This window comes from Clostridium omnivorum (assembly GCF_026012015.1).
GTDB classification, from domain to species: Bacteria; Bacillota; Clostridia; order Clostridiales; family Clostridiaceae; genus Clostridium_AX; species Clostridium_AX omnivorum.
In genome coordinates, this window is the sequence record NZ_BRXR01000001.1 from 1,771,565 (window position 1) to 1,829,235 (window position 57,671).

General features: G+C 32.8%; 67 protein-coding genes and 1 riboswitch (2 of these 68 running past the window's edge). Of the genes, 29 read left to right on the top strand and 38 right to left on the bottom strand.

All coding sequences use genetic code 11. From position 1 onward, the window contains the following. Nucleotides 1-345, top strand: the end of a protein-coding gene (locus bsdE14_RS08270; protein ID WP_264849457.1) for a pyridoxal phosphate-dependent aminotransferase. The gene continues 843 nt to the left of window position 1, outside the view; the window shows 345 of its 1,188 coding nt (coding positions 844-1,188); its start codon lies beyond the left edge, outside the window; its stop codon occupies nt 343-345. Nucleotides 346-433: 88 nt separating this feature from the next. Here the strand turns inward: bsdE14_RS08270 and bsdE14_RS08275 are convergent, their stop codons facing one another. From bsdE14_RS08275 to bsdE14_RS08285, 3 genes are all read right to left on the bottom strand, one after another. Beyond that, a complete protein-coding gene (locus bsdE14_RS08275) occupies nt 434-5,335 on the bottom strand; it encodes a DUF4132 domain-containing protein (RefSeq protein ID WP_264849459.1) in 4,902 nt (1,633 codons plus the stop codon). A 14-nt stretch (nt 5,336-5,349) separates the two neighbouring features. Further along, the gene (locus bsdE14_RS08280) at nt 5,350-5,769 is read right to left on the bottom strand and encodes a hypothetical protein (protein ID WP_264849460.1); all 420 of its coding nucleotides are present in this window, start codon (nt 5,767-5,769) and stop codon (nt 5,350-5,352) included. A gap of 206 nt (nt 5,770-5,975) precedes the next feature. Continuing rightward, nucleotides 5,976-6,404, bottom strand: a complete 429-nt coding sequence (locus tag bsdE14_RS08285; protein WP_264849461.1) for a hypothetical protein — start codon at nt 6,402-6,404, stop codon at nt 5,976-5,978. 624 nt (nt 6,405-7,028) lie between these two features. Between bsdE14_RS08285 and bsdE14_RS08290 the strand changes: the two genes are divergently transcribed. After that, entirely contained in the window at nt 7,029-8,153 is a 1,125-nt protein-coding gene (locus bsdE14_RS08290; protein ID WP_264849462.1) for a DEAD/DEAH box helicase, read from the top strand. A gap of 87 nt (nt 8,154-8,240) precedes the next feature. Here bsdE14_RS08290 and bsdE14_RS08295 read toward each other — a convergent pair whose 3' ends face one another. From bsdE14_RS08295 to bsdE14_RS08310, 4 genes are all read right to left on the bottom strand, one after another. Further along, nucleotides 8,241-9,599, bottom strand: coding sequence for a DUF4179 domain-containing protein (locus tag bsdE14_RS08295; RefSeq protein ID WP_264849463.1), 1,359 nt, complete (start codon nt 9,597-9,599; stop codon nt 8,241-8,243). Then, nucleotides 9,599-10,153 (bottom strand): sigma-70 family RNA polymerase sigma factor, encoded by a 555-nt coding sequence (locus bsdE14_RS08300; protein WP_264849465.1) that lies wholly within the window; start codon nt 10,151-10,153, stop codon nt 9,599-9,601. The genes bsdE14_RS08295 and bsdE14_RS08300 overlap by 1 nt, the downstream gene beginning before the upstream one ends. Nucleotides 10,154-10,341: 188 nt before the next feature. Continuing rightward, entirely contained in the window at nt 10,342-11,589 is a 1,248-nt protein-coding gene (gene uvsE, locus bsdE14_RS08305) for a UV DNA damage repair endonuclease UvsE (RefSeq protein ID WP_264849466.1), read from the bottom strand. A 178-nt stretch (nt 11,590-11,767) separates the two neighbouring features. Then, nucleotides 11,768-12,331, bottom strand: a complete 564-nt coding sequence (locus bsdE14_RS08310) for a hypothetical protein (protein WP_264849467.1) — start codon at nt 12,329-12,331, stop codon at nt 11,768-11,770. 327 nt (nt 12,332-12,658) lie between these two features. Here bsdE14_RS08310 and bsdE14_RS08315 point away from each other — a divergent pair, with 327 nt between their 5' ends. Then, entirely contained in the window at nt 12,659-13,060 is a 402-nt protein-coding gene (locus bsdE14_RS08315) for a DUF1259 domain-containing protein (protein WP_264849468.1), read from the top strand. Between the two features lie 142 nt (nt 13,061-13,202). On the opposite strand, the gene bsdE14_RS08320 is transcribed toward bsdE14_RS08315, so the two are convergent. Next, nucleotides 13,203-13,481 (bottom strand): cysteine-rich CWC family protein, encoded by a 279-nt coding sequence (locus bsdE14_RS08320; protein WP_264849469.1) that lies wholly within the window; start codon nt 13,479-13,481, stop codon nt 13,203-13,205. 209 nt (nt 13,482-13,690) lie between these two features. Beyond that, complete coding sequence (locus bsdE14_RS08325; protein ID WP_264849470.1) at nt 13,691-14,734, bottom strand: tetratricopeptide repeat protein; 1,044 nt, start codon at nt 14,732-14,734, stop codon at nt 13,691-13,693. Between the two features lie 307 nt (nt 14,735-15,041). Here bsdE14_RS08325 and bsdE14_RS08330 point away from each other — a divergent pair, with 307 nt between their 5' ends. Beyond that, a complete protein-coding gene (locus bsdE14_RS08330) occupies nt 15,042-15,488 on the top strand; it encodes a YsnF/AvaK domain-containing protein (protein ID WP_264849471.1) in 447 nt (148 codons plus the stop codon). A gap of 92 nt (nt 15,489-15,580) precedes the next feature. Further along, nucleotides 15,581-16,234, top strand: coding sequence for a YsnF/AvaK domain-containing protein (locus bsdE14_RS08335; protein WP_264849472.1), 654 nt, complete (start codon nt 15,581-15,583; stop codon nt 16,232-16,234). Between the two features lie 152 nt (nt 16,235-16,386). Here bsdE14_RS08335 and bsdE14_RS08340 read toward each other — a convergent pair whose 3' ends face one another. The 7 genes from bsdE14_RS08340 to bsdE14_RS08370 all read right to left on the bottom strand — a co-directional run bounded on the left by bsdE14_RS08340 (nt 16,387) and on the right by bsdE14_RS08370 (nt 22,961). Then, nucleotides 16,387-17,148, bottom strand: coding sequence for a GGDEF domain-containing protein (locus bsdE14_RS08340; protein WP_264849473.1), 762 nt, complete (start codon nt 17,146-17,148; stop codon nt 16,387-16,389). A 197-nt stretch (nt 17,149-17,345) separates the two neighbouring features. After that, a complete protein-coding gene (locus bsdE14_RS08345) occupies nt 17,346-19,250 on the bottom strand; it encodes an FtsX-like permease family protein (RefSeq protein WP_264849474.1) in 1,905 nt (634 codons plus the stop codon). Continuing rightward, complete coding sequence (locus bsdE14_RS08350; protein ID WP_264849475.1) at nt 19,237-20,007, bottom strand: ABC transporter ATP-binding protein; 771 nt, start codon at nt 20,005-20,007, stop codon at nt 19,237-19,239. The genes bsdE14_RS08345 and bsdE14_RS08350 overlap by 14 nt, the downstream gene beginning before the upstream one ends. Before the next feature lie 105 nt (nt 20,008-20,112). Then, nucleotides 20,113-21,138 (bottom strand): sensor histidine kinase, encoded by a 1,026-nt coding sequence (locus bsdE14_RS08355; RefSeq protein ID WP_264849476.1) that lies wholly within the window; start codon nt 21,136-21,138, stop codon nt 20,113-20,115. Continuing rightward, nucleotides 21,135-21,809, bottom strand: a complete 675-nt coding sequence (locus bsdE14_RS08360) for a response regulator transcription factor (protein ID WP_264849477.1) — start codon at nt 21,807-21,809, stop codon at nt 21,135-21,137. The genes bsdE14_RS08355 and bsdE14_RS08360 overlap by 4 nt, the downstream gene beginning before the upstream one ends. A gap of 78 nt (nt 21,810-21,887) precedes the next feature. Continuing rightward, a complete protein-coding gene (locus tag bsdE14_RS08365) occupies nt 21,888-22,607 on the bottom strand; it encodes a hypothetical protein (RefSeq protein WP_264849478.1) in 720 nt (239 codons plus the stop codon). A gap of 18 nt (nt 22,608-22,625) precedes the next feature. After that, nucleotides 22,626-22,961, bottom strand: a complete 336-nt coding sequence (locus tag bsdE14_RS08370) for a PadR family transcriptional regulator (protein WP_264849479.1) — start codon at nt 22,959-22,961, stop codon at nt 22,626-22,628. A 360-nt stretch (nt 22,962-23,321) separates the two neighbouring features. Here bsdE14_RS08370 and hsp18 point away from each other — a divergent pair, with 360 nt between their 5' ends. The 18 genes from hsp18 to bsdE14_RS08460 all read left to right on the top strand — a co-directional run bounded on the left by hsp18 (nt 23,322) and on the right by bsdE14_RS08460 (nt 33,532). Further along, nucleotides 23,322-23,768, top strand: a complete 447-nt coding sequence (gene hsp18, locus bsdE14_RS08375) for a heat shock protein Hsp18 (protein ID WP_264849480.1) — start codon at nt 23,322-23,324, stop codon at nt 23,766-23,768. Nucleotides 23,769-23,934: 166 nt separating this feature from the next. Continuing rightward, the gene (locus bsdE14_RS08380; protein WP_264849481.1) at nt 23,935-24,393 is read left to right on the top strand and encodes a hypothetical protein; all 459 of its coding nucleotides are present in this window, start codon (nt 23,935-23,937) and stop codon (nt 24,391-24,393) included. A gap of 190 nt (nt 24,394-24,583) precedes the next feature. Beyond that, nucleotides 24,584-25,420, top strand: coding sequence for a CPBP family intramembrane glutamic endopeptidase (locus bsdE14_RS08385; protein ID WP_264849482.1), 837 nt, complete (start codon nt 24,584-24,586; stop codon nt 25,418-25,420). A gap of 140 nt (nt 25,421-25,560) precedes the next feature. Further along, the gene (locus bsdE14_RS08390; RefSeq protein WP_264849483.1) at nt 25,561-26,220 is read left to right on the top strand and encodes an acyltransferase; all 660 of its coding nucleotides are present in this window, start codon (nt 25,561-25,563) and stop codon (nt 26,218-26,220) included. Between the two features lie 131 nt (nt 26,221-26,351). Further along, nucleotides 26,352-26,738 (top strand): cytidine/deoxycytidylate deaminase family protein, encoded by a 387-nt coding sequence (locus bsdE14_RS08395; RefSeq protein WP_264849484.1) that lies wholly within the window; start codon nt 26,352-26,354, stop codon nt 26,736-26,738. A 100-nt stretch (nt 26,739-26,838) separates the two neighbouring features. Continuing rightward, nucleotides 26,839-27,513, top strand: coding sequence for an epoxyqueuosine reductase (locus bsdE14_RS08400; protein WP_264849485.1), 675 nt, complete (start codon nt 26,839-26,841; stop codon nt 27,511-27,513). An 89-nt stretch (nt 27,514-27,602) separates the two neighbouring features. Further along, entirely contained in the window at nt 27,603-28,124 is a 522-nt protein-coding gene (locus bsdE14_RS08405; RefSeq protein WP_264849486.1) for a GNAT family N-acetyltransferase, read from the top strand. A gap of 264 nt (nt 28,125-28,388) precedes the next feature. Then, on the top strand, nt 28,389-28,859 hold the full coding sequence (locus bsdE14_RS08410; protein ID WP_264849487.1) for a GNAT family N-acetyltransferase: 471 nt from the start codon (nt 28,389-28,391) through the stop codon (nt 28,857-28,859). A gap of 86 nt (nt 28,860-28,945) precedes the next feature. Further along, a complete protein-coding gene (locus tag bsdE14_RS08415) occupies nt 28,946-29,491 on the top strand; it encodes a GrpB family protein (protein WP_264849488.1) in 546 nt (181 codons plus the stop codon). Nucleotides 29,492-29,606: 115 nt separating this feature from the next. Beyond that, nucleotides 29,607-29,999, top strand: coding sequence for a hypothetical protein (locus bsdE14_RS08420; RefSeq protein ID WP_264849489.1), 393 nt, complete (start codon nt 29,607-29,609; stop codon nt 29,997-29,999). A gap of 104 nt (nt 30,000-30,103) precedes the next feature. Next, nucleotides 30,104-30,238, top strand: a complete 135-nt coding sequence (locus bsdE14_RS08425; protein ID WP_264849490.1) for a hypothetical protein — start codon at nt 30,104-30,106, stop codon at nt 30,236-30,238. An 85-nt stretch (nt 30,239-30,323) separates the two neighbouring features. Then, entirely contained in the window at nt 30,324-30,539 is a 216-nt protein-coding gene (locus bsdE14_RS08430; RefSeq protein ID WP_264849491.1) for a hypothetical protein, read from the top strand. Nucleotides 30,540-30,596: 57 nt separating this feature from the next. Further along, nucleotides 30,597-30,896 (top strand): hypothetical protein, encoded by a 300-nt coding sequence (locus tag bsdE14_RS08435; RefSeq protein ID WP_264849492.1) that lies wholly within the window; start codon nt 30,597-30,599, stop codon nt 30,894-30,896. 14 nt (nt 30,897-30,910) lie between these two features. Then, nucleotides 30,911-31,408, top strand: a complete 498-nt coding sequence (locus tag bsdE14_RS08440) for a DUF5673 domain-containing protein (RefSeq protein WP_264849493.1) — start codon at nt 30,911-30,913, stop codon at nt 31,406-31,408. Between the two features lie 21 nt (nt 31,409-31,429). Further along, a complete protein-coding gene (locus bsdE14_RS08445; RefSeq protein ID WP_264849494.1) occupies nt 31,430-31,897 on the top strand; it encodes a hypothetical protein in 468 nt (155 codons plus the stop codon). An 81-nt stretch (nt 31,898-31,978) separates the two neighbouring features. Further along, nucleotides 31,979-32,506, top strand: coding sequence for a GNAT family N-acetyltransferase (locus bsdE14_RS08450; protein ID WP_264849495.1), 528 nt, complete (start codon nt 31,979-31,981; stop codon nt 32,504-32,506). A 71-nt stretch (nt 32,507-32,577) separates the two neighbouring features. Then, the gene (locus bsdE14_RS08455) at nt 32,578-33,075 is read left to right on the top strand and encodes a hypothetical protein (RefSeq protein WP_264849496.1); all 498 of its coding nucleotides are present in this window, start codon (nt 32,578-32,580) and stop codon (nt 33,073-33,075) included. A gap of 46 nt (nt 33,076-33,121) precedes the next feature. After that, the gene (locus tag bsdE14_RS08460) at nt 33,122-33,532 is read left to right on the top strand and encodes a GNAT family N-acetyltransferase (protein WP_264849497.1); all 411 of its coding nucleotides are present in this window, start codon (nt 33,122-33,124) and stop codon (nt 33,530-33,532) included. 195 nt (nt 33,533-33,727) lie between these two features. On the opposite strand, the gene bsdE14_RS08465 is transcribed toward bsdE14_RS08460, so the two are convergent. Continuing rightward, nucleotides 33,728-34,105 (bottom strand): VOC family protein, encoded by a 378-nt coding sequence (locus tag bsdE14_RS08465; RefSeq protein ID WP_264849498.1) that lies wholly within the window; start codon nt 34,103-34,105, stop codon nt 33,728-33,730. A gap of 275 nt (nt 34,106-34,380) precedes the next feature. Here bsdE14_RS08465 and bsdE14_RS08470 point away from each other — a divergent pair, with 275 nt between their 5' ends. From bsdE14_RS08470 to bsdE14_RS08480, 3 genes are all read left to right on the top strand, one after another. After that, on the top strand, nt 34,381-34,932 hold the full coding sequence (locus tag bsdE14_RS08470) for a GrpB family protein (RefSeq protein ID WP_264849499.1): 552 nt from the start codon (nt 34,381-34,383) through the stop codon (nt 34,930-34,932). Nucleotides 34,933-35,026: 94 nt separating this feature from the next. Continuing rightward, nucleotides 35,027-35,329 carry an LPS biosynthesis protein gene (locus bsdE14_RS08475; protein WP_264849500.1) on the top strand — a complete coding sequence of 101 codons (303 nt, stop codon included), beginning with the start codon at nt 35,027-35,029 and terminating at the stop codon, nt 35,327-35,329. Nucleotides 35,330-35,368: 39 nt separating this feature from the next. After that, a complete protein-coding gene (locus bsdE14_RS08480) occupies nt 35,369-36,013 on the top strand; it encodes a DUF4362 domain-containing protein (RefSeq protein ID WP_264849501.1) in 645 nt (214 codons plus the stop codon). A gap of 42 nt (nt 36,014-36,055) precedes the next feature. Here the strand turns inward: bsdE14_RS08480 and bsdE14_RS08485 are convergent, their stop codons facing one another. From bsdE14_RS08485 to fabF, 9 genes are all read right to left on the bottom strand, one after another. Further along, on the bottom strand, nt 36,056-36,721 hold the full coding sequence (locus bsdE14_RS08485) for an HAD family hydrolase (protein WP_264849502.1): 666 nt from the start codon (nt 36,719-36,721) through the stop codon (nt 36,056-36,058). An 11-nt stretch (nt 36,722-36,732) separates the two neighbouring features. Beyond that, nucleotides 36,733-37,194, bottom strand: coding sequence for a 6,7-dimethyl-8-ribityllumazine synthase (gene ribH, locus bsdE14_RS08490; protein WP_264849504.1), 462 nt, complete (start codon nt 37,192-37,194; stop codon nt 36,733-36,735). Between the two features lie 122 nt (nt 37,195-37,316). Next, the gene (locus bsdE14_RS08495; RefSeq protein WP_264849505.1) at nt 37,317-38,516 is read right to left on the bottom strand and encodes a bifunctional 3,4-dihydroxy-2-butanone-4-phosphate synthase/GTP cyclohydrolase II; all 1,200 of its coding nucleotides are present in this window, start codon (nt 38,514-38,516) and stop codon (nt 37,317-37,319) included. An 82-nt stretch (nt 38,517-38,598) separates the two neighbouring features. Continuing rightward, on the bottom strand, nt 38,599-39,249 hold the full coding sequence (locus bsdE14_RS08500; protein WP_264849506.1) for a riboflavin synthase: 651 nt from the start codon (nt 39,247-39,249) through the stop codon (nt 38,599-38,601). A gap of 5 nt (nt 39,250-39,254) precedes the next feature. Continuing rightward, a complete protein-coding gene (gene ribD / locus bsdE14_RS08505; RefSeq protein WP_264849507.1) occupies nt 39,255-40,349 on the bottom strand; it encodes a bifunctional diaminohydroxyphosphoribosylaminopyrimidine deaminase/5-amino-6-(5-phosphoribosylamino)uracil reductase RibD in 1,095 nt (364 codons plus the stop codon). A 126-nt stretch (nt 40,350-40,475) separates the two neighbouring features. Further along, a riboswitch (FMN riboswitch) is annotated at nt 40,476-40,589 on the bottom strand. Nucleotides 40,590-40,765: 176 nt separating this feature from the next. Then, a complete protein-coding gene (locus bsdE14_RS08510) occupies nt 40,766-41,683 on the bottom strand; it encodes an aldo/keto reductase (protein ID WP_264849508.1) in 918 nt (305 codons plus the stop codon). 115 nt (nt 41,684-41,798) lie between these two features. Continuing rightward, on the bottom strand, nt 41,799-42,980 hold the full coding sequence (locus bsdE14_RS08515; protein ID WP_309298115.1) for a L,D-transpeptidase family protein: 1,182 nt from the start codon (nt 42,978-42,980) through the stop codon (nt 41,799-41,801). A 484-nt stretch (nt 42,981-43,464) separates the two neighbouring features. Next, nucleotides 43,465-43,593 carry a hypothetical protein gene (locus bsdE14_RS08520; protein ID WP_264849509.1) on the bottom strand — a complete coding sequence of 43 codons (129 nt, stop codon included), beginning with the start codon at nt 43,591-43,593 and terminating at the stop codon, nt 43,465-43,467. 36 nt (nt 43,594-43,629) lie between these two features. Continuing rightward, nucleotides 43,630-44,865, bottom strand: coding sequence for a beta-ketoacyl-ACP synthase II (gene fabF, locus bsdE14_RS08525; protein WP_264849510.1), 1,236 nt, complete (start codon nt 44,863-44,865; stop codon nt 43,630-43,632). Nucleotides 44,866-45,070: 205 nt separating this feature from the next. Here fabF and bsdE14_RS08530 point away from each other — a divergent pair, with 205 nt between their 5' ends. The 3 genes from bsdE14_RS08530 to bsdE14_RS08540 all read left to right on the top strand — a co-directional run bounded on the left by bsdE14_RS08530 (nt 45,071) and on the right by bsdE14_RS08540 (nt 47,488). Continuing rightward, nucleotides 45,071-45,952, top strand: coding sequence for an AraC family transcriptional regulator (locus bsdE14_RS08530; RefSeq protein WP_264849511.1), 882 nt, complete (start codon nt 45,071-45,073; stop codon nt 45,950-45,952). Nucleotides 45,953-45,991: 39 nt separating this feature from the next. Further along, nucleotides 45,992-46,963 carry a helix-turn-helix transcriptional regulator gene (locus bsdE14_RS08535; RefSeq protein WP_264849512.1) on the top strand — a complete coding sequence of 324 codons (972 nt, stop codon included), beginning with the start codon at nt 45,992-45,994 and terminating at the stop codon, nt 46,961-46,963. Between the two features lie 75 nt (nt 46,964-47,038). Beyond that, nucleotides 47,039-47,488 (top strand): GyrI-like domain-containing protein, encoded by a 450-nt coding sequence (locus bsdE14_RS08540; protein ID WP_264849513.1) that lies wholly within the window; start codon nt 47,039-47,041, stop codon nt 47,486-47,488. A gap of 36 nt (nt 47,489-47,524) precedes the next feature. On the opposite strand, the gene bsdE14_RS08545 is transcribed toward bsdE14_RS08540, so the two are convergent. The 12 genes from bsdE14_RS08545 to bsdE14_RS08600 form a co-directional block, all read right to left on the bottom strand. Continuing rightward, on the bottom strand, nt 47,525-48,877 hold the full coding sequence (locus bsdE14_RS08545; protein ID WP_264849514.1) for a L,D-transpeptidase family protein: 1,353 nt from the start codon (nt 48,875-48,877) through the stop codon (nt 47,525-47,527). A 247-nt stretch (nt 48,878-49,124) separates the two neighbouring features. Then, nucleotides 49,125-49,670: a DUF6143 family protein gene (locus bsdE14_RS08550; RefSeq protein ID WP_264849515.1), complete on the bottom strand. Its 546-nt coding sequence runs from the start codon at nt 49,668-49,670 to the stop codon at nt 49,125-49,127. After that, nucleotides 49,667-50,242: a DUF6143 family protein gene (locus bsdE14_RS08555; RefSeq protein WP_264849516.1), complete on the bottom strand. Its 576-nt coding sequence runs from the start codon at nt 50,240-50,242 to the stop codon at nt 49,667-49,669. Before bsdE14_RS08555 ends, bsdE14_RS08550 begins: the two co-directional genes overlap by 4 nt. Before the next feature lie 113 nt (nt 50,243-50,355). Continuing rightward, complete coding sequence (locus bsdE14_RS08560; protein WP_264849517.1) at nt 50,356-51,168, bottom strand: alpha/beta fold hydrolase; 813 nt, start codon at nt 51,166-51,168, stop codon at nt 50,356-50,358. A 121-nt stretch (nt 51,169-51,289) separates the two neighbouring features. Beyond that, nucleotides 51,290-51,712, bottom strand: a complete 423-nt coding sequence (locus tag bsdE14_RS08565) for a MarR family winged helix-turn-helix transcriptional regulator (RefSeq protein WP_264849518.1) — start codon at nt 51,710-51,712, stop codon at nt 51,290-51,292. 90 nt (nt 51,713-51,802) lie between these two features. Beyond that, nucleotides 51,803-52,060, bottom strand: a complete 258-nt coding sequence (locus bsdE14_RS08570; RefSeq protein ID WP_264849519.1) for a CD3324 family protein — start codon at nt 52,058-52,060, stop codon at nt 51,803-51,805. 15 nt (nt 52,061-52,075) lie between these two features. Continuing rightward, a complete protein-coding gene (locus tag bsdE14_RS08575; RefSeq protein WP_264849520.1) occupies nt 52,076-53,116 on the bottom strand; it encodes a hypothetical protein in 1,041 nt (346 codons plus the stop codon). Nucleotides 53,117-53,250: 134 nt separating this feature from the next. Then, nucleotides 53,251-54,102: a CPBP family intramembrane glutamic endopeptidase gene (locus bsdE14_RS08580; protein WP_264849521.1), complete on the bottom strand. Its 852-nt coding sequence runs from the start codon at nt 54,100-54,102 to the stop codon at nt 53,251-53,253. 42 nt (nt 54,103-54,144) lie between these two features. Further along, nucleotides 54,145-54,795 carry a TetR/AcrR family transcriptional regulator gene (locus bsdE14_RS08585; RefSeq protein WP_264849522.1) on the bottom strand — a complete coding sequence of 217 codons (651 nt, stop codon included), beginning with the start codon at nt 54,793-54,795 and terminating at the stop codon, nt 54,145-54,147. 228 nt (nt 54,796-55,023) lie between these two features. Continuing rightward, nucleotides 55,024-55,848, bottom strand: a complete 825-nt coding sequence (locus tag bsdE14_RS08590; RefSeq protein WP_264849523.1) for a DUF2785 domain-containing protein — start codon at nt 55,846-55,848, stop codon at nt 55,024-55,026. Between the two features lie 238 nt (nt 55,849-56,086). Beyond that, nucleotides 56,087-57,001, bottom strand: coding sequence for an alpha/beta hydrolase (locus bsdE14_RS08595; protein ID WP_264849524.1), 915 nt, complete (start codon nt 56,999-57,001; stop codon nt 56,087-56,089). A 2-nt stretch (nt 57,002-57,003) separates the two neighbouring features. Continuing rightward, nucleotides 57,004-57,671: the 3' end of a DUF6937 domain-containing protein gene (locus bsdE14_RS08600; RefSeq protein WP_264849525.1), read on the bottom strand. The gene runs 793 nt beyond the window's last position; 668 of the gene's 1,461 nt are visible here — the last part of the coding sequence; its start codon lies off the right edge, out of view; the stop codon is at nt 57,004-57,006.

Genomic DNA, 57,671 nt, shown 5'->3' on the forward strand with positions numbered 1-57,671 from the left:
GGGTATGTATGTGCCCCAAGCATGTTTCAGAAAATTGTTTTAAAGTGTCTTGGAAAAACGTCAGATATAGAACTATACGATGCAAATAGAAAACTGTTATACAATGGACTTAGTAAAATGGGTTATCAATGTGTTAATCCAGACGGTGCATTTTACCTGTTTGTTAAATCACCAGAAGAAAATGCTGTAAACTTTTCTGAAAATGCAAAGAAGTTTAATCTTCTTATTGTGCCAGGAGATGATTTTGGCTGCCCAGGCTATGTAAGAATTTCTTATTGTGTGGACCCAGCTATGATAAAAAGATCTCTTGATGCATTTCAAAAGTTAATAAATTTATATAATTAGTTGAAAATGCATGGAGGACTTACCTTTAAAGGTAAGTCCTTAAATATTGCTAATTATTAAATTTTAACGATAAGGTTTTGATACCAAATTATCTACTTATTTGTTCCAACACACTAGGGTCTTTTATCTTACCATCCTCAGCTAGCAGTACAATCTTTGATATTATTTCAGCACTCTTTGGATCGCTGTCTATGAAGGGCAAGAATATCCTGCCTCTGTGGCTAGAATGAACTGGCAGTATGTTTATAGAGCCTGTTCCCATTTTATGAACTACGCCACTGCCTAGATGTACTGTGTACTCTCCATGAACCCCTGTAATGTTGGCGTGAGTACCTTTTATAAGTACATTTGATAGCTTCAAAAGCTTTAATATTTCCTCCACAATAACAACTCTTATATCTACAGTGGACATGCTAGCTTCTGGGTCAACTCCACCTACGTGAGCAACACTTACTACTAAATCCACATCTCTCATCACTTCTGAAAAAATTAGCTTAGGTACTTTATCTATTGGCACTGGCTTAAAGGTTTTTCTATCCTCAAATCTCACAAGTTCTATAGTTGGAGCTTCTATCTCTGAAGGAGAGAACCAGTCTGCTAGTGCATATATAGTAGCAATTATATTTTCCTTATAATAAACCTTTTGAAGTCCTTCTTCATAGCTTGCAAGCCATCCTCTTGTTTTTAGCAGCGCTGCTGCCTTTTTAGGTTGAATTTGATGACCCGCGTATCTTCTTGATTGGGTCTGTTCCTTAAGCTCATCTGCATTCGGAAGATATAGTTCTCTAAAGACTTGCTTAAATGGCTGTATAATCTTTCTTGAGAATATATCCTTTTGGAAACTAGCCCAATAGCCCGCTTCATATAAGTGCACAGGGTGAGCTATGATTACTCTATCCTCTAGATTTAGCTTATATGCCTCATTGTTATAGTCTACTAAGCTACCATTATTTAAATATCCAAACTTATCATAAGCTTTAAATACCAAATTTTTAATTACTGGATTAAGCACTGGATTTTTGCAAAGATTTATAAGTTCCTCCGCGCTGAATTCTTCTCCATTTTCCATAGCAGCTTCAAAGCTTTGCCTTGCCCTTGTATATTGATCCTTAAGAGACTTTTTCAGTTCTTTTAATTCCACCACATAATTATGCTTTTTAAACCTTGCAGGCACATCCTTTAGTGTCTTTCCATCCTTTGTGCACACTATATCTGCTTGGCCTAGTTCATCTATAATAAGCTGTATTTCTATATCTTCTAATTTATATGGCTTAAGATAGACGCTTACTGCATCAAGCTTTGCTGTTTCCATGTTCCAGCTTAGCCTATTCACATCAGAATAGCCCGCATTTCTAGCCAAATTGTTCAAGGCAATGCTGGCACTTCTTTTTTCACTAGCCTGCCTTTGTGCCCCAAACTGCTTGCTTTCCTTTATGAACTTATGAATGTATTCATAGCGCTCTAAAATATCCTCTTTATCCTTTATAGGAAGTAAGCCGTAAGTAAGCAGATAATCCTTGTTTCTTTTATCCATTACCCTATTTTTAACTTCGTTAATATCAAGCTTTCCTAAAGTAGCATCTGCAAAGAGCTGTGAACGCTTATGAAGTCCGCCTCCAGCTATATATTTTGCACTATCATATACTATTTTAAAATTCTTTTCACCAATAGTATTGTAAGCCTCCAGGAACCACTTTTGATCAAAGGCTCCATCTCTTAAATCCTGTGGTTCAATTGGAGTATACCTAGCCACTATAGCTTCCTTTTCCTTAGAAAAAAATTCATTCACATGCGCATGGAAGTACCAGCAGGCAGATTTTAAGCCTTCATAACCTAGATATTCTGAAACTATATCAAGCCATTGCGGTGAATACATGGCAGCCTCTATAAGCTGTTTGCTAGTTATCTTTCTGCCCTTTAAATGTGCTTCTAAGGTTCCTGCATCCTCATCCTCTTTTGGATAACAACACTTTAAAAGATGACTAAGCATCTCCTTTTTAGTACAATCTCCACTTACAAAGTTATACCCTCTTACATAAGTGTCCTTTTCCGCATTCAGTATTATGGAAGTAAAAATACTAGCCCCATAACATTTTTCAATTTCTGCTGCCAAATGGGTTACTTCTGTATTAAGCTCCCCTCTTTTAACCTCAATACTTGCTATAGTATCTACCACCTTATTTCCTATCTCAACCAATAATGGATACTTAGATAAAATGTCTTTATCGTACTTACGAGATGTAGTTATTGCTTCAATATTTTTAGGACTTATTGGTCTTTCCATAAACTCCTTATAAACTTCGTTCTCATCTATAATACCTAATTCTAAAGCACGTCCAAATTGCTCTAGGTTAAGAGTAGCTTTATCCTTGTATTTGCTGGCCTTATAATAGTTATAAGCGATATTAAAATATTTTACGAAATTTTCATCATCCTTACAATTTTTATTCATTAGCCTTAACCAATAATCTATTTCCTCACTAGAAGCTAAATAGTCCTTATAACTAGGATAATAGTACTCAGATCTTTTCAAATACTCTTCTTGAAACTTTTCTAATGGAATATTTGTAAATATATACTCAGACATATCCTTGCCAAAGCTGAAGCTGTCATTGCTAGATATTTCTCCAGCCAATAATTCAATGTAGGTTGTTATTTTTCTAATATACGGTATCTTATCTAAAGTTTTCGAAACTTCCTTAAGCATTTTAAATTCAAATGTGTTATTAATTATATCTGTAAACCATGGTAAATAAGCCCTATACCCTAGTTGATTCATAATTTTAACATAATAATTTAGTTCAATAAGCTTCCACCCTTCAAGCTTATTAAGCTTTGCAAATTCTCTTACCTTATCAGCAATAGGAAAATTATCAAGTCTATAATTATTTCTATTAAAGGGTTGAAGAAAATCTGAACCTCCTAAAGTGATAGCTGTCCTAGTATTATCCCAATTTACTATTTCATACTCAAAGTCCCTGTTTTCATGAATAAAATTACTAAATTTATTTAATATGTCCTTTAGTCCATCAATAGTCATTGAGAATCTATCTTTAATATTGAACTTCTTAGGTATTTCAATAGGTGAAACCTGATATTCCTTAGCTTTATCATATAAACCAAAGCCATTTCCAAAGTTTTTTATAGTGCTAGTATCCTTTATAATGTTACTAGCAAGCAGCCTTTCCTTTTGAGAAATCTCACTCATTGAGGCTATTGAGGCTAAACACTGCTTGTATATTTCTTTATGTTCAGGGCTTTCTTCTAAAGCATTAACTAAATCTATAGCTGCCAATCTTTTATTTTCATTTTTACTACTTGATAATCTATCTATGCTCTCCGCTAATTGGTCACCGTTCTGCTTAAGCAGCAGCTTTATTGCACTTTTTCTTAAATCTCCAGACTTGTATTGCAGTAAGTTTTCTATAACGCCATAATCCTCACTAGTTAAAGCTAATGAATTAATTATTTTGAAGGCACTTTCCCTTATAAAAGCACTTCTGTCCCCACAGGCTTCAATTAGTGCTAATTTTTGCTTAGCATTTTCAGGATTCTCTAAAAGTGTTTCCACAAATGCTTTCCTTGTGTCCACATTCATTTTTTCCCTATAGTCAATAAGTGTATCTACAATCTCACTATTGTAGGTTAAAGCTACGGCAAGCAGCATCTTTTCCATTATTTCAGCAGTTGTGAGTTTAATGTCTACCCAAGGAAATACACTGCCTTTAAACTCAATTTCTTTTTTAGTCATCCTGAGCAAAATGTTCTTAAGTTTATTAAAAAGTTTTATTCCATAACAATGATCTGGCAGCTTGCTATAGTCCTTTACATACTCTACGTTATTTACAGTTAAATTGCCAAATAAATTTTTCACTGCAAGAGCGATTACCTCTAAATCATCTTCTTCAAGTACACTGCATGCAACCTGATGCTTATAAATATAAAATTGAGTTTCGTATAAAAATTCCAATGCTACAAGCTTTTTATATTTTTCATTGGAAGAAAGTAGGTTATATAATACCTCATCAATGTCCTCTACCTCATTAAAAGCCACTGACCAAATGCCTATGTATATAAGCAAGTTATCCTTAGAAGCTATACACTCATTTTTATATTCTTCATTAGTTAAGCAATTATATATTGCATCAAAGCACTTTTTCACAACCTTTGGTCTATCAATATCTATTGCAAGTCCAATCCATGTGCCAAAAGCTCTCACTACAGATGAAAAGCGCATTAAATTATTGTCTATTATGAGTTTAAGAATATAGATAAAACCTTCCTTCGAGCCCTCATCTATACTTTCAACTATAGCTTGTCTTAAACCTTCTTGAAGCTTTGCCGCTAAAAGGAGCTCTCCTATGAGTCTATGAGCATCTTCATTCTTACTCATAAGTAAGCCTCTAATTATCTCTCTTGTAACAATTGCTGTATTATTCTCGCTATAAATTATAGCTTCTATTTTCTCAAATACCTCCTTATTATTGTTATCAAGCTCCATTGCTATTATGTCAGAAATTACTGCTATGTCTTGATAGTTGCCCTTATTATTCATAAGGTATTTATCCAATGTAAAGCCAGTAGCTGCTAAGTATACAAATTCTACTAACTTTTCAACATTCCTACTAAGATATAATTCTGAGGATTTATTTGATCTGTAGGACCTTCTATAATACCCTGTAGAGTAAATATATTCTGTAGATCTATTCCAAATAATTTTAAAGCTTTTAGCAAAATCACCCCCAAGCAGTAATGTTAAAGCTCCATAATTCTTTCCCTCAAATACATCTCTAATATGCTTTGTATCCTTTTTCCATAAGGTATCAGCTAAGGTGTTGTACTTGTCCCACCGATTATCATAAGTTGAATTAACGTATTCCTTAAAGGCTTCCACAATATCAATTCCCCGACCTACATATAACAATTTTTTAATCAGAGATTTTTTTAAATAGTCATTAATTATTTCTTTACTCTCATTATTTAAATACATATACCCTTATCCCCCTACCACATTCTACCTGCAAGCATAGTAAGTTTAATAAACGTTAACACATCATCATCCTTTAATTCTAGAGTCTCATCAAGCTTCCCAGCTTCATTCTCTCCTATAAATACTCTATAAATTCCATCTTCGTAAGCTAAATAAGCCGCTTCTAATGCCTTACTCAAACTCTGCTTATTTTCATTATTGAGCTCACCAAAGGAAACCTTACCAACTGTTAGCTTTTCATCTATTTCGCTATTAGTTAGATAATCAACTATCCTCTCTTTTTTTTGTCTTTCATTGAAGTCCTCTACATTTTTAGTGACAATGGCACCTATTAATTCCCTTAATGTTACTGGTATAAAGTCTAAAATTATTTCTTCTTTTGTTATAAAATTCTTTCGAGAGCCTGCTTGTTTTACATTCACATATAATTTCATAAAATCCCCCTGCATAAATTAACATGCGTTACAAGTTAACCATTACCTTCCATAATTATATCATTATTAGGAAATATAAAATATATTCAAATGAATTTATTTACTAATTTCATAGTATAAAAAAACTGTGTTGAATACCAACACAGTTTTTTAAATTCAAACTATTTTCTTTACTTTTTGTCTACCAAATACCCTATATAAATAGCCTACTCCACCTGCTTTACAAGTGTCTTCATAACATCCTTTAATTTGCGTTCTCCTATTTCTTCATGGGCTATTGCTACAATCAATTTAATGTCATTATCTGATAAATCCCATTTATAAGCTCTTATGTCTAGTATAGCTCCTTCAGGAAGTATCTCATCAAGGCTGGTTGCTACCTCTTCTGCTAGTGAAAGATATTCATCGAAGAGATCATCTTCATTTAGCTCCCCTTCAGATAGTTCATCTATATCCCCATCTTCCTCCATAATCTCCTTTAGAGTATCTATACTTATGCTTAGATTATAGGCTAATATGTCATCTCTTTTAGAGCCCTTGCTCATATCTTTAACTACTTTAAAGTCTGATTCGGCCTCTATAAGCTCTTTAAGTTCCTTACTATCAATAACCGTATCTCCAAATAATATGTACATCTTCTCAACTCCATTCTTCAGTATTTCATAATTATACCATAGGATAATTATATGTTAATCCTTAATTTATTTTATTTTATATTACTTTCTAGGATATATTCCCTATTTTAAGCAAAATTCCTCCAATTAGTATGGATATTATATCAAAATAAGCAGTTTTCAACATACTATTGTCAACTTACCACTACTATGGCACCATTTTACTTGTTGAAATGTTTTTATAAACGTGGTATTATAATTTCATCGAAAGACATTAAGGCTTCTCGATTAATAGCTACATATTCTGAGATATTCGTAAAGCTTCTATTTTGAACCTACATTAAAGCTTTGGAAGTCCAATATTTAGATGAAGAAATGTACCTACTTGTGAGTCCTTTAACGGCATTGAAGGCGATTGAGGCATCTGTGCGGGCATCCCCCTATCGAGAGATAGGTGTCAAAATAGGAGTACCGGTATTTTGGATATAATAGTTAAAGCTAACGCTCATGATTTATCTGAATCATGAGCGTTTTTAATTTAATAAAATATCTTTCAAAAACCCATACTATTAGTATTAATCAGCTCTTTATGATATTATAGACTAGTTTGGATAAATACAGCTTATTAATGAAAGGTAGAATATAATGAATTTTAAAGAATTAGGTATAAGTGAAAATATAATAAAAGTATTAAAGCAAAATGGGATTATGGAGCCCACTCCAGTTCAAGCAGAAAGTATAAGCCTTATTAAAGCTGGAAAAGATGTTATAGCAGAAGCTCAGACTGGTACTGGTAAAACCTTAGCCTTTTTACTTCCCATTTTTGAAAATATATCACCAAAGGTAGATGCTGTTCAGGCACTGATTATTACCCCTACTAGGGAACTTGCTATTCAAATTACTGAAGAAGCAAAAAAGCTAAACAGCGCTAAGGACGTAAATATTTTGGCTGCTTATGGTGGAAAGGATATTGGTTCTCAGCTAAAGAAGCTGCAGGGCAGTATTCATCTTATTATTGCAACTCCAGGAAGACTTATAGACCATTTGGAGAGAAAGACGGTTAACCTCAGCAAGCTAAAAACCCTAGTATTAGATGAGGCTGATCAAATGCTTTTAATGGGCTTTAAAAATGAAGTTGAAGCTATAATGAAGGAAATCCCTAAAAAACGCCAAACTCTTTGTTTTTCAGCAACTTTAGATGCACAAGTTAAAAAACTTGCTTATAGATATATGAAAGATCCTGTAACAGTTTCTATAGAGAAGGAAGAAATAACTCTTAGCAATATTAAACAATACGTGGTGGAGACCACTGACAGAAGAAAGCAGGATTCCCTATGTGCTGCTCTAGATCAGGATAATCCTTTTATGGCTATCATATTCTGTAGAACAAAACGAAGAGCTAATGACCTTGAAATGGCTCTTGCTAGGCGTGGATATAATTGTGAAAAGCTGCACAGTGATGTTATGCAGTCAAAGCGCGAGAGAATAATGAAAGCTTTTAGGAATGCTGATTTCCAATACCTCATAGCCACTGATGTAGCTGCTAGAGGACTTGACATAAGCGGGGTAAGCCACATTTATAACTACGATATCCCAGAAACTGTGGAATCCTATATCCACCGAATAGGAAGAACAGGAAGAGCTGGTGAAGAAGGCTATACCTGTATGTTTGTTGATCCAAAGGATATGAGAGCCCTGGAAGAAATCGAAAAAACTATTCAATTTAAAATACCTAGGAGAACAATAGATTTAGAAGATAAAAAGCTATAAGCACTGCTGCTTATAGCTTTTCTTTTAGTTAGGTTCCATATTAGAGCTTAAGGCATCCCTAATCAATTGCCCAGATTTTACCAATACCTAATTTAAATCCACTGTAAACTCATTATCTTTTAAAATACTTATCTCTCCCATATTGTCTGTTCCTACATATATATCACTGCTTCCATCATCTTTAAACACTGCATGTAATGTGTCATTACTATTAACTATATCTTTCATATTATCATTTCCATGACTTCTAACCATCTGCTCCTTGCTGCTGTTATATAGATATAGTCTTCTAGCTTGAAGTTTTACTGATACCCCTTCGGTTTTATAATCTACATAAATCTTTCCATCCTTGCGTTGGATTTTACTTATAATTATTTTATTTTTATCATCCTGCTTTAAGGTAATTGCTTCATTGTTCCATTTAACGGGTTCTGTCTTAGTAAATTTACTTTCTCCATTTTTCTTATCCAAATAATTATAGTAAGGTATTATATAAAGCTTTTTAGCTTCTTTAGAAACTGCTGAAAAACTTGAATAACCTTCATATTCCCCTTTAACACCTCCTATAAGCCCGTCAGTACCATAACCTGAGCCTTCCTCTATTAATTCGTTGCCCTTATCATCCTTAATGATAAAGTTAGCAGATTTATCTCCTTTAAGTTTATAGGTCAAATTTGTTGTAAGAGGTGTTATCCTAAGCTCCTTCAAATTCATCTTTATGTCGCTGGTAGCTACACTATTATTTAATTTTATTACTTTTGTATTTTTTTCAATTTCACTTTTCGACACATTAAATTCAAATGCCCAGGGGCCGGTAATTTTCTTATTTTCATTCCCTTTTTCATCTAAAAATTGAACTTCATTATATACTACCTTCATAGAAATATTATCTGGAACTTTTACATTATGGATGTCTAGTGTGTCCACATTTAAATACGTATTACTATCAAGAAATTGGCCAGTTGAACCCCCACCTACGTTTAAATGCTTTCCATTAATATATATTTCAGGAAATCTTACAAGTACTGAATTGCCCTTAAATTTATCATCACTTTTAAAGGTAGAAGCAATCCTCAGCTGGTTTTCATCCAGCATTACTTCATTTAAAGTTGCAGTAACCTCGCTCTTAACTACATCCTTGTTTATAACTGATGTATACTTATCAAATTCAGCATAATCATAGCCCGTAATATGTTTTATTATTTTACCCACCACTGGTATTCCCTCAGCAAAGGTTGGTGCTGTCTTAGCCAAAGTAAATCCAGCTACCACAAGAACACAAAGTACCGCTGCAATTACCTTGCTGACTTTAGGAATAATGACGGCTTTTAGGTTTTGATGCAGCCTTTTCTTAATGCGTTTCTTTTCCATATCGTTGAGTTCAACTTCCTCATATTGAGATAAATCAACATCCACATCATTTAACAGCTCATATACATCCTTCATCATTTACCCTCCTCACCTAATATTATTGACTTGAGCTTTTTCCTTCCTCTGCTCAGCCTATTATTTACTGCTTCTCTATTAATCCCCATCTGTTTACCTATATCTTCTGTGCTTTGTTCCTGAAAGTATCTTCGCATAAATATTTCTTTATCTTCTTCTTTTAAGTTGCTTAAAAGCTTCATCATCTCTTCACGATTTTCCTTGGCTAAGATTTCGCTCTCAAGCACCGCCTTATACTTTAAATCAAGTGCATCAATATCCTCATTATGTAGTTCCTTAATTAATTTTCTTTGATAATCTATGGACTTGTACTTAGCAATGGCCGCCACCCAACTCTTAAAGCTGTTTTCCTTGTAAAACTTATCTATATTGTCCCAAACAGCTAAGAAAACATCATTCATACATTCATCAACACAGCCGCTGCCCTCAAATTTATATAAAGTTTTCTTAACTATGGCTTTTATAAGCCCCCCATAATTATCAACAATAAAATCTAAAGCCTTAGGATTTCTCTTTTTCAGCTCTACTACTAAATTATCCTCGCTGATTTTCACGTTCATTCTCCTTTCCATAAGAGCTCTTACATATGTTAAGTCGTAAAAATTATAAGATTTATATCAACAATGTTAGATTTTTTTATAATATACTTCTAATAATATCCAACTTTTACACAATAGAAAAGCGATATATGGAAAGTTACAATCCACATATCGCTTATTATTTTTAAAATTAAAATATAGCTTTAATAAATAAAGTAGTAGGAATCATTTATAAAATCAGCCTTGTACTTTTTACACAGCTTTTGCAGTAGTGCCTTTATTTTTATTCTATTTTCTTCTGCATTCATTAAAAGCTGCTTATAGTTTTCCTTTTCCTTTGCAGTTACTTTATCTTTCACATAACCATACACATGCTCTGCGGTATTTATAAAACTACCTTCCTCAAAAGGCTGATTGAGGCACTGATCTATATATGTATACACCGTTGCCATTGGCACATCCGAATTTATTAAGCTGCTGCACTTTTTATAATAGGAATAATTCTTTTCCATTACGCTGTATTTGTATTTTGCCCACTGTTCCGTTCTCCTTGAAACCTTTGTTTTATCATTAAGAGCATAGACACATTTTAATGCAGATATTTCTTTATCCTTCACTTCCAGCATAATATCAGTCTCTACACCCTTTAAACTCTCTATATAATCTAAAAAATTCTTAGTAATTACAAACTTAGAATGAGCTCCCCCTCTTTTTTCCATATCCTTATCAGAATAATGAAGCTTCATGTGTCCATCCTCCGCTTTCCAAGTACTTTTAACTTGTTTTATGATTTCTTCCAGCTCTAAATTACATGGATTAAGCTTATGATGAAGGTTATCAAATACAGCAGGGATATTAAGCTGTTTGCATATACTTAAAACCTCTTCTATGGTATAGCTCCTTTCATCGTTTTCAACCACCAGCCTTTTTTTAGCTGAAGTAGAAAGTCTGTTAAAATTTGATTTGAAGTTTTCCATTGCATTTGTCTTATCACCATATACCCCACCTACATGAAGTATGATTTTATTGCTGTAATCTACCCCAAGTGAATCGAGAAATCTGCAGTGATATTCCAAATCCGCAATGCTCTTTACCACCACTTCGTTATTAGGAGAATTTAAAACTGTGTACTGCCCTGGATGCATTGATACTCTTATATTATTATCCTTTATAATCTGTCCACACTCTTTAAGCTCTGAGCCAAAACTATCCCACCATTTAATATCATTAACTGGATGGCTTGCAAAAGGAATAATATCAGAGCTTATTCTAAACATATATATATCATTTTTAATATTCCACTTTAGAATGCTCTCTAAGTCTGCTATATTGCTACTAACACATTCATTGAATATCTTTTCATTAAAATTCTTTAGCATAAAGCTTCTTGAGGTTTTGTACGTAATTGAAATAGGCGTACAAGCATATCCTACTCTGATTTTAAAAGTCATCCCTGCTCACTCCTTAGTTCACTTTTATAAAATCCTTTGCTCTATTTTATAGTAAAGGTATTTTTCTGTCTATCCTTTATTTTTACCAAAGAAAAGCGGTATGTAAAAGGGGGCTTAGATACCGCTTGCTGTTTTTCATTCTATACAATTTTAATTAAAAGGGAACTGTTTTTAATTATTATTGGTTATTTGATGGTGCTTGTGCTGGTGCGCTTGGCTGTGTTCCTTGTCCATTTTGGCTATTAGGTGTTTGCTGTCCATTTTGAGTTTGCTGATTGTTTGATCCTTGCTGACCATTTTTACCTTGCATTTGATTACCTTGACCAAAGCCACCTTTTCTATTTCTACCTTGTCCTGGAGCCTGTTCTAGCCTTCCACCCCTGCCAGCTTGTCCGAAGTTTCTGTCTCCTCCTCTTCCACCGCCAGTTCTAATATCTATAACTTCACCAGATATGTTCTTTTTGATTTCTATTCTTTCTCCTACAACTATATTATTGCTATCCAATGGATAATCTCCAAGGTTTACTGTCTTTGTTCCTAAGAAGTTTCTTACTACAATGCTCTTAGTGTCTGCTTTCAGTACAGTACCTTTTACTTCAAATGCCAGGGAGTAACCTACATTAAGTCCAGCTATTATAACTATAGCAGCAAGTACACCTCCTATTTTCTTTTTAGTAAATACCTTCTTACAAAAGCCTCTTAATTTTTCGTTGTTAATAATCTTATTTATTCTTTCGCCCATGCTAACTCCTCCTATATAATATTTATTTGCAATTTTGCTTATATCTTATCTTATATTTTTAGTAGGTTGTTTCCCTTCTATGTTTTAAATTATACATAGGGATTATTGCAGAAATATCAAGGCTTTATGTGAAATTAATGTGATTTTAAAAATATTAATATTCAAGTAGAATAGCTATACTTTTAATTGAGAACCTATTTGGACAAGTATCATAGTATATATGGAAGATAACCTTCTTATTTTACATAGAAAATCAAGTTTACTGAAATATCAGGCACAATATACAAATTTGATTTTCTATAATCAGATAATATAGGAAGGGTAATCATGTCAAAAAAGTGTAATTTATGCGAAGAATTTGCTGATATACTTGATGCCGAAATTCTAACTTCTACAAGAGATTTATGCGTTGTAACCTTCCTCAGAGATATACCTGCGGAGATACTTGGAAGACCCACTCACTCTCCACTAGCCTTAGCTGCTCTGTTCTCCTTTGAATCTCCCGATGAGCAAGGTAGAACACTAAATTTAGGGGAAACAGTTATACTTCAAGAAGAAATTAACGAATTTATTACTGTGCTCAGAAGACATGGCATTAAAATAACAGCACTTCACAATCATTGGTTATTTGATCAACCAAGATTAATGTATATTCACTTTGAAGCTATAGACAAACCATTAACTTTTGCTAGAAATGTAGCAGATGCTCTTCAAACTTTAAAATACTAGTTTAAACTGGGTACCTGTGGTGTATTCCATGGGTATCCTTATGTGAAAAAATAAAAAAGTCGTAAAATTCAATTGAATTTTGCGACTTTAATGATAATTTATTTATTATTACAGCTTCAACAACAGCTAAGAATGTTGAATACTAGCTGTACTTCTCTATACAAGCTTTGCATATGCAGGCTTTTCCCTTTTTATCTTCAGGTACTAAATCTAAAACCTGTTTTGGTACTTTTATGTTATCGCACCAGCATCCACCCTGTCCATGCTGGCAGTTGTTATCCTTCCCACAAATCGGACAAATTCTCTCTTCTCCTGTTACACCCACTAATATCACTCCTCTTATGAGATTATCCCTCAATCTTGTAAAAATTATATCATATTCTATGCTTAAACATAATTCTTTAAATTGCAGTTTACCCACAAATATCAAACACATAAATTGCCTCAGGAAAAGTAAATCCTATGCCTGAAATACCAATCCCATTTATATATTTAAACCATCATAACCTGCAATTAATTTTATTTTAGTTCCTAAGCATGATAATATTATAAAATATAAATATGACATTTACATGATGAAAATATTAATAATTTATTTCCAAAATCTTAAATCTACCTTAAATTAACAGGTTATAATTCAACAATTCTACTTAAATATTCTTTTGATGCTTCAATTTCATGGTTTTCAATATGCAGTAAAGCCAACTTGGCATAGATCTTTGTTATCTGCTGCTTATCACCTAGTATATTTATTATTTTCTTATAAACTTCCTTAAGTTCTTCAAAGCTGCAGCTATTTTTATAAAAATTCTCTAATAAATAGTATCCTTTAAGCTCATATTCTCTATCATGAAACTCGCTGGCCATGGATATGCCCTCATTAGCTAGTTCCAATGCTTTTTCATTATCACCTATTATAAAATGCACAGCAGCTTTATCTATCAAAGTATGAGACAAATTTAACAAGTCCCTTCCCCTTCTAATGCTTTGCGCCTTTTCAAAATAGTATATAGCTTCATCTATCCTATTTGTTTCAAAATTTACTACACCTAAATTATTATATATATAACCTAACCGAGTGTCCTCTTCATCCTCAAACAGTTCCAGTGCTGCTTCATAAATCTGTAGTGCCTTATAAAACTCCCTCTTAGCTATATAGCAATTAGCTTGTAATACTATTCCATCAATATAATCGTTGAATTCACAGTTTACATCTATTAACGAAATATAACTCTCTAATATTGATAAGCATTCATCTATAAAATTAAGCTTTTTATAGTCAAATGCAATATTAAATAGTGCATATTTTTCAACATTAGTATCTTTAATCCTAACTGCTAATCCATATGCTTTTTCAAAGTAAGGTAAAGCTTCCTCATATTTCAAATTCCCAAGCATACACTTGCCCATCTTATTATAGATATCCGGTAAAATCTCCTTATTCAAACTATAGCTGAGCTCTAAAACACTGTTGTATATTATAAAAGCTTTGGTATATTCACCACTCTCATATAGAATTTCCGCTTTTTTGCTATGAGCATGTAATAAAACCTCTTTTAAATTTAGCTGCTGACAAATGTTAATTACTTCTTCTAATTCTTCTAGGTTGTTTATTACATTAATTTTTTCTAAATAATATATTTTTATTTCATCTATTTTAATTCCTTGAGTCAAAAGTTCAAAACCTACCTTCCAGCTGATTAATTAACAAATTAATTGTAACGATTACATTGATATAACACTATTATACTATTTTTTTATAATAAAAAAAAAGCAAATACTAACTTTAAGCTATTATCATGCAAAAATATACCTTTTGGGTTGAGAATAACTCCACTATAATCCAAATATGGTCCTATGTTCATAACACCCTATAAACAAACTAGGATATTACATACAAATAAGTGGAATGCTATTTTAGAATAAATTATTTTATTTTTAGGATACAATGCTTTGTATCCTAAAGTAATAGGAGGTAATTATGAGTAAATTATTTGATATTTTTGGTGATGATAATGAAGAAGCAAAATCAGAAGATAACGGAAATTTACGCCTTCGCAAAGAAGAATTGGATATTAATAAAAAGCGAGTTCAAACTGGTGAAGTAGAGTTAAGTAAAGAAATAGTGGAAGAGCAAAAAACTGTAGACGTACCCGTAACTCATGAAGAAGTTGTTATTGAAAGAAGATCTGTAGATAATGAAGCTTCTGATTCTCCAATTGGTGAAAGCGAAACTATACGTATACCTGTAAGTGAAGAACAAGTTGATGTGGATAAGCACACTGTAATTACTGGTGAGGTAAGTGCTCATAAACGTGAAGTTGAAGAAACCAAACATGTTGACGAGACTTTAAAAAGAGAAGAAGCCCGTGTAAACTCCACAGGAGATGTAGATGTTATTAATGAAGATGAAAGCGGTCTTCACTAAAGCTCCTATGCTATAGGGTAAAAGAACACACCTCACAAATTACCACAGCACTGCGAGGTGTGTTTTAATACTATTTAAATGGAGGTGTTTCCATGGCTCATAAGGATATTTATAAAGGACATAATTCATCCACTATTAAAGCAGCTGCTATAGGAGGAATATTTGGTGGAGCAATATATATAATATTCAACTTTTTATTCGGAATAAGATTCCCTGATATCTCCTTACTAGGAATTATTATAAGTTTTATTATAGGAGCAATACTCAGAGTCCTATATGAATCCTATCCAGCTGACCAAGTAGCAAAAAATGATGCTGCAGAATTTCCTAAACAGAGTATTCTTGAAGATGAGAATATATTAGAGCTTCATGAGGAACAGCTGGATATCTCTAAAAAACGAATACAAACAGCAAAGGTAATTACTCATAAGGAAATTGTAACGGAGGAAAAAAATATTATGGTTCCCGTGACCCGGGAAGAACTAGTAATTGAAAAAACAGTTTTTGATCCTGATGATCCCAGCGATGTAGAAGGCCAAACTGAAACAATACGAATACCTATAAGTGAAGAAGACATAGATATTGTTAAACATAAGGTAGAATTAGAGGATGTTTCAGTTTATAGCAATGAATATGAGGAAAATCAGCAGATTAAAGAAACCTTGAAAAAGGAAAAGCTTAATATTAAAACCACTGGAAACGCTAAAGTTATAGACAATGCTACTGAAAACACCAAGGAGACTTAAAATATAATGATGATTTATCAACAATAAATCGAAAGTTATGCACACTGTCCTCACTCTTGTGAGTATAACTTCTGATTTTACTCGCAAAATTGCTCCTTTTATTAGCAGTTTAACTATTAATCCTGCAATAAAAGGAGCAATTATAATTTATATTAATTTCGTGAGCAGCCACCCAGCTTCTTGTCGTAGTACATCTTTTTATCAGCTGCCTCCAGCAGTTCATTAAGAATTTTACCCTCATCAGGATATTTTGTATATCCCATACTGATTCCAGCATATTTTACATTATAAATCTCATAAACCTGCCTTTTTATATTGCAAATTAGATTTTCAATCTCCTGCTGATCTAAGCACTCTACTAGAATAACAAATTCATCTCCGCCTATTCTTGCTAAATATCCCTTTGAACCTATAGAAGCCCTTATGATGTCGCTAACCTTGGTTATATAGTTGTCACCTTCACTATGGCCAAAAGTATCATTTATACTCTTAGTTCCATTAAGATCACATACCAGCAAATAAAATGGGCGCTTTGCTTTGGTATATGAATTATATGCTTTTTCAATACCACTTCTATTTAATGCTCCGGTCATATAATCAGTTAGTGTTGTATTTTCAAGCTCTGTCATCATTTCCATAGTAAACCTTGTCCATAAAATTATTCCAATAATATAGGTAATACCACCAGCAGTTAAAAATACTTTTATAATTGCGTAAACTAATGGACAATTCATTACATTTGAAAACATATCTAAGAAAGTAGCTATAGAAATAAGCGCTAGTCCACCTATTAAAATGATAAAAACTCGCTTTTTTACCTGCCACCTTTTCTTAGTAAAATAAAATAATCTAGTCATATAAAAGAGAAGTACGGCTACAAATAAAAACACTACAACTTTTCTAAACTCCATCATATTCTTTATCCTGCCTTTTTATATACTTTTCCCAGATAATTGTATTAGATATTTTATATTTAGTTTTGCAAAAACATTCTCTTTTCTTTATTGTATACTAAACCTATAAATAATCAATATAATTTTATAATCTGGATTATTATGCATGGAAACAAAAAAAACTGCAAGAGGCTATACCTCCTACAGTTAGATAATTATTAATTCTCACTTACGCTTTTCATGTATGAATTCAAAGTTGCAAAATAGTATATGCAGTAAATTGCAGCGTAAACTAGTACAATCATTATATAGCTTTTTGTTAGCTTCAAGGAAAGCATTTTGCCTAGAGTTATTGTAGCTGGATAAGCATTCATCACAGCAACTATAAGCGGTGCCCCAAATAGAAGAGCTAACTCCTTTGATATAGCACCTTTTATTTCACCTTTGCTTACTCCTATTTTGCTTAATACTATGAACTTATCCTTGTCCTCTCTTGCTTCCATGGTCATTTTAAAATATATAATGCTTCCTGTGGCGGTTACAAAGAGTAAGCCTATAAATAGCCCTATAAATGCCATCATTCCCAGCAGCTTTAATCCATCCTTATAATGCTCGTAAAAGCTTAACACACTACTATCTTTAGGAAGTGACTTGCTTAAATCATTAATAAAATTCTCAGCAGTAAAGTCATTATCAAGCTTATATAAAGTCATTTTTATCACAGCAGTACCTTCTGCCTGATTTTTCATATTACTATATATTGAATCTTTAACTACTATAGTCTGCATAAAATGGTCTAGTGCTATAAAAGGTCTTATATCTGTTCCAGTTATATTTAAGCTGTAGCTTTGACCTCCCACATTTATATTCATTTTCCTGCCTATAGCCCTTTTATCTGTTACAAAGTTTTGAAGCTGAACAAAATAACAATCGCCATCATCTTTTAAATCGGCTTTTCTGTTTATACCTTCATGCTGATTTAATTTGTCAAACTCACTTTGTTTAATTACGTAATACTCCATATCGGTATTTAAAAGCGGATCTACAGCACTAACATGCATAAGCTCTATATCATCCTTATACTTTACTGATACTTCACTGTGTTTACCTAAGGTATCTTGGAATGCTTTATCTGAACCATTTACATTAAAATACTCAATAGACATTGGTCTCATATATCTAGAATTTTCTTCAGTTTTGCTGTAAGAGCCTACACAAGTAACTAATGCACAAAGTGCTATTGTAGTGCACACTGCTATTATGCTTAAGGTTCCTACATTTCCTCTATATCTGTAGTACAGCTGTGCTGTAGTTATAAGCTTTGTTCCCTTAAAAAGCCCCTTCTCATTTTTCTTACTTAAATGAATTATAAATGAAGTAGTGGAGGTAAAAAACAATACAGTTCCTAATACCACCAGTAAAACTACTATAGGAACCTTAAACAGGTTTGCTGCCAGCTGATTTACTGCAATATAATATCCATAGGCTAAGCACACAATTGCTAAAGCACCAAATATTAAGGTAATTATAGATACCTTTAAACCTCTTTCTACCTTTTTAGCTGCATTAAATAGCTCTAGAAGACTGCTTTTCCTTATAAGAAAAGTTCCATGTAAGGTTATAAGCGAAAATATTACAAGGAAAACTAGTATACATATCTTTAAAGCCTTTAAGTTCCATTGAAAAGGAACTGCTGCAGAAGTTTTAACTATATAATAAAGCAGCATAATAAAAAACTTATTAAAGATTATTCCTAGCAGTATTCCTGTTAATAACGAAAATATCATTACAATAATATTTTCGAAGAAATTAAGTCTTGCAACTTGTCTCTTGGACATTCCAAGCAGCATATAGGTAGCAAACTCCTTTTTTCTAGATTTTATGAAAAAGGAATTGGAATACCATATAAAAAACGCTGAGAAAATTACAGTCATAACCGCCCCTACCTGAAACAACGTTATAAACTTTTTCATGGTTCCAAGCTGATCTTGAACATTCTTGTTATACAAAATAGACATAAAGAGATATATTACAAATACACTAAAAGAGGAACTAACATAATATGCAAAGTAGTTTTTATAGTTTTTCTTAATATTCCTAAGCGTCATACTAAATAGAGTCATCAGTGTCACCCCCAATAACTGACAACACCTTTAATAGCTTTTGATAAAAGTCCTTTCTAGATGAATCTCCCCTATATAATTCATTAAACAGCTTTCCATCTTTAATGAAAATTACCCTTTTACAATAAGATGCAGCAAAGGAGTCATGAGTTACCATTAGTATAGTAGCATTATTCTTTTCATTTAGATTTTGAAGAGCTCCAAGAAGCTCTTTAGAGGACTTTGAATCCAATGCTCCAGTTGGTTCATCCCCTAAAATAAGCGATGGATTTGAAATTATTGCTCTAGCTGCAGCAGCTCTCTGCTTTTGTCCACCTGATACTTCATAGGGATGCTTGTTCAATATATCATCTATACCAAGCTTAACTGCTATATCCTTTAGCCTGCTATCAATAGTAGAATAGGGCATTCTGGAAAGCGCTAGAGGTAGCACTATATTTTCTTTAAGTGTCATATTATCAAGCAGATTAAAGTCTTGGAATATAAAGCCCAGCTTATCCCTTCTAAAAGCTGATAAATGAGGTTCTTTTAGCTTAGTTATATCCTTTCCATCTATTAAAACACTTCCTGAGGTAGGCTTATCAATAGTAGAAATAACATTCAAAAATGTAGTCTTGCCTGAACCTGAAGGCCCCATTATACCTACAAATTCTCCCTGATTAATCTTTAAATTTATGTCATCCAGGGCTGTATATTTTACTCCTCCAAATTTAGAACCATATACCTTCTTTAGATTATTTATATTTAATACTTCCATAATATCCTCCAATTCTTGGTGCACCCCAATTAATCTTTATGATCTTATTATATAAAAAAGCAAAATGTACAGCTATTTTTTTAGCTTACATTTTGCTATGCTAACTTACATTTTTGTAATATAGTAATCATTCCACTTAGGAAAATGCACACTAACAGAGGTTCCTTTGCCGTATTCAGATTGAATAGTTATGTCATGCCCTAGTTTTTTAGCAAGTTTATAGGAAAGGTATAGTCCCATACCTGTAGCCTTTGAATTAACATTTCTTCCGTTGCTGCCTGTGAAAGACTTTTGAAATACTCTGTCCATATCCTCTTTTTTAATTCCTATTCCAGTGTCTTCTATAACTAAAACCTTTTCCTTATGATTTTCATAAGCACTGCATTTTATAGTTCCATTTGTACTTGTATACTTTAGAGAGTTAGAAAAAATCTGATCTATTATAAATAGCAGCCACTTTTTATCAGTATCTACCCAGAAGCTTGACTCCACTTCATTCACAAAGCTAATATGCTTTCTTATAAAAATTATGGAGTGCTTTTTAACACTTTCCTTTATCAAGGTATTCAGGTCTACTTCCGTTATAATATAGTCCTCTGAAAAGCTGTCACACCTTGAATAGAATAACACCTTTTCTACATAATCATCAATTTTATCAATCTCTTCATTTAAGGAACTGGGCAAGTCACTTCCACTGACTATATTGTCCATTAACAGCTTTGATGTGGTAATAGGCGTCTTAATTTCATGTACCCAAGCTGTCATAAACTCATTATTTTCCTTAAACTGATTTTCCATATTCTTTAGTGAAGCATTATAAAAATCATATAAATCTAGTAAAACACCAGCATAAACCTCATCCTTGTATTCCATAGGTTGTGGAAAGATAGGTGTTTTATCCTTTGACGCCCCAAACTGCTTAAGACCATTTATATATTTAGCTTTTATCAGATAATCACTAAACAAATACACAGCAAATATGATAAATGACACAGAGGCTAAATAAAGAATATTTGAATTAAGCATTCTATTACTTCTATCTAGATATATGGCAGCAAGTACAAAGGTCATTAACACAGCATAGAAAATAAGCAATCTATAGTTTTCCTTTAAATATCTTAAAAAACTCATTTTATAATATACCCCTGATTCTTTATTGTTGTAATAAAATCTTCAAGTCCTGCCTCATTAAGCTTTTTTCTAAGCCTGTTTATATTAACTGTAAGAGTATTGTCATCAATGAAGCTTTCATCCTCCCAAAGCTCCTGCATCAGCTTTTCCCTGGAAATAATGGTCTCGTGGTTTTTCATAAGCACATATAATATCTTAAACTCATTCTTTGTAAGCTCTAGGCTCTGATTATTATAGTATATGGTATTATCCCTCAAGGAAAGTATCACATCCTTGTAGTTAATAGCCTCCAGACTTGGCTCAACATAGGAGTAAGTTCTTCTTAAAAGTGCATTGATCTTTGCCATGAGAACTTCCATTGAAAAAGGCTTAGTTACATAATCGTCCCCGCCCATTTGTACTGCCATAACAATATCCATATTGGTGCTTCTAGAGGATAAAAATAGTATTGGCACTTTAGCTATAGCTCTTATCTTGCTGCACCAATAAAAGCCATCGTATACAGGCAGATTTATATCCATAATTACAAGGTGAGGCTTCTTCTCAACGAATTCCTCAAAAACCTTACTAAAATCCTCCGCATAGCATACCTCAAAGCCCCATTTTTCTAAGGCACTTTGAATAATACACCTTATCTTTTCTTCATCTTCTACTATCATTATCTTGTACATAGCACTCATCCCCAAATACAAAATTTTGCTATATTATCATATAAATTATAACCAACTATTCTAAATAAAGAAATTAAATTATAATAAACTTCTAATAAGACTTAGTAGAGTCTTTCCTAGGTTTGGATGAACTTGTTTAACTGCATTCATAACCTGATCTTCACTGGCTGGAGCTTTAAACATATACTGACCAGTACCGTGCTGTTGAAATACAGACACTATCCCCTTAGCTACTCCCCCAATGGCTATATCTGCTGAAGCATATCCACCAACAGCAATATACTTTGCAATTGCAAGTCCCCCTATACTTAATCCATAGGATATTGCTATACCTCCAGCTGACAACAGCCCTGAAAAAGCTGCCCCTGCAATAGCTAAAATAATTCCTAAGGATACTGCACCAAAGCTAAATACCCCAACAGAAATAGCTCCAAAGCTAAAAACTCCAACAGCTATGCTTCCAAATGAAAATATTCCTTTAGCTACTCCCATAGGCTTACAATTCATATGAAAAAGCGGCAATCCAAATATCTTTGTCTTAGAAACATACTCATATCCGTATCCATATCTAGGCCTATAATAATTTCTTGTATCATTAACAATGCCTAGGTTTTCTCTAAATTCAGCAGCAATTTCTTCAGGCTCTCCTAAAAGAATGTAGGGATCACTTTCCCTAGTAATCTGCTGTTTTTCTATTAATGAAGAAAGTAAATCCTCTCTTATCTCCCTTTCCTTTCTTCCTCGTATACCTATATAATTTATAACCATGTTAATGTACTCATTAAATTCTCTATTCATTTATACCACTTCCTTCTTTTAAATATCTAAAACCTTATTTGTTATACCATTAAAGTGCTTCCATATATCAATTTGGTCCTTAAGTGCTGTAATCCCACTGTGTGTAATTTTGTAATACTTTCTAGGAAGCTTTTTCTCATCCTCTGGTATTACTCTATAGTTTTCAATCCAACCATTGTCCTCAAGTCTATATAGAATTGGATACAGAGTTCCTTCTTTTAGTTTATAATAGCCTTCACTGATTTCATCCAGCAGCTGAATTATTTCATATCCATACATATCCCTTTCTGCAATTAATTTAAGTACAATTATGGACAGTATGCCTTTCTTAAGTTGATTATCTAATTCTGGCAATAAATTCACCTTCTCTTATATAGCTTTCATATATATTTAGTATTGCTAAGTATATTATACTGCTAAATATAACTTATGTAAATACTGGAATAACTTTTACTAAAATAATTTTTCATAAATTTAATAAGCATTGATTACACTGCACCAAAAATCCCCCTTTTTAATTAATTACTTCGATTTCAATTAACAAAAATAAAATAGATAAAGCTTTCTTTTATTATCTTTAAAAATCTTTTTATTTGTTCATTTTCTAGACTTTGACTTTCTTTGACCTTGGTTGTATTATATAAACATAGAAGGAAATGATAATTCCTTAAACCAAATTTATATTTTATAAACATTATGAGGAGGTTTTTATTTATGTTTGGTATGGTTCCTTTTAAAAGAAACAACAATTCTATAGCAAAAAGAGGTGATTCCTTCTCTGACCTTATAGATAACTTCTTTAACGACGACTTCTTTGTTCCCATGGTTCCTTTTAAGAATAATTTCAGTGTGGACTTAAAGGAAACAGAAAATGAGTATATAGTAGAAGCTGATCTGCCAGGAGTTAATAAAGATGCTGTCAACGTTGAATATGAAAACAACTATTTAAATATAAGCGCAAAACGAGAAGAAATCATAGAAGACAAAAATGACAACTATGTAAGGCGTGAAAGAAGCTATGGCGAATTCAACAGAAGCTTTTATATCGATAACGTAGATGCAGACAAAATTGATGCTTCATTTAAAGATGGCGTGTTAAAGATTACAATGCCAAAGCTGGAAAAGCTTAAAGAAAATAAAAGAAGAATAGACATTCAATAAACTTTTGGAGCGTACTCAGAAATCTGGGTACTCTCCTTTTTGTTATGCAACTCTTAAATTGATGTTTTTTATATATACTCTAAAATAACTGTGTTAAAATATAACCCTATTATAATATTAATACATATATGTAAAAACATGAAAGGCAACTAAAGGAGAATCAATTATGAGGAAATTAGATAATCATATCGTAATATTTATAGCAGCAATATTTATTATTACTGTGCTTGCAGGAGGCTGCAGCAGAGAAAATAACACAAAAAGCTCTTTTAGTATTGAGCAATTTGAAAATGCCATGAAGGACAAAGGCTATAATTTTGAAATTAAAGATGTACGACAAGATTTTCTCAACGCCACAAGAAAAAGAATGATGATTGATAATAAAGCAATAGATATTTATCTATTTAGTAACGATAAAGAGATGGAAAATGAAGCAAGTCATATTGATAGCGGTGGCTGTGGTTACAATAATGGTTCTAAAGCAGTAAATGTTAGTTGGGTTTCATTTCCTCACTTTTATAAAAGGGGAAGCATAATAGTTCAATATATTGGAGACGATGAAAAAATCATGTCCGACTTAAAGGACATATTAAGTGAACAGTTTGCAGGATATACGCCTAAATAAGCATCTTTAAAGGAAGAATAGACATTCAATAAACTTAAGGAGCGTGCTCAGAAATCTGGGTACGCTCCTTTTTATTATACAAATGATATTTATTCATAATATGTAATAATATGGTATAATGGTTTTATACCATATTTATTATCCTTCATCGCAAGTTAAATATTTTGTGAAATAGTTGGGGGCTTTTAGCATGACAAAGATATCTAAAACCGACTTAATATTTTTAAGTTATGACTTAGTATTTATTTTAATAGGCTATATGTGTTTATACTTTTATAGTAAACATAATGCAAGTGCCTTTAATCCATTACCTATAACATTAGCAATTATAATTTCCATTCTCTTAATTCATATAATTCCTATAAATAAAAATAAAGATACACATATTTATAGGAATAAAAAGGCTCTGTTTCCTTTTATCATAGCTTACAGCATGCTAATTTTATTAATAATTGCTTTAAATACACTATTTAATCTAAACAATTCTTCTGTTAGAAACTTTAATCAAACATATATTTTACTGATTCAATTAGGTCTTACAGCAGCAATTTTTAGTTGTTATCTTTTTAAAATAAAACTTAGTGACTTTAACTGGAATATTTCAAGTAAGACTTTTGCTTATATTGTTCTTATATTTATAATTTATAGATTTATTATTAATTTCAATGGTATTGTTGATGGAACAATTAATATTAAAGGAATATTAAATTTAGAATTTATTATAGATTTTGCATTGAAGGCAACGATAAATTCATTATACCCTGCGTTGTTTGAAGAAGTTGCATTTAGAGGTTTTTTAATTTCTGGCCTAAAGGGATTTAATTTAAACAATAATGCATGCAATATTATACAATCTTTGATTTTTGGATCTGCACATATAGCAAGTTGGGGAATGCCTACTTCTTTGATACAATTACTTGTTTTAGCAATACAAGTTATGATTGGTTACTTGCTTGGAAAAATATATTTTAAAACGGATTCTTTATTGCCGTGTATTTTGTTTCACGGGCTTTATAATACAATATAGATAAATACTGAACAATATTGTTATATATCGTCAATTGATATGCAATTACGTTTTAACAACTAAGATTAAACACTTGCTTTGTTGTTAAATTAAGTCATAATGGTGCATCTTATTAATTAATAACTTAGAGGAGGATTATAATGAATATTTCCGTTAACCAACTATTAAACATTGAAGAATTAGATGCAAGGGCCATATTTGAAGGGGTTAAATACCCTTGGGAAGCCCTTGCAAAAATTAAGAATTTCATTTTTGAATATGCAAAAAATCTACCGGACGATTTTGAAAGAATAGAGGAATTTGTATGGGTTGGCAAAGGCACCACTATAGAAAAAAGTGTTCTTATAAAAGGTCCTGCGATTATCGGTTATAATTGCGAAATCAGGCATTCCGCTTACATTAGAGACAATGTTATCCTTGGTAATAATGTTGTAGTTGGAAACTCAACTGAGATTAAAAATTCAATCCTTTTTAATAAAGCGCAGGTTCCCCATTATAATTATGTTGGTGATTCAATATTAGGGTATAAAGCGCATTTGGGGGCAGGCGCAATAACCTCAAATTTAAAGTCCGATGGTACATTAGTAAAAGTAAAATGTGGTACAGATATTATTGAAACTGGTTTAAGAAAATTTGGTGCAATTTTAGGCGATTTATCGGAAGTAGGATGCAATTCGGTTTTAAACCCAGGGACAATAATAGGAAAAGATAGTATTGTTTATCCATTAAGTTCTGTAAGAGGGTATATTCCAGAGAACAGTATTTTGAAAAATAATGGTGAAATTGTAGAGAGAAAATAAAGCCAAGGAATCAGAATATCAATTTATTTCAGAATGGAATTTCATTGTATTTTAATTCGTATTTTTCTTTAAAACGCAGTATTGATAAGATAAGGCGACTTAATATGCTTATCAATAAAGGGGGATTAATTATGATAGATAGTAATGATTTGAAATTAATTGAGGAAGCGAAAAAAATCATCAATAAGAATTTTGATGAAATTAATGAAAATCACACAGTAGGTGCAGCCTTACGTTGCAAAAATGGTAATGTCTACGTTGGTGTAAACGTGTATGCTCAGCATGGCTCATGTGCCGAATATATAGCAATGGGCACTGCAATTACAGCAGGAGAGCGTGAATTTGACACTATTGTTGCTGTAAGGTCTCCAAAGAAAAATAATACCTTAATAGCACCATGTGGAAATTGCAGACAATTACTTATGCAGTATGCACCTGATATTAAAGTTTTAATACAAACTGAAGATGGGATAGAGAAATTCTTTATAAAAGAATTATTACCTTATTCACCATATTAAATTTGGTGAAGATAATGCTATTATTCTTATACAATATCATCTTTGCAATTTAAGCCGAATTAAAGATTATTTACACTATTTATAATAAGGGGCGATAGACGTGGAAGAAAAAATTAAAGAAATATTTATTAATCTTGGTGCAGAAGTTTGTGGCATAGCTAATATTGACCTATTTACTGATGTACCAAAAGGTTTTCACCCTACAGACATTTATTCTGATTGTAAGTCTGTTATTGTTTTTGCTAAGAAAATTCCAAAGGGATTAGCATATGTAAGTCCCAGAATTGTTTATCAAAATTTTAATAGTATCAGCAATGTAGAATTGGATAGAATTGCATATTTAGCTTCAAATGAAATTGAAAAATTATATAACGGAATCACTGTACCAATTCCTTCTGACGGACCATATGATTACTGGAATGAAAAAAACTTGGAGGGACGAGGTATAATTTCTATGAAGCATGCAGCTGTCTTAGCTGGTATAGGAACTTTAGGAAAAAGTACTTTGTTATTGAATCGTGAATATGGAAACATGTTAAATATTGGTGCTGTTTTAACTAATTTGAACCTATCATCGGATGCGCCTGCAGAGAATATTTGTATAAAAGGATGTAGATTATGTATTGATAATTGCCCAGTTAGTGCAATAAGTGAACATGGTGTAAGCCAAAAGCTTTGCAGAAATTGTGCTTATGCAAGTAATGATCGAGGATTTGATGTTGTAAATTGTAATAAATGCAGAACAGTATGTCCAGTTGCTTTGGGGAAGAAATAGGTATTTAGATTAATTCATATTTTTATTTTGTAAAGCAGTATTAGTAAGATAAGGCGAACTACAGAATATTTATATTAGGAGTTATTAAATTGAGTGAATTAATTTTAGTAAAACCATCAAAGGTTTTAGAAGAAAAAATTCTGGAATATAAACAAGAGTATTTAAACTTTGAGGAAACTAATATCAATGGCAGTTGTGGACTAGCCCATTATAATGATTTTGATGAATGGCTTAAAATTGTCCTTTCAATCGAGAAAGATAAACTACGCAATAATGTTCATGCCAGCACGTTCTTTTCTGTAAGAAAATCTGATAATAGAATTATAGGTACTATTCAACTCCGTCACTTTTTAACTGATGAATTAGAAAAGCATGGAGGACAAATAGGCTATGGCATTCGTCCAACTGAACGAAAAAGAGGTTATGGTAAGCAGCAATTATTACTTGTTTTAGAAATTGCAAAAGAAATGAAAATTTCAAAAGTAATGATTATCTGTGATAAAGATAATATTGCTTCAAGTCAGACTGCTATGAGTTGTGGTGGCATATTAACAGACGAAAATTTACATGAAGGTAAAGAACAACAAATATATTGGATTAACCTGCGCTAATAGCCATAGTCTATAAAATGTTTCTTACATAATAATAAGATATTGTTCCAAAAAAATTATCTTAATAATTTTAAATTACTGATATTCTTTATATAAAAAAAGAATAGACATTCAATAAACTTTAGGAGCGTACTCAGAAATCTGGGTGCTCTCCTTTTATTATACAAATGATATTAATTCATAATATGTAACAATATGGTATAATTGTTTTGAAAGATATTTATAGAATTTTATTAAGTAATAACTCAGACAGGAGGCCTAATAATGAATTACTTTTTTATTCCTATGAATAAAGAATATGCATACGAAATTGCGTACAGCTGGAAATACAATGATCTATATTCATTCTATGACATGACGGCTGATGAGGAAGACTTAAAGGAATTTCTTGATGAAGATAGTTGGACAAGTCAATATTTTGCAGTTCTTAATGATGAAAATGAGTTGGTAGGCTTTTATTCATTCGCTTTTGAAAATGAAATTATGTGGATAGGCCTTGGATTAAAGCCTGAATTAACCGGAAGAAACATAGGAACTGAATTCGTAGCAGCAGGCCTTAACTTTGGAGTAAAAAAGTTTAATTATAATCACAACTGTATTATGCTGGAAGTTGCCTCATTTAATAAACGAGCAATAAAAGTATATGAGAAATTAGGCTTTAAGTTTGTAGAGAAATATATGCAAAAAACAAATGGTGGAGAGTTTGAATTTATTAAGATGAAGAAAGTTATATAATGAACATTTTTATTATATAACGTAGCAATTGTAATTAATGACGAACTGATGATTATTTATATTCTACGATATTAGGAGGTGTAAGAATGCAAGGTGTTGAGCGTTACAAGGTTAGATTACTACCTCATAGTGATGAATGGAAAGAGGAATTTGAAGAAGCAAGAAAACAACTGAAAGAAATTTTCGGGGATAACATAGACGATATACAACATGTAGGGAGCACTTCAATTAGTGGTATCTATGCAAAGCCGATACTTGATATTGCCGTAGTATTAAAATCATTTGAAAATATGAATGTAGATGGAATGAAAATAGCAGGTTATGATTATTGTGGAGCACAAAATGAAGAAAAAGATAGATATCTTTTTGTTTTAAGAGGTGAAGGACAAATATCATTAAGGCATATTCATTGCTACGAACCTAATAATCTTGATTTTTATTATGTGACACATTTCAGAGATTATCTAAATTCACACGAAGACTATGCAAAAGAATATAGTGATTTGAAGATATCTTTAGCAGAACAATACCCAGAAGACAGGTTTGCATATACAGATAAAAAAGAAGGTTTTATACGAATGATATATCAAAAAATAGACCCTGAAAAATACAATAGGAATGTAATTAAATAATCATAATTAGAAATTATTTCAAGACGGAATATTCCTATAAAACGTCATATAAGTAAGATATGATAAACTTATGAACCATTAAGTTCATACTCTTAATGTGAAGGGTGGTGTATATATGAAAAAAGTAAGTATATTTCTATCAATCATAATTTTTTTGTCATTAATGGCTATAGGATGTAATAAAGAAAAAATAGATAAGAGTAAAGAAGAAAATCATATAATAGAAAATTCTAAAAGTAAATCAGACAATGATATAAAACAAATTGCCTTTGAATCATTGAGTGACAATGAAAAAAATACAATTATAAATTGGATGGATGGAATAGTAGAAGTGTATAAGTCTACAACAGACCATATAGTAGGAAGTTCCATTGAGCCGATAAACATAAAGGATAAAGATACTTATAAAGTCACTTTTTGGACAAATAATGAAGAAACTTTAGGCCCAATAACTATGTATTTAGACAGAAATACTTATGAAGTTCTAGGTGTAGATTTAAGAGATTAGCAAACAATTTTCTTGTAAAATGCCATATTTGTAAATCAATGCACTGGTTTATATAAGACTGTAAGCTAATTCAATAAATATTAATTTAGGGAGGGGGATTTCAAATGAACATTGCTCTTTGGATTGCAATAGGCGCCGCTATTTTAGGTGCTATTGTTACTATTAGTATTAGTAACAATAATAAAAAGGATAAAAACAATGAAAAGACAAATTCCAATTTTTTATTGAGGTTTACATAATCTTTACTACAAAATTTTCTTATATATGGTCAATTTGCAATACAATTACGTATTAATTCATAAACTTGAAAGTAAGGTGTTCAGAATGAATATTTTTATAAAGTTCCTTATTCAATTAGTGACCTTTATAATTTTGCTTGTTATTATACATTTTGGAGCAATTCTTACTCATTTAAATATAAAAGATACTAATAGTGAAATAATACTGACACTAGTCATAATGGTAACATACGCCATCATCGAAGCCATCGTTAAATATATAGCTAAAAAGCTATTTAAAAGCAAGATGAAATTGGATTAACAGTATTTAGAGGGTAATTATGAAAAATACATTAATAGAAAGAAAAGAGGATTAATAATGGCTTTTTTTAAAGAACAAGAGTTATATAAGGTTGAAATTATAAAATCATGTCCATTAGCTAGGGGATTTTTTGACATAGTATTTTCTAGGCGTTATATGCCATCACCGGATTTTCTTAAAATTGGAAATATCGGCAGCATTCCAGTTGGTACTAAAGGGTGGGTAATAAAAAAATTCAATAAGTTATGGTTTTTTCCAGATGATAAACAAACTGGTATGGATTTATTTATACCAGCGAGCTGTGATAGATTTTTAATACCTTACTATAAAATTGAAAATTATTGTACTGAAATTTAAGGAGGGTGAATTACTTGGATATATTTTATTTAATTCTAATTTCCATCATGAGCTTTTTACTGCTGAGGGAATTATATTTTTTAGTGAGTAGCGGAAAAAGAATTATTAAGTTAGGAAAAAATAGACTTGTTTATATTCTATACCTCATAATGCTGATTATGTGGCTGATATTTCTTTTCTTTAATATAAAAGGTTATTTAAATTACAATAATGATACTTCTTATTATAAGCATTATATAGAGGAAATACTAAGTAATGTATTTTGGATAGAATTTTTAATTTTAAATCTCATAAAATCATTTATAGTCTCAGAAATAAGAGAAAATGGATTATATATTGATTCTAACTTTTATAAATGGTCTAAAGTTCAAAGTTATATTTGGACATCCTCCAATACAATACAATTTAAAGTAAAACCTCCTTTTAGAGCAAGTACGAAGTATGACTTTATAATAAAAGAAGATTTAAAATCAAAGGTGGATGAAACTGTACAAAAACATATTCACTTATAAACTTTTTGTGAGGTGGAAAAAATGATAATTGATGAAAAAAAAGTATTACAATCCTTTGAATTTTGGTGCAAAAAATTGCGTGTATCTCCATACTGGGATATTCGACTTGAATTTGTTGACGATTTTAACTGGAGAAAAACAGGAGACTTTAAGATCGACTGTGATGATAAAAAGGCAGTTCTACTTCTCAATAGAAATAATCCAAAGCAAGAAAATCTTGAAGAAGTAATTGTCCATGAGTTATTTCACTTAAAAATGTACCCACTTGACCAAGTCACAGAGTCTTTAATCACTGCTAATTTTAAAGAAGGAACTGCTGCTTATGATTTTGCATACAATCAATTCTTTATAACCTTGGAGCAAACAGTAGAAGAATTGACGAAATGTTACCTTCTTGAATTTGGTGATAATAAAGAACTTTCATATGGTAGGTGTAAAAATCAAAAATCCTATAATGAGCTTTTTGAAGGCTTGAAAAACCTTGAGTAATTTCAAAAATAGACAAACTTTTTTTCAAGACATCGTATTTGTAAATGATATAACTAAATAAGAATTAGAGAGGTAAAGCATATGGAATATAGAAAGCTGCAAATAAACGAAATTAATAGAAATTTATTTAAACAATTTGAACGTCATCAAAAAGTGACTCAATGCTTTAGAAAGGTAAATGGAGAGTGGATCGTTAAAGATGTGCCATTTATAGATCAGTGGAGTGAGGAAGACTATTGCCAACTAGTAGAATTGTTAAAAAACACATTAAAAACCGGTGGTATCGTATATGGTGCATTTTCTGAGAATACTTTAAAAGGATTTGCATCAGTAGAAAGTGTACTTATTGGGGAAATCCATGAGTATCTTGAACTTTCATGCATTCATGTGTCTGAAGATATGAGGGGCCACGGTATAGGAAAAAACCTTTTTCAGATGGCTACCCAATGGGCAAAAACTTATGGTGCAAAAAAATTATATATATCTGCACACTCTTCTGTGGAATCTCAGGCATTTTACAAGGCAATGGGATGTAATGAAGCATTGGAATATAGTGAAAAGCATGTTGAAAAAGAACCTTGTGACTGTCAGTTAGAATATGTTCTTTAATGTGATGGTTATGCTTCAATCATCTAGTATGCAGGATTCTTTTATAAAGTCGTGAATTAAGGAGAAACTCAATGCTGTCCAATCTTATTAAAAAATTAAGTCAACGAACTCATAACATCATTGGAGCAATATTAAGCATACTGATAATAACAGCAATTGCTTCAATGTTGGCTTGCATAATTTTTGCTGTTATTGGAAAGCTCTCCAAGCTTTCTTTTATGACATCCTTGGCTGGATTTTGCTTTTTAATATTTCGTGTAATAGCAGTAATACTTGCTCCTGTTATTATTATCATATTAACTAGTTTTATCATAGATGCATTTATACGTGATGGATTTAAGAAATTGCTTATAAGGATCCTTAAGAATTTTACTGTAGCGTTTATTCTTACAATGTTTTTCAATTTTATTAAGTACAAAAATCTTGAATGGATTAAATCAATTTTATATGCCATGCTGATAACACTTTTACTGTTTTCTAAAACTGAAGTTGATTTATTTATTGAAGAAAAAGAGAGAGAGCAGTCCTCATCTGCTTTATCCAATGAAGAATTTAAGACAACTCAATAAATAATAATTTGTATGATTTAATTGCCAACCAAAGGGGGGAGAAACAATGGAAATTATTAAATGTACCTTTGATAATGTACCTCTACTTGCAAAGTTAAACAAAGAGTTATATGAGGATGAAAATAATGATAACATACCTACAATTGATGTTTTAGAAGAAAGATTAAAAATATCTATGGAAAGTGGTTCTAGAGCGTTTCTATTCATGGAGAATTGTGAAATTGTCGGTTACGCACTAGTAAAAATTCAAACTTCTCCATACTATCTTTCACATTTTTTTATATGTAAAAATAAGAGAAGAAACCATCTTGGAACTATTGCATTTAATCAATTAATGAACACCTTAAATACCGATTCGATAGATTTGGATGTTTTCTGTTGGAATCACCGTGGACAAGAATTCTGGAAAAGTCTTGGTTTTAAAGAAAGATGTATAATTATGAGAAAATGTAAATAAAGAAATAAAACGTATCATTGGTAACCTACTGCAAAACCTCAAATATCTAAATTTTAGAGAGACATATGGATAAGAGTATTTAGTATAGAGCTTAAGAAGTCTACTTTATAAAATTTCGTACAACATAAACATAATGAAAAATGTAAAATGTTGTACGTCATACCATCATAATTTCCTAAACAAGCTTAAATTGTATCAGTCCCAAAGCACGAAGCAAAAAGGATGTCCTGCTGGGTCAACCAAAGTAATCCATTCGCCATCACCATATTGTTCTTCTGTAACTTTGGCCCCTAATTCTATTGCTTTTTTCGTAGCTGCTTCCATTTCATCTTTATCTGATACTCCAAAATCCAAATGGCTCATCATTTGTTGTTTTCCAACTTGCGAAGGCCATACTGGGGGAATATAATCCTCATCATATTGAAAGGCTATACACATACCTGTATCCTTTGACTGAATTCGCACAAAGGTATCTATGTTGTACACAACCGGCCATTTTAACAGCTGGCCATAAAAATCAAGTAATTGGGGGATATCTTTGCACTCTAAAACAACTGTTTTTAATCCTAACATTCATTATCCTCTCTTTCATGTTTTATAAATGACACCAAGGTTCTTTATTTCTTCATGAAGACCATTATAACCTCCATCTAGTTTATGGCTATATTGAATTAACCTTACTATACAATATTATCATTCTATTCCATACCTTAGAACAATAAATTTGTATTAAAAACTTCTCATTGTTTATAGCAACTGTCAAATTAGGTTATATTTATTCATAAAGTATAGATAACAATAACAATGTGATCTATTTTATTAAAAAAATATACAGACGAGGTGATAGCATGTCAGGCAATTCAAATAATATGGAAATATCTCCATATAGGACAATTGAAGTAGTCCCACATCAAACAGAGTGGAAGAAGGATTATGCTAATGAGGAAAAAAAGATAAAAAATGTATTTAAAGATGAACTCATAAATATTCACCATATAGGGAGTACATCCATTCCAGGAATATGCGCCAAACCTGTTATAGACATCATGGTAATTGTAAAGGACATATGCAAAGTAGATATGTTGAATAATGAAATGTTAACTATAGGCTATTTTTCAAAGGGTGAATATGGAATAAAGGGCCGAAGGTTCTTTGTAAAAGGACAGCATAATAGAACGCATAATGTTCATGTATATCAAGCAGGACACTATGAGATATTACGGCAATTGAATTTTAGGGATTATCTCATCGCACATCCAAATGAAGCAAAGAAATACGAAAACTTAAAGCAAGAACTATCAGAAAAGTTTAAGTTTGATATTGATAAATACAACGATGGCAAAGATTCATTTATAAAAGAAATTATTAATAAGGCAGACCAGTGGGCAAAAAATAAATAGATTTCAAATAAAGTAGCTTTTATTGAGATTTGGAAAAACATGTTTTACAATAAGTAGAAGCACTAAAAATATAGATATTATTGGGGGGGTTAAAATGATTATTGATAATAATCCAAAAGAAAAAGAAGCTATGGAAGCATTTCGTAAAGGAGAACGCACTCTTGGTTATAAGCTTCAAGATGAGTTTGTGGCAGAATTGAGAGAGAATATAGGGAAAGCAGACCACTGCAGCTGTGAAAAATCCTGTAAGTATCATGGTAAATGTGTAGAGTGTGTTGCTATACACAGAGCACATAGAGACCATCTTCCTAATTGTTTTAGAAGCATGATTAATGAAAGAATCGAAAAGCTTTCTGAGTTAACAGAACATAGTATTTTAGATGAAATAAAAAAATAATAGCGTAATAGAAAACCATAAAATTAAGGAGATAAGTTCATGAAAAGATATATTTTATTAGCAGGCATTGCAGCAATAACTTTAGTTATTAGCGGATGTACAAATAATAAAAATAGTATTGAAACTGTGAAAAATAACTCCACGGTTTCAACTGAAATTGCCTCAACTCAAGAGAAAAGTGATTTAAAGAAGCCCAATGAAGACGAAATCAAAGCTTTAGAAGCATCCTTTAAAGAAATAAAAGATTTAAAGAAGCCTGATATAGAAGTAGCTAGGGATTTTAAGGGATCTCTTGGGAATGGAAGTGTAATAATGCTTTCGAGAGATAATAGCAGCCCACAGGAAGTATATAATATATCAATGCTAGATAAGTTCCTAGATTCATTTAATAGCGGTAAAGAAGGCTATGTACGTGTAGTTAAAGGAACACTAAAGAGCGATGGTAAACTTTTGGTAAATAAACTTACTGAGTATGAAACTGATGGTAAGGTCATTAAAGAAACTGTATATGATACCTATGCAGATAAAAATAAATTCATACCAGGAAAGCCTACATATTCACCTAAGATGGCAAAGACTTATCCAGGCAACGGTATTAGATATGCTATTCTTGAAAGTAAAGATACTCCAGATAATATGGGAGCAACTGTAATTAGCTTTGATAAAAGTAGTATAAAAAATTAACATCAGAGGAAAATATGCTTTTCCTCTGATTATCAAGGTTATTTAAAAATTAAAAAGTTCCTTTAAGTCCAAAATGTTATCTATGAGCATATCAGCCTCATCTAATTCTCCCTTAGTTAAAAACCCATAGCTGCAGCCAATAGTGTAAATATTGTTTTTCTTTCCAGCTTCTATATCTTGCTTTCTATCCCCTATCATTAGCATTTCCTGAGGATATCTGTCTTTTATCTTCTTCAAAATCTCATATTTAGGTATAAAACCATATTCCTCTGAGCATGCCAATTCTTCAAAATACCTATCTAGATGAAATAATTTACTTTGGCAATCCCTATAGTACACCTTACAGTTGCTTATGAATACTAGATGAATTCCCTTAGCTTTAAGAAATGCAAGCACCTCTAGTGCTCCATCATAGAGCTTAGGCTTTCCCTGTTCAATTAAAGAGGTCATTTCCTCCCCAATAATATTGCTGCACTTTTCCCTAATTTCATCCTCAAGCCCTGGCATAAAGCTTCTCCACATATCACTAGGATTGAAGCCCAGCCAATAGCTTATATCCTTATCCGTCCAATTCTTCTCCTCTGCATAGCCATTCTCTACAAGATAGGCATATGCCTTTCTAAAAGCAGCAGCATATATCTTTATACTATTATGCAGAGTACCATCATAGTCAAAGAATATGGTTTTTATATTTTCAAAAGGAATCATTATGTGTACTCCTAGAATTGATTAAGCAGGTTTGCCATTTCAATAGCTGTAACTGCTGCATCATAACCCTTATTTCCAGACTTAGTTCCTGCTCTTTCTATAGCTTGCTCAATGTTATCAGTAGTTAGCACCCCAAATATTACAGGAACCTCAGTTTCTAGCGATACATTGGCAATACCCTTAGACACTTCACTGGATACATAATCAAAATGAGGTGTGGCTCCTCTAATTACAGCCCCCAGGCATATAACTGCATCATACTTTTTAGATTTAGCCATTTTCTTTGCAGCAAGTGGTATTTCAAAGGCTCCTGGAACCCAAGCTATTTCGATATCATTTTCTTCAACTCCATGGCGCTTTAGTGCGTCCATCGCACCACCTAAAAGCTTACTACCAATAAATTCATTGAATCTTCCTACAACAATTCCAAACTTTAAATCCTTCGCTACTAATTTACCTTCATACATTTTCATATTATCTTTTCCTCCTTCACTGGTTACACTGGATATCTTAACCGCGCCGATTCTCCTCGTCAGGTATCCGGGGTAATTTAGGCCTTTAACCCTGTAAATGCCCATTTAGGACATTTACCTCCTTAGAACTTAAGCATATGTCCCATTTTTTCTTGTTTTGTCTTCAAGTAGTACTCATTTCTTTCATTATGATTCATTTGTATAGGAACTCTTTCCACTATTTCAATTCCATAGCCAGTGAGCCCAGCTATTTTCTTAGGGTTATTTGTCATGAGCTTTACCTTTTTCACTCCTAAATCCACAAGAATTTGTGCTCCAATACCGTAGTCCCTAAGGTCTGCTGGAAATCCCAGAGCCAAATTTGCTTCTACTGTGTCCATTCCTTGATCCTGCAGTGCATAAGCTTTTATTTTATTTATAAGCCCTATTCCTCTGCCTTCCTGCCTCATATAGAGAAGTATTCCTCTACCTTCCTCTTCTATTCTTTTTAAGGCTGCAGCTAACTGTTCTCCGCAGTCACATCTTAAAGATCCAAAAGCATCTCCAGTTAAACATTCTGAATGAACCCTTATTAAAACAGACTTTCCATCTGACACATCGCCTTTAACTAAAGCTACATGATGTTCACCATTCAGGTTATTTTCATAGCCAATCATTCTAAATTCACCATATTTCGTAGGCAGCTTTGCTTCTGTAACCCTCTTTACATACATTTCCTTGCTCTTCCTATAGGCTATTAAATCAGCTATGGTAATAATCTTAAGGTCATGCTCCTTTACATATTCCATAAGCTGAGGCACTCTTGCCATGGTACCATCCTCATTCATAATTTCACATATAACCCCTGCAGGATAAAGTCCTGCAAGTTTTGCTAAATCCACTGCTGCTTCTGTATGCCCAGCCCTCTTTAGAACTCCTCCTTCTCTTGCTTCAAGAGGAAATACATGACCTGGTCTTCTAAAATCTGAAGGCTCAGCATCTTTGTCTATAACCTGCAGTATAGTCATAGCTCTTTCATAAGCAGAAATACCTGTAGTTGCTTCAAGTGCATCTATTGAAACTGTAAAAGCAGTTCCATGAGAATCTGTATTTTGAGTTACCATTGGTCTAATATCCAGCTCTTTAAGCCTTTCACCAATGGTAGGCATACAAATAAGTCCCCTGCCATACTTAGCCATAAAATTTATGGCTTCAGCACTAACTTTTTCTGCTGCCATTAAAAGATCCCCTTCATTTTCTCTGTCTTCATCATCTACTACAACAACTATCTTTCCTGCCTTGATATCTTCAATTGCTTCTTCAATGCCGTTAAATTTAAACATTTTTTCCCTCCTTATCAGTGGTCACACGAGATAACCATTCTTGCCCATTCTCATGGTCAGGTTACCCGTAAAACTAACCTCTCTATGCAAACCCATTTTCACTAAGAAAATTTAAATCTATACCTCTTTTTACAGGTGTCTCATCCTTAGCTCCTAAAAGTTTTTCAACATACTTCCCTATGATGTCGCATTCTAAATTTACTACATCATTGATTTTCTTTTTAAGAAGTGTTGTCATTTCCTTTGTATGTGGAATAATCGAAACCTTAAACACCTCATCATCTACATAAGCTACTGTTAAGCTTACCCCATCTATTGCAATGGAGCCCTTTTCAACTATGTACCTTAAAAGCTCAGAGGAAGCTGCAATAGTTATCCATACTGCATTATCTTCTTTCTCATAGGCGATAATCTCACCAGTGCCATCAATATGTCCGCTTACCATATGTCCACCTAATCTGTCTCCTAGACTTAATGCCCTTTCTAGGTTCACCTCTGATCCACTTGAAAGCCTTCCTAAATTACTCCTTCTCATGGTTTCAGCCATTACATCCACAGTAAATCTTTCTCTGCCAAAGGAGGTAACAGTAAGACATACTCCATTAGTGCAAATGCTGTCTCCTAATCTTACTCCCTCTAGAACCCTGTGAGCTCTAATTGTTATTTCAGCTGATTTTGCAGCCTTAACTACAGCTTCAACCTTTCCTATTTCTTCTATCAAACCTGTAAACATAGTTACTAATTCTCCCTTTTAATATATCCCTCTATCATTATGTCATCTTCAAAACGATGAACTTCTATAGCTTGAAGACGTATTGCATCAGCCATATATGCCCTTCCAGCTCCACCAACTGGTGTTTTTGCAGCTTCACCACCAATAATCTTAGGTGCTACAAAGGCATTTACCTTATCCACAATACCAGCCTCTAATGCTGCATAGTTTATTTTGCTTCCACCTTCCAAAAGTATGCTATCTATCTTCCTTTCTCCTAGAGTCTTCATTAAAAATGCTAAATCAACTCCATTGTCTTTAAGTGGGGTTATAATAGCCTGTGCTCCTTTTTCTTCTAGAGCTTTTAGCTTATCCTTATCAGCTTTTTCAGTAGCCGCAATAATGGTAGGTGACTTAGATTCTAAATTTAATACTTTTGCTTCTAATGGAATCCTAGCACTGCTGTCTATAATTATCCTTGCTGCATCGCTCCCATTCTCAAGTCTTGTAGTTAACATAGGATCATCAGCAAGTACAGTACCTATACCTACCATAACTCCAGCAGCCCTATGTCTAAGTTCATGAACATATCTTCTTGAAGCCTCTCCAGTAATCCACTTGGAATCACCAGTATATGCTGCTATTTTTCCATCTAGGGTCATAGCTGTTTTCATTATGCAGAAGGGAAGCTTTGTTGTTATATATTTAAGGAATATTTCATTAAGCTTTTTCCCCTCTTCCTCCAACACTCCAGTGACTACCTCAATACCATTGTCTTCAAGTATTTTAATTCCCCTTCCTTCTACCAGTGGGTTAGGATCTTTTAAACCAATTATTACTCTTTTTATTCCCTTTTTAACTATTGCTTCTGCGCAAGGTGGAGTATTACCATAATGTGAACAGGGCTCTAAGGTAACGTACATATCCGCTCCCCTGACATCCTCCACAGCATTATTAAAAGCATTTATCTCTGCATGATGACTTCCATAAAGCTGATGATAGCCTTCACCAATAATCCTGCCCTCTTTAACAATAACTGCTCCAACCAGAGGATTAGGATTTGTATAACCTGTTCCCTTCCTTGCCAGCTCCAATGCTCTTTGCATATACTTGATATCCAACACAATCACCCCAATGTTTTATATAATTAATAAAGCCCTGAGAAATTATTCTCAGGGCTTAAAAGCACTAGTAACTTATTTAATAATATAACCTAAATAATTTATATTATTAAATATAAGCTAAGTTTTTATCTTCTTTCATCCAGACTTTACTGTCGGCCTCGGAGTTTCACCGAATCTGCCTTACGGCTCGCGGGCTATACCGCCGGTAGGGAATTACACCCTGCCCTGAAGATTTATTCAGTTTTGATAGGCTAATAATATCACTACAAAATACCTACGTCAACTATACGCTTATTATTTTTTATTGCATAGATCTATTCCTTTTCCTTAATTGTAAGGCTTGAAGCACTTCAGTGAATTGAAATTAATAGTTATAAAAAAAGGTGCATCAGCACCCTTTTCTTATAAAATTCTTATGGAAGCACATTGCCTGCTGCCCTATATATCTCATACCACTCTTGTCTTGTTAGTTCAACCTGTGAAGCTTTGCAAATATCCTTAAGACGCTTTTTATTTGTGGTACCTACAATTGGCTGAATTTTTGCAGGATGTCTTAAAATCCATGCTATTGCTATAGCTGAATTTGACACACCTTTAGCAGATGCAATTTCATTTATTTTATTATTTAATTCAGGAAACTTATCATTGTCTAAAAATGTACCCTCAAAAAATCCATATTGGAAAGGTGACCATGCCTGTATAGTTACATCCTTCAATCTGCAATACTCTAATACACTGCCATCTCTATCAATAGAAGCACCATTCTTCATATTTACATTAAGACCTGAATCAATCATTCCAGTGTTGGTTACACTCAGCTGAAGCTGATTAATAACAATTTTATTATTTAAATATTTATTTAATAGTTCAATTTGCATAGGATTATGGTTACTTACTCCAAAGTATCTAACCTTTCCGGATTTATGCAAAGCAGAAAAAGCCTCAGCAACTTCTTCTGGCTCCATTAGTGTATCTGGACGGTGAAGGAGAAGTACATCTATATACTCTGTTCTTAAACGCCTAAGACTTCCATCCACAGAACTCATAATATGTTCCTTTGAAAAATCATAGTATCCTTTTCTAATGCCGCACTTTGTCTGGATTAAAAACTTTTCTCTAACACTAGGACTCATATTAACAGCTTCCGCAAAGACTTCCTCAGATTTACCTCCACCATAAATATCTGCATGATCAAAAAAGTTAATATTCTCCTCTAGAGCTGTATTTATGAGCTCAGCTGCTTCATTAGCAGTTAAATTATTTATCCTCATGCATCCCATTACAATTTCAGAGGCACTTATTTTTCCCTCTGCAATATTTATCTTTTTCATAATTTGCACCTTCTTTATATCAGCTTTACTATCTTAATAATTATTATAATCTTTTTATTAAAGTAAAACTATAAAACCCCATAAAAAAACAGGATGCCTCAGCATCCCATTTTTATTAATAAAAGCAAACTACAGGCGTACCTACCTGAATATTATCGAATATAGCATTCGCCACAGCCGGTGGGCAGTTTACACAGCCATGAGAACCATTGGTCTTATATATATCCTTACCAAACTCCTGTCTCCAGTAAGCATCGTGAAGCCCAACCCCTCTTACAAATGGCATCCAGAAGGAAACTGGAGTTGCATAGTCCTCACCCTTCAGTGTTGCATTTCTTTGCTTAAGCTTTACACTATAAATACCTGTTGGAGTTCCGTTACCCTTACTTAAGTCTCCTGTAACAATATCCCCCTCTACTACAAGCGCACCATTTTTATAAAACCATAAATGCTGTTTTGTCATATCTACTTCAACATATGTATTGCCAATGTCATTGCTTATACTGCCAAAAGCAGTCTTTGAATATTTAGGTTCTCTTTCTACTACTTGTCCTTCTTTTATGGCCGCAAGTAAAGTTTGAACGTCATCATTAACACTAATTGCATAGCCATAATCTCCGCCACCAACAGCTATCATAGCACCAGATGATGTTTTAAAGTTTCTTGCCCTGCCTACAGTATTATACTTATTAGCAAGTCCTTGAACATACTCTCTAACTTTTTCCTCATCAATTTTAGCAGCAAAATCTTTATCTACATAAATCCACTGTTTTATTATAGAACCGTCTATTACTTCACTTTGTCCACCCAATTTATAAGTGGTTTTTGAAGTTATATACTTATTAAGCAGGTCTTTAGCCGCTACTAGCTTTTGGTCTTTAGAAGTATACTGTGGATTTATATACAGCTTTTCTGCTTCTAAATCTATTGAAGTTTCAAGCTTTTTAACTGAGTTTTCCACCTTAGAATATAAACCGTCTTTGTTAAGCTTAGTTCCCATAACTTCATTTTCAATAACATAGCCGTTATCAGTATATTTTATACCAGCATCCTTAGGCTCAACTATGTTTTTGCTATCAAGACAAGCTAGCTTATCAAATTGCTTTTTTAATAAATCTTTATCATATACAAGTTCTAATGATATATTTGTGTCCTTCTTATCAAAAAAAGCTGATATCCATTTATATCCCTTTTGCTTATCCTTAAGGTCTTGAACTGATTTGTCTGCATCATATTTCATTCCTATATCCGCAGCTTTAATCTGTTCAGTTTTTCCTTCTCTTTCCTTTAAGCTCAAGCTGTAATCTTTAAGCTGTGCTGCTACTTCAGTTTTTACCTTCTCTACAGTTTTACCAGATGCATTAATGCCATTAATTACAGAACCATAATAAAAATGATTCGTATAATATGCAGCTACTCCAAAGTAAATGATAAGTAGAGTACCAAGTAAAATGCTGCTTCCTATTATAACCTTTTTACGGTTAGGTTTTTTCTTTCTTGTACTTCTATCTGTTTCTATATTTCTCTCAGTTTCCGTAATAACGCCCCTCCTGTTCGAGTAAATCTTAGAATAATTCTATATTCCACTTCATTAAACAATAAAAAAATTCCATCTGCCAAACCTAGGCAGAAAAAAACTAGCGGCACCTTTGTAAGCAGCTAGTTAATATGCTAATAATAACTACGCATATAATATTATAAACCAACAATTTAAAATAATAAACATTGATTTACATTTTAATTCTCAATTATATGATCTTTTTCTAACTTTTTAATAAAAATTATACTGTTATATCCTTCTTATTATAAATTGCAAAGGAAGCCCCTACACATATAATCATTACTGCCAGCATTACAAATACATACTTAAGCTCTAGGGCGTTATTTGAAATTATCTTTGAAGAATCCACATAGCTAAAAAAACTTATATATTTAAAGGCAGGGGTTTAACATATTCCTTTTAAAACTAATGATGCATTATGTCCTCCAAATCCAAAGGAATTAGTCAAAGCATAGTTAAATTCTAAATTTTTACCTTCATTAGGTACGTAGTACAAATCACATTCTGGATCCGGAGTTTTATAATTTATTGTTGGAGGCAAAAATTTCTCTTTAACTGAAAATGCAGTTATAATAGCCTCCACAGCACCTGATGCTCCTAACAAGTGCGCTGTCATCGATTTTGTTGAGCTAATAGGAATCTCATATGCATATTGCCCAAACACAGACTTTACAGCAGCAGTTTCATTCTTATCATTTGGTTTTGTAGACGTCCCGTGGGCATTTATATATCCAATGCCAGAAGGTTTTATACCGGCATCTTCAATAGCAAGCTTCATACACCTAGCAGCACCTTCTCCTCCTTCAGCAGGCGCAGTTATATGATATGCATCATTTGTGCAGCCATAGCCAACTACCTCAGCCACGATATCTGCTCCTCTATTTAAAGCATGCTCAAGCTCCTCAAGTATAAGTACACCAGCACCTTCTCCTAGTACAAATCCACTTCTTTCTAAATCAAAGGGTCTACAGGCTGATGCAGGATCATTATTCGTTGTCATAGCTTTACTTGCACAAAAGCCCGCTAAGGTTAATCCTGTAATAGGTGCCTCAGCTCCTCCAGCAATCATAACATCTGCATCATTTCTTTGGATTACCTTAAATGCATCGCCAATAGAATTGGTTGATGAAGCGCAAGCTGTAACAGAGCACTCATTGAAGCCTTTAAATCCATATTTTATGGCTATAACCCCTGAGGCCATATTAGGAATCATCATTGGAACAAAAAATGGACTTACTCTGCGATAACCTTTTTCTATTAATTCACTATGCTGATTTACCATAGTTTCAATGCCGCCAATACCTGTGCCGATTATTACCCCTACTCTTTCTTTGTTTACCTTATCTAAATCCAACCTTGAATCTTCAATTGCCATTTGGGCAGATGCCAAAGCAAACTGCGCAAATCTATCCGTCCTTTTAACTTCTTTTTTATCAATAAAGTCATTTGGATTAAAGTCCTTTACCTCAGCTCCAACTTTAGTAGGTAATTCAGAAACATCTACTCTTTCAATCCTGTTTATTCCACATTTTCCACTCTTTATTGACTGCCAAAGCTTATTTGCACCAATTCCAAGGGATGTGACAGCCCCCATACCTGTAATAACTACTCTTCTTTTCATAAAGTCCTCCTACTTTCATATTAATAGTTACAGTTTAATTTTTTCAAATTTGCATAGCATTTACTTTAATTGATTTAATAGATATAATAAATTTGAAATGAATGAGTTTTACCTTTGAATATAATTTTAATAGATATTATCCATTAAAATGAACCAATATTGCTTTTTGATATAATAACTATTAATAGGATAAGGTGTTTAAAATATGAAAGACTTAAAAGAAGCTATAGTTTCAACTATAGATTATATTGAGAAAAATCTTTATAATAAGATTTCTTTAGATGATATATCCAAGCATACTGGGATATCAAAATATTATCTACATAGAATTTTTAAATCTTTAACAGGAGAGTCTATTATTGAATATGTTCAATCACGAAAGCTAACAGCAAGTATTAGTGAACTTTTAAATACTAATATGAGAATTATAGATATTGCTTTAGATTATGGCTTTGACTATGAGCAGTCTTATATAAGAGCTTTCAAAAAGGCCTTTGGCTGTACCCCTCTAAAAGTGAGATCAGACCAAACCTCATTAAGTCTAGTTATTAAAGAAAAAATTAATACTAACGATATCTTGTCTCTGGGTAATTCGATTACTTATAACCCACATTTTGTATTTAGACAAAAGTTTAATTTAATCGGTATTAAGCATAAAATATTAAGTAAATCTGGTGATAAAACTGCAAATGCATATGGACGTGATTTCTTTTATAATTATAAGGATAAAATTAGTAGCACTATAAACCCACAGGTGTATTTTGGTTATACAGACTGGAGCAGTAATGGATTCATATATTACATTCCAAGTGTACAGGTGCATGATTTGACTAATATTCCCGAAGGAATGACAGGTATTTCTATACCAGCCCATAAGTACGTAGTATTTCGTTTTGTTGGCTTTTTTCGTCCTGATGATATTAATGGAAGACATGTAGGCCGTTTATTAGTTCAATTATATTCTAAATGGATTTTTAAATCAGGTTATAACTTCGCTGATACTTTTAGGTTTGAATATATTGATACCTCCATGTCAAAAGATAACTATTGCGAATTATATGTATATCAGCCAATAGTGGAGTGTTAAGTCCCAGTTTGAAAGAAATTAGGATAGGAGTGTGATCTCATGAGACTTCACAGGCTTTTAGGTATTATTATGCTAATTGATTCCAGAGGAATAATGAAAGCAAGAAATTTAGCAGAAATTCTTGAAACCTCCGAGAGAAGTATATATAGAGACATTGATATATTATGTGAAGCAGGTATTCCCATTACCTCAATTCCAGGTCCAAATGGAGGATATTCCTTTATGGAAGGCTATAAAATTAATTCTAATAGCCTAGGAAGTGAAGATGTAGTGAATTTACTTCTTTCCAGTATGGGCATTAGACCAGAAAATAATACAGGGGCCTCTGAGGAACTAAACAATGCCTTTATTAAGCTTGAAAGCTCTGTTTCTAAGGAGCATAGGCAGGAGATTGTTAGGGCTAAGGAAAGCTTTTTCGTTGATTCCGAGCCTTGGTGGGGCAAAAGGCATGAAAATCAATATGTGGATTTAATAAAAAAATCAGTACTTAATTTAAATAAATTAAAAATACATTATAAGAAATATACTGGCGAAGTATCAGAACGGGTTATAAGACCTTACGGTGTAGTAATAAAAAACTCCCAGTGGTATATGGTAGCCTTTTGTGAATTAAAAAATGAAATTAGAGTTTTTAAATGTGCTAGAGTAACAGATATTGAAGTGCTGGAGGAAAGCTTCATTATGCCAGACAGCTTTTATTTAAAAGACTTTTGGAAAAAGAGCAAGAAGCAATTTGTGACAAGAACAGTTTCTGAATCAGTTAGCAGCTCTTATCCTGTAAAGCTTAAATTTTACGAAGAAAAGAAAAAGCTGCTTGAAGGCTTTAATATCTGTTCCACCACTGAAGATAATGGATATTTTATTTATGATATAGATATGATAAGCTTTACCACAGCCTGTAATGTTATTTTCCCTATGAGTGATAGATTAGAGGTTTTAGACCCTACTGAACTAAGAGAATTTATTATAAATAAAAGCAAAAAAATATGTGATTTATATAAAATTAACTAAATCCCTGACACATTATTGGCAAGGATTGTTTGCTATACTTTATATATCAAATGTATGAAAGGTAGGTAAATAATTATGAGAGAGAAAATAGTTAATATTAAAGGTTTCAAGGCTGTAGGGCTAACTTACTTTGGAGACAATAACAATGGAGAAATTCCAAACATGTGGAATACCTTTAACAAGCTTTACAAGGATATAAAGCATAAGAGTGCTTCAATGCTTTGTTATGGAGTATGCGATGATATGCCGGACTCTGAAGGTAAGTTCCACTATACAGCTTGTGCAGAAGTAGACAGCTTTGAGGATATTCCAGAAGGAATGACAACAGTAGTTGTGCCAGAAGGAAAATATGTTGTGTACACCTTTGTTGGTGCTTTAAAAGACTTAGGTGAATTTTATGATAATATATTCAGTAAATGGATACCAGCCGCTGAGTATGAACTAGATTATAGACCTCAGCTCGAGTTATACGATGATAGATTTATGAACAATGGAGAGTTTGATGTATACATTCCTATTAAATAAGACAATAGCCCTTAGCACGCGCTAGGGGCTTATCTCTTAATAGTAACAAACAATAGGGGTACCTATCTCAATATTATTATATACAGTCTTGGCTACATCATAAGGGCAATTTACACAACCATGGGAGCCATTTGTCTTATATATACTTCCTCCAAATTCACCATATCTCCAGCTGGCATCATGCATTCCAATTCCTCCATTAAAAGGCATCCAATAATCAACTGGAGCTGCATATCCCTGTCCTTTTAGCACAGCATCCCTTTCCTTATACTTTAAACTATAAATACCTGATGGTGTTGCATGCCCACTGCTTAGGTTTCCAGTTACCACATTACCCTGTACTACAAGGGAACCATTTTTATAAAACCATAGATGTTGTCTTGATATGTCTATCTCAACATAGGTATTCCCTACATCATTACTGCCGCTAGCAAAAGCTGTTTGAGCATACTTAGGTTCTCTTGTTGCAGCCTGCCCTTCCTTTATAGCTGCAGCTAGATATTCTAATTCTTTGTCAACGCTAATTGCAGATCCATAATCTCCCCCACTAACATTTATTGTAGTTCCTGAAGATGTATGGAAGCTTCTTATCTTGCCAATAGTATTATACTTGCTGGCAAGTCCCTGTACATAGGCCTTAATTTTTCCTTCATCAACCTTAACTTTAAAATTTTCATCAAGATAAATCCACTTATTTATTATAGAGTTATCTATAGTTTCCTTTTGCATTCCAAAATTATAGGTGATTTTCGAAGCTATGTATTTATTTAGCTGATTTTTAGCTTCTATAAGCTTTTCAGATTTAGAAGTATACTGAGGTTTTATATAGCAATCGATTGTTTCCATGTCCACTATAGTTTCCTCTTTTATAATTGCATTTTCTACCTTTGCATATAAAACATCCTTATTAATCTTAGTGCCATTAACCTCATCTACAATGACATAGCCGTTATCATTATATTTGATACTAGCATTCTTAGGTTCAATTACGTTTTTGCTGTCAAAGCAAGAAAGCTTGTCAAATTGCTTTTTTAATAATTCCTTATCATAGGTAAGTTTTAATGTGATGGCGTTATCCTCCTTACTAAAAAAAGCTGAAATCCACTTAAAGCCGTTTTGCCTATCTTTTAATGCCCCAACCTCCTTATCGGAATCATATTTCATTCCAATATCTACTGCTTTGATTTGTTCAGTTTTTCCTCCTCTCTCCTTTAAACTTAAGCTGTAATCTTTAAGCTGCGCCTCTACTTCACTTTTTACTTCCTCTACAGTTTTACCTGAAGCACTAATACAATTAACTACAGAACCATAATAAAAATGATTCATATAGTATATAGCTGCTCCAAAATAGATCACAAGGAGAACACCAAGTGCAATAATAAGCCCCATTACAACCTTTTTCCCTTTAGGTTTTTTCTTTTCTGTAATTTTCTCTGTCTCCGTAAAACCGCCCCCTCATGCAAGCAAATTAAAGTTAATTCACTTCCTTTAAAAAATTCTATATTCCATTGTATGAGAGAACCTTTAGATTTAAAACCAAAGAACTTTAATAGAAAAAAACTAGCAGCTTTTTTATCAGCTGTTAGTTTATATTCTAAGAATTAAAGTTTTTTTATTTTAATCAAAGTTTAAGACTTTATACTTTTTCCTCCCACCAACCAAAAGCCAATCTAGTCTGCACTTTCTCCTTTCCAGGGGATAGAAAAAATAAGACAAAGGAACTTCCAGGCGGAATGATATACATGCCTTGAAAATCGTGCTTTGTAAGTGTTTCGTTTGGTTCCACCCTTCTCACAAAGGTATATGTGCCGCCTGTAGGCGCTTTTTTTACAAAATCTGCACTCTGTATTTTTACCATAGGCATTGGTGGTGGAATAATTGACTGATTCCCAGCAGCAAAGTGTCTTGATAATTTTCCTTCTCCAGGTAGTACGCTGCTAAGCCAACCTTCTGCAGTCAAAGGCTTATCATAGAAGTTGGAAATGGTATAGGCATTTAAAAACATATTAACATTTGAATCTGCGGGATTTATTAATCCTCCCCAGGCGTTATATCCGCCTCCAAAAGTTATCATATTAGTTTGGCCTAGAAAGTATTTACCTTGGTAAGAATGATATACAGCATCAGACAGTACAATAACCTCTTGAGGATGTTTTTCTTTTCTCATTGCATTAGAGCTCATAATTTACCTCCTCTAGAATATCTATTGTCCTCCACATCAGATTTTTCCTCCCACCAAGTCAAAACAATGGTTCCCTTGATATTTCCTGAGTCCAATGCCTTTAATAGTATTGAAAAGGAGCCTCCTGGGCCAATAATTATAGAACCCTGATGAGAATCACTTACCAAGGTTGAATTCGGAGCAACAATTCTGCCGAAGATATTCACACCATTTTTTAAGGGTTCATTTATATTATCCGCATATTTCATTATGGCTTTTGGCTTTGGGGGTGGTATAATACCCTGATTTGACGGGGTAACAGTTGTAGCTTCTATTGACTTCCTTGGCTCCTTTGCATTTAGCCATATCTCTCCAATAAAGCTTTCAGTTGAAAAGTTAGTAATAGTAAAAATATCAAAATACAAATTTACACCTGAATCAATTGGGTTTACTATTCCGCCCCAAGCACTAAGCCCATCCCCAAAATCAAGCATCCCTGTTTGTCCGATAAAATATCTTCCAAGCATAGAATTAAATGCTGGACTGGTTATATCAACTACTTCAATTGGCCTTTCTTTCATTCTTTTAGGCATCTTTTCCCTCCAAATTACAATATCTCATATTGGCATAATATGAGATACTTAAGGGATTTGTTCCACTAGTTAAATTCATTAAGCAGCGTTAAAACAAATGGTCTATACAGATTTTATATTCTTTTTAGAAATTCACTAAAATAACCATAAAACTCTTCCTTGTTTGCAAGCTGCACATTATGATCTGGATGGGACATTTCATATGCAATGCAATTTGGAAGCAAGGACTGCATTTTAATATAATCTTCGTCTGGTACACCTTCATGGCTGCTGGATCTTATTAATAAAGCAAGACACTTTATTCTAGGCAATAAATAGAACCACTCCTTATAATATACAGTACCAATAGCCTTAGCCTGAGGACTAAACAGCATGTCATAGCCTTCAACAGTCTCTATCAAGCTGTTCATAAAATATTGATATTCTAAAGCTGAAACTGAAACCTCCTTAATGAAACTCATTGCTTCATTTAGTGTGGCAAATGGTAATGGCCAATCCTTTGTAAGCCAACTTCTTTCCCCTTCTGCTTTTTTAGATTCCGCAGCTGACATGTCCAGTATTGCTACTGCGTTTACATAACTAGGATATACCGCAGCTAAATATCCAGCTACAGCCCCTCCCATAGAATGCCCTACCAAAATCACTGAATGGATATCTAAATAATTTAATAGTTCAATCACATCCTCAGCCATTTCTTTAGCAGTGTATTCAGCTTCAGGCTTGCTGCTAAGCCCATGTCCTCTCTGATCTGGTGCAATAATTCTATACTGTTTTCCATAGTGCTTTATAAAATCCTGCCAGGTTTCTGCCCTCCCCCATCTTCCATGCAGACAAAGTATTACTGGTCCTTCAGTTTTCGTATCAAAGTAAAACATGTCAATACTCTTAAGCTTTGCAATACTTCTGTAAATTTTCACTGTTTCCATGCTATTTCCCTCCATTTATTTTAATTTGATTTAAAAAATCCTCTTGTTACACTTACTTGTACTTTCAGCAAAATGATATGATATCAAACAGTTTTATATCAAACTATATTATTAAAAAAATTTAAAAGTTATTTTTTATTTTTATTAAGGTTTTTATAAGCTCCTCCTTTTCGCTTTTTGAAATGCCCTCATACACTGTAGACAATAGCTTTTGTGATATTTCATCAAACATAGGTTTTAGTGCTCTGCCCTTTTCAGTTAAGGTCACAAACACCACCCGGTTATCTTCCGTATCCCTTGTTTTCAGAGCATATCCTTGCTTTATTAATTTGTCTACAAGTGCAGTTACCGTTGACTTATCCTTATCTATCTTCTCTGCAAGCTCCTTCATAGTTAGCTTTTCAATTTTTAAGAGTGCAAGAAGAATGTCTCCATGAGATGTTGCAAGTCCTTCTACTCCAAAGCTCTCCATCTCACTTTCAATGAGCCTATTAGCACAATCTCTTACTTTTGAAATTAATGATATTATATCTCTTGCTTCCATGCCTCAATTATAGTTTTATATCAAACCATTGTCAAGTAGTTTCAGACAGAATAAAAGGGAATCTCAGTGACTTAGAGATTCCCAACTTAATTACTTATATACAATTTTTCTAATAGTTTCTGTGGAAAGTCCATATTCCTCTGCCAAGTCGTCAATAGATATTTTCTTAAAGAACTTATTTCTTATTTCTTCATTTCTTTCCGTAAAATAAGTTCTTGCACCCGAACCTTCTCCCCACTTTTTTCGCTCTTTGCTTTTAGGAATGTATAACGCTTCTCCTTCAATATATTTTTGAATTTCATGCAGCAGCTCATCCGGTAGAATATCAAATGCATTTTTATACTTCATAATTCCTACCTTGCCTTATCTGTTCTTCTTCAAAAACTCTTCAATGTTATCATAAGCATCAATTACTATTCCGTGTTCCTCAATTACAGCTACAATACGTTCTTCAAGTTTCTTTGCTCTATTGTAAAATGGTGTTAAGTCATCAGCACCATAAGCACTTAATAAATCTAATTCTTCTAGACCAAATTCTTCTTTTATGATATCTAATTCATATTGAAGCATACATCCCCACATAAAGACTCTTACTGAATCCTTCTTTTCACAATGTACATAAATTCTACGCCAAGTATAGCATAGCTCCTGATACCAATCTGCTAAATTTTTAAAATTAGCCTCTGGTTTGCTTTTTACTGTGTTATCCTTCTTTTCTTTAATAAATTGTCTTGTTGTATTAATAATTTCGTAGCATAACTGCTTTATTTCCTCTACACCATCTGCATGAATGATTTTTTCATACAATGTAATAAATTCAGCTGGTATCTCTTTCATTGTTCTTAACTCTTCCATTTGGTAAATCTGCGTAGTCTTAAAATAGGTATGATTTAAATCTGCTACTGCCACTGCTAAATAATCTATTATATATCCGCTTGCTTTTCTAATGTTGCATATAGAATTTTCAAATACCATCGTCTGATATATCTGCATAGCTATATTTAAATGTTCTAAGGACTTCTTATACATAAATTCAGCATTACTTAGATTTTTCTTCAATCTTTTTTGAAGCTGTTCAAATCTCTCTTTACATGCTTCATCTTTTGCGTAGAGAATCCTTGCATCTGCCAAAGAGGTGGTATTATATTCTTTAACTTCTGCAAAACTTTCCATCCTGTTCCATGAAATTGGATATAAATCATATCCTTTCCCATCAATAATAAAGGTTTTTGATAGGTTATATGCATGTTCAGTTTCTGGAATGAAAAAGCTTAATGCATATTCTCCCTTATCTTCTTCCAGCCTTAAAGTATCATGCGCTAGCAGCAGACTAATTTCTCCTTGATATTCTTTATTGATTTTATCTATAGCCCACTTAGTTAGTTCCTCATTTATATTTTTCATAATTTAATTGCCCCCAATTTTATGATTTTTCAGTGCACTGTTTGATTACAATTAAATTATACATGGCTTAAGGAATCCACTTCAATGCCTCTTTCTATTATAATAATTCTTTACCTAGTTCAAAGTCTATTTCATTATGCTTTGCCCTCCAGAGTATTGCAGGCATTGGCAATGTTTGCTGGAGACTGTACCCTATGTAGCATAAATGCAAATACTAGCCCAATTAGAAGCGCTGGTATAAATTCCAGGGAATTGAATGAACTTGTTCTTACAATACCGCTGTGTACTGCATCTGAAAGAAAGGTGTAAACCCAATGAAATAATACTGCTGTAAACAAATTTTGATTTGTTTTTATATAGACATAAGTATAGATAAAACAGCTGCTAGTAACAGATATCATAAAGGTAAGAAATGAAAGATGATGCTCATACTGATTAGTGCCTACTGTGTAAAACAATGGCAAGTGCCATAAGGACCAAATTAGCCCAATCACTAAACTTGCTGCGTTAGGATTTACAACTCTTAATAGCCTTTTTAAAGCAAAGCCTCTCCAACCATATTCCTCAGAGAGTGGACCCAATATAAACAATGGAATAATAGTAGGTAGTAAGTTTAGAAATATAGAATAATTAAAGTTGCCACCCAAAACTGTATAAATAACAATCCAAGATGCAGCAAAACAAGCTGCAGTTAATATTATGACAGCAACCCACTTTAAGCCGATTTTAACTTGGAATGCTTCTTTAATAAATTGCTTGGCCTGTCTTTTACCTTGAAAAATAGCAGTAAGTACTATTCCTGTTATGGAAGGCACAAAGCCTCCAATCATGGCTAATATAATTGCCCAAGCTGGCCCAACTGCACCTCTTTTAAACCCCATAGTTGGAACTTTGAATAAAGCAATTGGTCCCCAAAACACAAATAAGCTTAAGAATATAGTAACTACGAAAAATATTGTAACCTCTCTTAAATCCTTACTTTTCATACATAGCCCCCTAAATTATTTTTAAAAATACATAATTTAAGATTATTTACCCCCTAACATATGCAAAACTGAATTTGATATAAGCTTAAAAAGCTTTATAACATCAATGCTATTTTCATTACTACCATAACATTTTTGTAAAACAGCTTTATTAACTACACCATCAATTGTGGTAATAATATAAGAAAAGATATCCTCCAGCGGAAAGATTGCTTTAAGCTCTCCCTTATTTACTCCTTCCGTTATCACTTTGAAAAGTGTACTCATAAGATATTGGCCATTTTCCTGTTCTGTAAGACTATTTTTAAACTTAACTGACTTCTCAGGATGATTGGATAAATATACAGTAAGCTCAAATTGAAATTTTCCAAGTGTATCTGGACTATCATTAATATAGTTTGCCAAGAAATTAAATAGCTCCTTAATTACACCTTCTGCAGCATCTATACTTGTTACAATCTCATCAATTTTATGCTTATAGTTATTTTTAGCCGTCTCTCTATTAATTAAGGCTATAATAACCTCATCAATATCACTAAAATATCTGTATATCCCTCCTTTACTTATACCAGCTTCCTTTATAACATCAAGCATAGTCATCTCATATAATGGTTTTTGCTTAAATATCATAAAGGCAGCATCTAATATTTCATTTTTCTTTTTATTAATATAATCATCATTTACTTTCGGCATTAGCTTTTCTCCTTTGCTAAAATGAGATATGTCTCATTTTTATATTTCTATCTTACTACTGATAAAAGTTAATGTCAATACTAAAATGAGAGTGTTCTCATCTTAATAAACATATATTATTGCTGCATCGTATTTTATTTAATAATCATAAATTAACATAAAAACTAGCAGCTTTTATAAAACTGCTAGTTTTTCACTTTGAATGTGGCTTTTATAGATTTTATTTTTCTAGAGCTCATTAAGAAGCATTTTTACTTCATTAACAGCATAATCTAAATCCTCTTTCTCCAGTATTCTAAAATATAGACTTCTTAGAAATGTCTTCATATTAACTCTTAAGCGCCAATATTCCCGCTTCTTTTTATCATTAGGCTTTTCAATTTTAAATCCTTGCAGCCAGTGAATTATTTGAGAATTACTAAGCATTTTTCTGTTAATAGCGCTTTCCACAGCCGTAACCATTCTCTCATCCTCTTCATCAACGTAAACATAATAATCAATACATACCTTAGCTTTTATAGAATTTAACACATCCATTAAATCTTCTGTATTAAAGCAGCTGCATTGAATTAATTCGTCTAAAGCATCTGCTGTGTGTGCTGCTGAATGTGCCCAACCTTTAATATCAACGTATCCTCTAACATCTCGTTCAGTAAGCATATATTGCATAAGCTTATCTTTCACCTCATACAACTCTTTTTCTGATAAAATGCCTATCTCTCTATGTTTATATAAAATTAGAGCAACTATTAACACTGAAAAGGTTCTTGTAAAAATAGCATCCTCATCTTCATCCTGTAATTTATAAAAAAGATGTGTTTTATCCAAACAAATATTCAACAAGCACTTAAGCTGTTCAACGGTAAATCTGTCTTCAATGATAAAATGATAAAATGTTGTATATATTAAATCATCTCTAAACTCAGAATCCAAAGAGCCTAAGTTGTCCGTCATTTGAAGTGCTACTTTAAAATAGTGATCTTTATTTTCTAATAAGTAGTTATTAGCTTTTATTTTAATTAGTTTTTCTTTTAGTATACTTTTTTCTCCCATTATTTCGTCCCCCAATACCTTATTTTAAATACCCCTATTCCATTATATTACAAAACAGAAACACTTCACACTACTCAGCTTATGGTTTTTCCCATATAAACCACTAAAAAATCTCATCTCCCTTTATTTTTATAATCAGAATCTCTTGGCAGACTAAATAAGAAGTATTTCAATAATTTAAAAAGCAAAAAAGGTGCTCCCTCCTCTGAAGGTCAGCACCTTTTCTTATTATCTTTATTTATTGTATTTCTCTGCTTAGCCACTTCAATATATCTTCATATACTACCTTATTATTGGTCTCATTAAGTATTTCATGTCTACAGCCTTGATATAGTTTCATCTGCACATTTTTAATATCCAATCCTTTATAAATTTCATAAAGGGTTTTTACAAGCTTCCCATAACCCCCTACAGGATCCTCCTGTCCAGATATTACGAATATTGGAAGTGTCTTTGTAATTAAGGCTAATCTGTCTTTTTTATAGAGACTTTTGAAGGCTTTCATAAGATAATAGAAAAAGCCTATAGTAAATATGGTACCGCAATAAGGGTCATCTTCATATTTTTGAACCTGCTTTAGGTCAGTACTAAGCCATGCAAAGTTATGTCCGTCAGCTTTAAATCTCTTATTAAAATTTCCAAAGCTTAGTTTATCCATTAGCTTACTCTGTTTCTTCTCCCCATGAATAAGCCTTTGCACTGAAGTAATTAATCTACCTGCATATACTTGTGGACCCTTTTGTGCAGCTGAGCCTGATAAAATAACTCCATCCAGCGTATTTCCATAGCGGATGATATATTCCTGAGCTAGAAAGGAGCCGAAGCTGTGACCCAATAAAAACATTGGTAATTCAGGATGCTCCGCCTTCATTTGCTGGAAAATAAGGTTTTTATCTTCTATAATAGCATTAAAACCATCTTCTCCAATATCCCCCAACTTTTCTACAGAACCAGCAGTTTTTCCATGTCCCCTATGATCTGATGCATAGACAATAAAACCATTAGAGTTAAGATACTCTGCAAAATCTTTATACCTGCCTGCATGTTCAGCCATACCATGAAAAATCTGTACCATAGCCTTAGGCTTTTGAACCTTGTCCCAGCAATAAACATACAGCTTCTTGCCATCCTTTGCCTTGATGCATTCTTTCATAACTATCTTGCTCCTCTTCCCTTAACAGCTAGTTCTACTACCTTATAGGCCCCATTATAAATTCCTATACTATTAGCCTTTAATATATTCTGCGTAAGCATAGTTAATATTTCATCTCCGTTTAGCATAAGGTCAAGCATTTGAAGAGCTCTTCCTATTTCATCACATTCAATAGTTCCGTCCCCTACTTCTGCTGCTCTTATAGCCCCCCAAGCTTCATGTCCCCCTACACGCTTAATCATAAGCTTAGGTATTGGATAAAATGCTAGTTCACTAGGTTTTGTAACTAATATGTCCGTTGATCTCATTAAAAGGTTTGATGCATATACTGCTGCAAATATCTCCTCATTATAAAATGCATGCACTCCTTTTACTTCACCTTCTACTGCACTTTCTGCAAAATCACAAGTCTTCTTCCAATCATCAAAGTATTTTTCTGAAACCGAGTCAAGCTCAGGAATTTCCTTGCATAGGCCTTCCCATACAACCTTGTGATCTCCAACATTAATATATAATACCGCCTTATTTTCCTTTACAAGTGGAAGAATCTTTTGTATAAGCTTTACGAAAATTTCCTTTTGAGCACCAGCTCCACCAACAGTTAAAAGAATTCTCTTGGGCTTTTTATCTTTAATTCTCTTAAGTCTATTTTCACAATCCTTCTCTAGAT

Coding starts and splice junctions, on each gene's coding strand:
- bsdE14_RS08315 (WP_264849468.1), top strand. CDS start 12,659: ATGTCAAAAAAGTGTAATTTATGCGAAGAATTTGCTGATATACTTGAT.
- bsdE14_RS08485 (WP_264849502.1), bottom strand. CDS start 36,721: ATGATTCCTTTTGAAAATATAAAAACCATATTCTTTGACTATGATGGT.
- bsdE14_RS08415 (WP_264849488.1), top strand. CDS start 28,946: ATGCAAGGTGTTGAGCGTTACAAGGTTAGATTACTACCTCATAGTGAT.
- bsdE14_RS08545 (WP_264849514.1), bottom strand. CDS start 48,877: ATGGGGCTTATTATTGCACTTGGTGTTCTCCTTGTGATCTATTTTGGA.
- bsdE14_RS08560 (WP_264849517.1), bottom strand. CDS start 51,168: ATGGAAACAGTGAAAATTTACAGAAGTATTGCAAAGCTTAAGAGTATT.
- bsdE14_RS08570 (WP_264849519.1), bottom strand. CDS start 52,060: ATGAAGTATAAAAATGCATTTGATATTCTACCGGATGAGCTGCTGCAT.
- bsdE14_RS08420 (WP_264849489.1), top strand. CDS start 29,607: ATGAAAAAAGTAAGTATATTTCTATCAATCATAATTTTTTTGTCATTA.
- bsdE14_RS08345 (WP_264849474.1), bottom strand. CDS start 19,250: ATGACTCTATTTAGTATGACGCTTAGGAATATTAAGAAAAACTATAAA.
- bsdE14_RS08510 (WP_264849508.1), bottom strand. CDS start 41,683: ATGAAAAAGATAAATATTGCAGAGGGAAAAATAAGTGCCTCTGAAATT.
- bsdE14_RS08365 (WP_264849478.1), bottom strand. CDS start 22,607: ATGAATAGAGAATTTAATGAGTACATTAACATGGTTATAAATTATATA.
- bsdE14_RS08480 (WP_264849501.1), top strand. CDS start 35,369: ATGAAAAGATATATTTTATTAGCAGGCATTGCAGCAATAACTTTAGTT.
- bsdE14_RS08435 (WP_264849492.1), top strand. CDS start 30,597: ATGGCTTTTTTTAAAGAACAAGAGTTATATAAGGTTGAAATTATAAAA.
- bsdE14_RS08495 (WP_264849505.1), bottom strand. CDS start 38,516: ATGTTTAAATTTAACGGCATTGAAGAAGCAATTGAAGATATCAAGGCA.
- hsp18 (WP_264849480.1), top strand. CDS start 23,322: ATGTTTGGTATGGTTCCTTTTAAAAGAAACAACAATTCTATAGCAAAA.
- bsdE14_RS08350 (WP_264849475.1), bottom strand. CDS start 20,007: ATGGAAGTATTAAATATAAATAATCTAAAGAAGGTATATGGTTCTAAA.
- bsdE14_RS08280 (WP_264849460.1), bottom strand. CDS start 5,769: ATGAAATTATATGTGAATGTAAAACAAGCAGGCTCTCGAAAGAATTTT.
- bsdE14_RS08595 (WP_264849524.1), bottom strand. CDS start 57,001: ATGAAAGAATGCATCAAGGCAAAGGATGGCAAGAAGCTGTATGTTTAT.
- bsdE14_RS08445 (WP_264849494.1), top strand. CDS start 31,430: ATGATAATTGATGAAAAAAAAGTATTACAATCCTTTGAATTTTGGTGC.
- bsdE14_RS08330 (WP_264849471.1), top strand. CDS start 15,042: ATGAGTAAATTATTTGATATTTTTGGTGATGATAATGAAGAAGCAAAA.
- bsdE14_RS08275 (WP_264849459.1), bottom strand. CDS start 5,335: ATGTATTTAAATAATGAGAGTAAAGAAATAATTAATGACTATTTAAAA.
- bsdE14_RS08335 (WP_264849472.1), top strand. CDS start 15,581: ATGGCTCATAAGGATATTTATAAAGGACATAATTCATCCACTATTAAA.
- bsdE14_RS08425 (WP_264849490.1), top strand. CDS start 30,104: ATGAACATTGCTCTTTGGATTGCAATAGGCGCCGCTATTTTAGGTGCT.
- bsdE14_RS08535 (WP_264849512.1), top strand. CDS start 45,992: ATGAGACTTCACAGGCTTTTAGGTATTATTATGCTAATTGATTCCAGA.
- bsdE14_RS08285 (WP_264849461.1), bottom strand. CDS start 6,404: ATGTACATATTATTTGGAGATACGGTTATTGATAGTAAGGAACTTAAA.
- bsdE14_RS08470 (WP_264849499.1), top strand. CDS start 34,381: ATGTCAGGCAATTCAAATAATATGGAAATATCTCCATATAGGACAATT.
- bsdE14_RS08475 (WP_264849500.1), top strand. CDS start 35,027: ATGATTATTGATAATAATCCAAAAGAAAAAGAAGCTATGGAAGCATTT.
- bsdE14_RS08295 (WP_264849463.1), bottom strand. CDS start 9,599: ATGAAGGATGTATATGAGCTGTTAAATGATGTGGATGTTGATTTATCT.
- ribH (WP_264849504.1), bottom strand. CDS start 37,194: ATGAAAATGTATGAAGGTAAATTAGTAGCGAAGGATTTAAAGTTTGGA.
- bsdE14_RS08555 (WP_264849516.1), bottom strand. CDS start 50,242: ATGCCTAAAAGAATGAAAGAAAGGCCAATTGAAGTAGTTGATATAACC.
- bsdE14_RS08310 (WP_264849467.1), bottom strand. CDS start 12,331: ATGGGCGAAAGAATAAATAAGATTATTAACAACGAAAAATTAAGAGGC.
- bsdE14_RS08585 (WP_264849522.1), bottom strand. CDS start 54,795: ATGCCGAAAGTAAATGATGATTATATTAATAAAAAGAAAAATGAAATA.
- bsdE14_RS08530 (WP_264849511.1), top strand. CDS start 45,071: ATGAAAGACTTAAAAGAAGCTATAGTTTCAACTATAGATTATATTGAG.
- bsdE14_RS08290 (WP_264849462.1), top strand. CDS start 7,029: ATGAATTTTAAAGAATTAGGTATAAGTGAAAATATAATAAAAGTATTA.
- uvsE (WP_264849466.1), bottom strand. CDS start 11,589: ATGACTTTTAAAATCAGAGTAGGATATGCTTGTACGCCTATTTCAATT.
- bsdE14_RS08540 (WP_264849513.1), top strand. CDS start 47,039: ATGAGAGAGAAAATAGTTAATATTAAAGGTTTCAAGGCTGTAGGGCTA.
- bsdE14_RS08395 (WP_264849484.1), top strand. CDS start 26,352: ATGATAGATAGTAATGATTTGAAATTAATTGAGGAAGCGAAAAAAATC.
- bsdE14_RS08565 (WP_264849518.1), bottom strand. CDS start 51,712: ATGGAAGCAAGAGATATAATATCATTAATTTCAAAAGTAAGAGATTGT.
- bsdE14_RS08550 (WP_264849515.1), bottom strand. CDS start 49,670: ATGAGCTCTAATGCAATGAGAAAAGAAAAACATCCTCAAGAGGTTATT.
- bsdE14_RS08380 (WP_264849481.1), top strand. CDS start 23,935: ATGAGGAAATTAGATAATCATATCGTAATATTTATAGCAGCAATATTT.
- bsdE14_RS08500 (WP_264849506.1), bottom strand. CDS start 39,249: ATGTTTACAGGTTTGATAGAAGAAATAGGAAAGGTTGAAGCTGTAGTT.
- fabF (WP_264849510.1), bottom strand. CDS start 44,865: ATGAAAAGAAGAGTAGTTATTACAGGTATGGGGGCTGTCACATCCCTT.
- bsdE14_RS08410 (WP_264849487.1), top strand. CDS start 28,389: ATGAATTACTTTTTTATTCCTATGAATAAAGAATATGCATACGAAATT.
- bsdE14_RS08390 (WP_264849483.1), top strand. CDS start 25,561: ATGAATATTTCCGTTAACCAACTATTAAACATTGAAGAATTAGATGCA.
- bsdE14_RS08360 (WP_264849477.1), bottom strand. CDS start 21,809: ATGTACAAGATAATGATAGTAGAAGATGAAGAAAAGATAAGGTGTATT.
- bsdE14_RS08455 (WP_264849496.1), top strand. CDS start 32,578: ATGCTGTCCAATCTTATTAAAAAATTAAGTCAACGAACTCATAACATC.
- bsdE14_RS08340 (WP_264849473.1), bottom strand. CDS start 17,148: ATGATGGAGTTTAGAAAAGTTGTAGTGTTTTTATTTGTAGCCGTACTT.
- bsdE14_RS08580 (WP_264849521.1), bottom strand. CDS start 54,102: ATGAAAAGTAAGGATTTAAGAGAGGTTACAATATTTTTCGTAGTTACT.
- bsdE14_RS08450 (WP_264849495.1), top strand. CDS start 31,979: ATGGAATATAGAAAGCTGCAAATAAACGAAATTAATAGAAATTTATTT.
- bsdE14_RS08465 (WP_264849498.1), bottom strand. CDS start 34,105: ATGTTAGGATTAAAAACAGTTGTTTTAGAGTGCAAAGATATCCCCCAA.
- bsdE14_RS08575 (WP_264849520.1), bottom strand. CDS start 53,116: ATGAAAAATATAAATGAGGAACTAACTAAGTGGGCTATAGATAAAATC.
- bsdE14_RS08590 (WP_264849523.1), bottom strand. CDS start 55,848: ATGGGAGAAAAAAGTATACTAAAAGAAAAACTAATTAAAATAAAAGCT.
- bsdE14_RS08385 (WP_264849482.1), top strand. CDS start 24,584: ATGACAAAGATATCTAAAACCGACTTAATATTTTTAAGTTATGACTTA.
- bsdE14_RS08355 (WP_264849476.1), bottom strand. CDS start 21,138: ATGAGTTTTTTAAGATATTTAAAGGAAAACTATAGATTGCTTATTTTC.
- bsdE14_RS08460 (WP_264849497.1), top strand. CDS start 33,122: ATGGAAATTATTAAATGTACCTTTGATAATGTACCTCTACTTGCAAAG.
- bsdE14_RS08430 (WP_264849491.1), top strand. CDS start 30,324: ATGAATATTTTTATAAAGTTCCTTATTCAATTAGTGACCTTTATAATT.